This window comes from Actinoplanes solisilvae, from assembly GCF_003999975.1.
GTDB lineage: Bacteria > Actinomycetota > Actinomycetes > Mycobacteriales > Micromonosporaceae > Actinoplanes > Actinoplanes solisilvae.
In genome coordinates this window covers 1-56,049 of the sequence record NZ_RJAC01000006.1, presented here as the reverse complement: position 1 = coordinate 56,049, position 56,049 = coordinate 1, and the positions used below count along the sequence as shown (strand labels likewise).

Genomic DNA, 56,049 nt, shown 5'->3' with positions numbered 1-56,049 from the left:
ACCCAGGCGGTCGGGTTGATCACGCCGTCGACGACCAGGGCGCGGAACCGGTCCGGGAACATGTTCGCGTAGTACTGCCCGAGCACGCTGCCGTAGCTGAAGCCCAGGTAGTTGAGCTTCTTGTCGCCGACCGCGCGGCGCATGACCTCCATGTCGCGCGCGACCTCGGCGGTCGACGAGGCCCCGGTGAGCGGCCGGCCGGTGGTCGAGCAGGCCTCGCCGAGCCGCTTCGACCCGGCGACGTAGTCGCGCTCCTCGGCCGCGGTGACCGGGAACGGCACGTTCAGCAGCTCGATCACCTCGCTCTGCTCGCGGACCGACGAGAAGCAGCGCACGTTCTCACTGGCACCGATGCCCCGCGGATCGACGCCGACGATGTCGAAGCGCGCGGTCAGCGCGTCGCTCAGGAAGCTGCCGGAGGCGAGCGCGAACTGCGTCGCCGATCCTCCGGGCCCGCCGGGGTTCACGAACAGGCTGCCGACGCGCTGAGCCTGGTTCCTGGCCTTGACCCGCAGGACCGCGATCTCGGTGGTCGGGCCTTCCGGGTCGTCGTAGTGGAGCGGCAGCCGGACAGTGGCGCACTCGGCGAATTGGTAGCACTTGTACCAGCCGAGCGTCGGCGTGGGCACGGCGTCGGTGGAGGGACCCTGGCCCGCGAGCGCGGGGGCGGCGGCCACGCCGGAGAGCACGATGCCGGCGAGCACCGCGGTCAGCAGTCGGTGCGTCTTCACAGCCATACGGACGACCCTTCTGACGGTGGGGCCACGGCTGCGATGCCGCGACCCGAGACATTGTAAGAATTCGATGCACGGACAGTGATCACGGTTAATTCCGTATTAGAGCCCCAAAACAGGGGGAAACGGCCGTCGATTGGCCCGTTAAGCGGCAAACACCGCCGATCGCGAGGTTACGACTGGTGACCAGATCTGCCCGAAGACCGTCCGGTGCGGGACCTTTCGCACAGGACAAGAGGGGGGTGACATCCCCACCGATGCATTTGGCACAGTGGACAGATGCTCACCGACGTGGACCTGCCGGCGCCCGGACTCCTGTGGACCCGATGGGCGACGCTGTCCGCGACGCTGACCGGCATCGGGTTCGCCGACATCTGGTTCGTCGACGAACGCGGCGCCCACCACGACGACCACGGCGGAAGCTGGGCCCGCCTCGCGCTGCTCGACGGCGCCCGCGCGGTGCTGTTCGGCTACGACCGCGACCACAGCGCCACGGCCGACGCCGACCCGCCGATCGACCTGCTCACCGGCGCCCCCGACTGGCTGCCGTGGGACGACCTGACCCCGCTCGCCGAGTCGGACCGGCTCGGCTTCGTGGTCTGGCACGCCGAGGGCCGCTGGTCACGCACCCGCTATCGCGACGGCCTCAGCGACGGCCTGGTCGACACGGTCGGCCCGACCCTGAGCACCGAGAACACGCTGATGGAACTCTCCGAGATCATCACCGAGTGGGGGCAGCACGAGCTTCGTACGCCCGCCGAGCGCGACGCCGTGCGCAGCGCGAGCGAAGACCTGCTGACCGCGGCGGTGCGCGGCGAGGTCAGCGGCCCGGCCTTCGAACGGCTGCTCGGCCGGCTCACCGCACCCGCGCTCGACCTGCGGGCCGCCCTTTTCGCGGCGGGCCGCGGCGGCATCACCGCGGGCATGCGGCCGCCGCGCATCCCGGCCGGCCGGCGACCGGTCATGCGCCGCGTGCGCCGGCTCAGCCAGGGCGAGCACGACCGGCTCATCTGGGCCGCCATGCACGAGGCGACCGAGCTGCACCGGCCCGCACCGCCGGCCACCGCCGAGCTCGAATCGCTGGCCGCGTGGATGCGCGACCGCTCACCGCACGGCGACGGGCGCTGCACGGTGCTGGCCTACGCCGACGCGACGAGCCTCAGCGTGCAGGCCGGCAAGCACCCGCCCGCCGACCGCCCGGGCGAACCCCGCTTCGGCACGTTCCAGGAGGTCAGCGATCTGTTGCGCGGCCTGCGGCGGGCCGAGAGCGACCCTCGCTACGGCCGGTGGCTGTTCGTGCGGGTGCAGACGACCGCCACCGAGATCCTCATCGAGCGACGGTACGACTCGTGGCCGAAGTGGTGGGCCGACGACGGCGTCTCCGGCCCGTGGCGCACCAACCTGCGCGAAGAGGTCGACGGCCGCGCCCAGCCGTGGCACCCGAGCTGGGTCCGCCTGCTCGACCCCCAGGTCGCGTTCCGCCCGGCCGGCTAGCGCGCTTTTCCCGCGGCCAGCGTCGCCACCGACTTGGCGACGCGGCGGGCCCGGGTCTCGTCGGTCTTCGCCGCGGCGATCTGGTCGACGTGGTAGCGCTGGTTCGAGAACGAGAGCGTCGCCCAGAAGTCGCGGGCGGCGGGCTTGGCGGCGAGCGCGGCGCGCAGGTCGCCGGGCACCTCGATCGTGCGCGGCACGCTGTCGAGCTCGACCTCGACGTCGTACGTCTCGCCGCCGGTCACCCCCGCGGCCTCGCGGCGCTCGGCGCTGACCCCGAGCCAGTAGCGGCCACCCATGCGCGCGATCGTCGAGCGGAAGGTGAAGCCGTTCAGCACGACAGCGACCTTGGGCCGCCCGCCGCCACCGAGCTCGGCGACGAACTCGTCAGGCACCTCGAAACCGGTGGTGTTGCCGCCCGTACGCTGCAGCTCTGCCCGAAGCTTCATGAACTTCAGCGTAAATGTTCCTCGGCCAGCAGGGACCAATCCGTGACGAGCGGGATCAACTCGCCGGCGGCCCACAGCGGAAGCTGATCGAGGAAGTGCGGCGAATCGGGGTCGCCCGAGGCGCCGAACGGCACTATCCAGCGGCTGCGCTGCCGATCTTCGAGGTCCCACACGTAGCGTGCCACCGGGCCGTTCGAGCAACGGTCGGTCACTCCCGGTGTGCTCGTCAGACAGAGCACAGAGTCACGTTCGCCCGAGAGCTCGGTTCGCGGGATCTCGGCGTCCAACCCCGGCACGCGTACGGGATCAAGCAGGTGACGCGACCCCCAGGTGCCCGACTCGACCGTGGCCGGGTCGACCACCTCGGATGCCGTGAGCCCCACGCCCGCGAGCACCGCGTCGAGCGCCACACCGATGCGAACGCGAGGGTCGGTCCAGCGGTCGAGCAGCGGGTCGAACCCGTGCGGCTCCATCAGCGGTTTGAGCACCGGATGCTCATGCAGCCGCCGCGCGACCTCGGTCCGCCACGCCGCCCGCCGCCCCGCCTCGACACTGCCGGCCGGCATCGTGGTGTCCATGTGAATCCGCGGCGACGGCACACCCCGCTCGATCAGCTCCCGGATCCGGCGGGCGCGCGCTTTCGAGGCGAAGGCGCTCCCGTACGCCTCGGTGTCCGGCCGCCGATCGTTGGCGTTCACGGTCACCCCGGTCACTTCCGCGCTGTGCATCGGCAGATCCGCACCCCAGGCGTACGTCTCCTCCCAGGCCGGAACGGGCACACGCCTGTTCCGTTCGTCGCGCGCCGGGACCCGGCCCACGGTGAGCTGCCGGACCCGTCCCGTGGTGTCGGCGGTGAGGATGCTGTTGACCGGCTCGACCCAGTGCTCGAAGGCGGCGGCGACGTCGTCCACGGTGGACGCGTGCAGCAGCGGCAGCAACGCGCCGAACCCGAGATCGAAGCCGGCCCTCGTCGGCGTGCGCAGACTGTGGGTGCCGTCGATGATCGGGCCGCGAGCCGTCTCCACCACCTCGACCAGTTCGCTGCCCCCACCCCGTACGGGAATGGTCTCGGTGTGGACCTCGACCGGCTCCCACCCCCGAGGGCCTCGCGCCTGCACGCCCGACGGGGTGCGGCGCAGCTCTTCGATGAACAGGTCCTGGTAGTCGGCCACCGCGTTGGTGACGGCCCAGGCCACCCCGCCGGCGTGGCCGAAATGCTGCACGCCCGGAACGCCCGCGAAGGCCAGCCCGGCCACGTCGAACTGCGGGCAGGCCAGTCGGATCTGCTGGTAGACGCCCGGCAGCTCGATCGTGCGGTGCGGGTCGCCGGCGATCTCGCCCGGGACCGCCCAGGCGTTGCTGCCGGAACCGTCGGCTGTCTCGGCCCGGAACCAGTCGATCGCCTCGGGCCCGAGGGTGCGCTCGACGTGCGCGTTGAACATCTTGAGCGGGAAGACGCCGAACATGATGTGCCGGGCCAGGAAGACGCCGAGCGACGACCACGGATGCCAGGCGAGACCCTCGGCGCGGACCCCTTCGGCGTACGCCCGCAACCACGCACGCGTGCGAGCGTCGAGGTTCGCGAAACAGCGGCGGGCGGTGTCGTCGATCCGGGCCCGCCGCGCGAACCGGTCCCACCCCAGCCCGTCCGCCCCGACCAGTTCGGAAAGCAGCCCCTCCGATCGGCGACGCTCGACCTCGATCTGCTGCCGGCGATCGAGGGCCGTCACCCGCCCCTGAAGAAACGCCAGCTCATCGACCGACCCGGCGCGCACATGGGGAACCCCGAACCCGTCCCGAAACACCCGCATGCCCCATCCTCACCCGGGCCCGTCCCCCCGGGCGACCCCGATCCCAGCTTCGGCTCGCCAGCGGCGCACCTCGGTCTCGTGCTCGCCGACCGCCGTGGCCTCCGCGACGGCCTCCGGGACGGAAGCGCCGGCGAGCAGGGTCAGCGGCCAGACCGGAACGCCCTCTGCTCCGTCGTAGGCGACCCAGGACCAAGGGCCGGTGAACTGCCAGGCGCGGCCGTCGTTGTCCGCCACGTCGTCGCCGGGTTCGAGGAAGGCGTACGGGCGGAAGACGCGCTCGATGCGGAAGGGGACGCCACCGCTGGGCTCGATGCTCGTGCCCTGGAACTCGTTTCGCGGATCGGGAGCCTCGCCCGCCGGCAGGACAACCAGGTTCAGGCTCGTACGCGGCAGCCAGCCGGTCTCCCGCGGCGGATCACAGACGTCGACGTCGATCACGTGCACGATGCGCGGCAGGACTCCGACCTGGCACGTGTCTCCGGCCTTGACGCGCGCCGCGGGTGGCTCGGTCGTGAACAACTCGCCGGCGTCGTCGCGCGCCACGGCGCAGTCGCCGTTCCAGCGGATGAACTCCGCGTCCGGGTCGATCTGCCACCAGGGCCACCGCACGAACACGTGGTAGTCGTCGATGCCTGTGACAACGGCTGGGGCGAAAGGACACGAGATACGCAGAACGTCGCCGACGCGGTAATCCACGGACTGGAGGCTATTGCAGGCTACGTGGATCCGAGGCGGACGGTCTGCTCTCGCAGGACGTCGACCATACGGTGCAGGTAGCCGACGATCGCCTGCTGCTCGGCCGGGGTGTAGTCGACGATGGCGCCACCGAGTGCCTGGCCCAGGTCTTTGAAGGCACCCGCTAGCTCCGGGTGATCGGCGTCGGTGGCGCGGATGATCGCCCGGCGGCGGTCGCCGGGGTCGGTCTCGCGAACGACGTGGCCGCCGGCGGCCAGGCGGGCGATGACGCTGGTGATGCCGGCGGCGGTGAGGCCGGTGCGGCGGGCCAGCTCGGTCGCGCTGAACGGGCCCTCGCGGGCGACCAGTTCGAGCGTCTTGAAGTCGCCCGCCGACAGCCCGACGCGGGCGGCCACGGCCTGATGGAAAAGCACGACCGCGCTGCTGAGTTCGCGGCCGAGGTCGTTCCCCTGTGTTGACACGAGCCTCGCCAATACTTAGATTCAGCGTAGTAATTACTACGATCCAGCTAAGTAAATCACGGAGCCCTACGCGATGACCGCATACCTCGTCGGCGGCCTCCGCCTGCTCGGCACGTCGGCGGCCGCCTACTTCACCAGTCCCCTGCTGCTGGCGATCGCGCTGGTGCCGGCGGCCCTCCGGTCCTTCCAGATGCACAGCCGCAACGAGACCGGCTGGCTGGAACTGCCCGTGGAGATCTCACGGGTCGTCCTGATCACGGCGATGATCGCCCTGGGCCGCGGCTGGAAGCTTTCGTCGCTTGCCGACGGCAACGAGTGGCGCCAGGTCGGCGACGACATCGCGGCCGCGTTCCGCACCGAGTGGTTCGCCATCGCAGTGCGGATGACGGTGGTCACGCTGCTGGTGCTCGCCTTCAACGCCGCCGTCGACAGCTCGGCGCGCGCCCTGCTCTCCGAACCTGACGCCGCCATTTTCGCGGTCAAGAACTTCGTCGTCATCCCACTGTTCTTGATGGTGATCCTGCGCAGCCTGCACGCCGTCGACTGACGATTCCCTACCTGGACGCACACCGTCGGGGCCGACCTCCCAACACCGGACTCGCCGCGACCAACGCCTCTTAATCACCGGTGGCTTCCGCGGCGAGCTCGACACGCGCCGGCTCGCCGCGGAAGCCGTGCGTCAGCGGAGCCCAGCGACGCGGCCCTTGCTGCCGGAAGCCCAGCAGGCACCATCGGCAGCGCAGTCGACGGCGTCGAAGCTGCCGGTGTCGAAACGCTTCCAGGTGCGGCCGCCGTCGTAGGAGACGTCGCTGCCGGTGGGGCCTACGGTCAGGGCGGTGTTGCCGCGGCCCGTCCAGGTCGAGCCGGAGCGGTATTCGCCGGGAACGGTGCGGGCGACCGTCCAGGTGCGCCCGTGCAGGTAGGCCGCGCCGGCCGGAGCCGCGGTGGGGGTCACGTAGTCGCCGCCGACGGCGATGGCCTTGCCTGACCTGTGCAGGGCCAGGCTGTAGATCCCGGCCGACGGGCCGCTGGGGACCGGGGTCGACGTCACCGACCAGTGGCGGCCGCCGTCGCGCGAGGTGAAGACGCGGGCCGAGGCTCCGCCGCCGGTGGCGAACATGGCCTGGCCGCCGGCCGAGACCAGGCAGGTGCCGCTCGCGGCGAAGGCGAACTCGCCGGGCAGCGCGGCGGGCATCCCGGCCGGTGAGACGACCGTCCACGAGCGACCGCCGTCGCGGGTGCTGAGGATGCGGAACTTGCCGTCGACCGGGTCGGAGAGGGCCAGGCCGTGCCGGCGGTCGAGGAACGTCATGCAGTCGTAGAACGCGACCGGGTCGGTGTTGCGGAACGTCTCCGCCCAGCTGCGGCCGCCGTCCGAGGTGGCGTAAACCCGGGAATCTTCGCCGTTGCCGATGGTCAGGGCCACGGCGTTGCGCGCGTCGAAGGCCTCGATGTCGCGGAACTCGAGGCCGGCAGCCGCGGCGGGCCCGACCGAGGCCCAGCTGCGGCCGCCGTCGACGGTGCGCAGGATCGTGCCGGCGGCGCCGGCGACCCAGGCCACCTTGGCGCTGACGGGGGCGAGGCCGCGGAACTGAGACGTCGTGCCGGTCTCGGTGAGCTGCCAGCCGAGCTTGCCGCCGGCCTGAACCGGGGCGGCGGGGATCGACAGGGCGACCGCTGCCGCCAAGGCAATCGACAAACTTCGCTGCAAGGTCATGCGCGGAACTTACCTGCTTTTCGCCGGTTGAGCAGTTCGCGCGGGCGGGGGCTTCAGCGGTCGAGCAGTTCGCGCAGGCGAAGCGTGTCGTCGACGGTCCAGCCGGGCGGCGGGGCCACCGCGGCCCAGCCGTCGACCGCGCCGGAGTTGTAGACGTGGCCCGTGCCGGTCGGGGCCTGGTTGGCGAAGAGCAGGTCGACCGTGGTCTGCCAGAACGTGATCACCGGGTACCAGTGCATGTCGGGGGTGACGTCGGGGCCGCGCTGGCCGCGCAGCCACTGCGGCTTGTGCCAGAGCAGGTTGGGGTTCCACCACACGACCGGGTCGCTCGAGTTCTGCATGTAGACGACCTTGCGCGGCGGCCCGGCCAGGTCGCGCAGATCGTTGGCCTCGGAGGAGAACTCGACGGGCAGCCCGGGATAGTTCGGGTCCCAGACCGGCGAGCCCGGGGCGCGGCCGGCGGTCAGCTCCTGGTGGATCGGGTTGGCGAACATCGGGCCGGCGAGCAGAATCCCGTCGGCGCCGTCGACCATCGCGGAGGCCGTACCGAAGGTCTTCTCTGTGCCGTAGGTGCCCAGACTCTCCCCGAAGATCAACAGCTTGGGGCGTTGCGTCACCGGCATCGCCGCCCAGCGCGTGCGCACCGCGCCGATCAGGGCCGCAGCGGCGTCGACCACTTTGGAGCGGTCGACCGCGAAGGAGATCCAGCTGGGCAGGTAGCTGTACTGCATGGACACGAGGGCGGTGTTGCCGGCGTACATGAATTCGAGTGAGCTCGGCACGTCTTTGTCGACCCAGCCGGTGCCGGTGGGCGTGAAGACCGCGACCACCGAGCGTTCCCAAGCATGCGTACGGTCCATCTCGCGCAGCACCAGCTCGGCGCGCTCCTCGATGGTGTCGGCCGACGAGAGCCCGGCGTAGATGCGGATCGGGTCGAGCGCGGTGCGGCCGGCGAACGCGTCGAGCTGATCGCCCGGCGGCACCTTCCCGATGAACGCGCGCCCCTGGCGGCCCAGGGAATCCCAGCTCACGAGCGACTGACTGCTCCCCGAGCGCAGGGGCGAAGCCGGTTGGACGACGCCCTTGCCCGTGCCGCTGTCGGTGATCGCGGCCGAGCGGTCGACGTTGGTGTAGATGTTGCCGACCAGCAGGCCGTCGAAGGCGGTGTAGCTGAGCAGCGACACGACCACGAAGCCCGCGCAGTAGGCGGCCGACTCGGGCACCAGGCGGCCGAAGAGCCGGGCGAAGCCGTGCGCGGCCAGCCGCAGGCAGCGGGCCAGCAGCAGCAGCGCCGCGAAGGTGAGCAGGCTGATCCCGACCGTACGGATCAGGTCGTACTCCTGTTGGGGGGCCATGCTCAGGCGCACGCGCAGTTCGCGCTGCCAGCGGGCGCCCAGCCAGAGGAAGAGCAGGATCAGGGGCGGGACCAGCACGAACAGCACGCGCCAGGCGATGCGTTCGGCGCGGCGGGACGGCCACCAGCGCAGGCGCACCACCGCGCCGATGGCGGTCCCTCCCGCGTACCCGAAGGAGGCCGTCAAACCGGCGACGACACCCTGCACATACCAGGGGCGGGGCAGCAGGGACGGGGTGTAGGTGAGGCAGTAGAAGACGGCGCAGAGGCCGAAGCCGGTGACGCTGAGGCCGCAGCGGATGACCCGGCGGCGGGGAACAGCGGTGACGGCCGCGGTGAGCGCTCGGCGTTGGGTGGGGATCAGGGCACGGGCCGGTGCCGGGACCACCAGTCTGCGCATCGGACCACCGCCCCTCGTCACCGTCGATATGCGTGACCCGCACGCCACCGGCGGTTACGTTGACCCGATGGCAGGATCTTCCGTTCGCACCCGGGCCGCAAGCGCCTTCGAGGCCCTGCTGCCCACTCTGATGCAGGAGGCTGAACGCCGGCTGAATCGTTCGGAGGCCCTCGCTTTCGTGACCCGGCTGGAGACGTCGCTGCTCGACGTCTACGAGCCGTTGGAGATCGTCTATGGCTCGGACGGGACCGCCGATCTGCTCAATGACCTGGTGCGCAGCGCCCTCGACGCGGCCGCCGAGCGCCCGGCCGAACTGCGCGAACTGGACCGTCGCCGGGAGATCGACCACGGCTGGTATCAGCGCGCCCGGCAGATCGGATATGTCTGTTACGCCGACCGATTTGCCGGGTCGCTTCGTGCGGTGGCCGACAACTTGGACTATCTGGGCGAGCTGGGTGTTACCTACCTGCACCTCATGCCGCTGCTCGCGCCCCGGCCCGGCGAGAACGACGGCGGCTATGCCGTGCGCGACTACCGGGCCGTCGATCCGCGCCTGGGCACGATGGACGAACTGGGCGACCTCGCCGGCGAACTGCACGGGCGCGGCATGAGCCTCTGCGTCGACCTGGTGCTCAACCACACGGCCAAGGAACACGCGTGGGCCCGGGCCTGGGAAGCGGGCGATCCGGCGTACGCGGGCTTCTACATGTCCTATCCCGACCGGGAGATGCCCGACGCGTACGAGCGTACGATCGTGCCGGTCTTCCCCGACCGGGCGCCGGGCTCGTTCACGCTGTTCGGCGACCGCTGGGTGTGGACCACGTTCTGGAGCTACCAGTGGGACCTGAACTGGGCCGATCCCCGGGTCTTCCGGGCCATGCTCGAGACGATCCTCTGGCTGGCCAACCGCGGGGTCGACGTGTTCCGGCTCGACGCCGTCCCGTTCCTGTGGAAGCGGCTCGGCACGACCTGCCTGAACGAGCCCGAGGTGCACCGGATCGTGCAGGCGCTGCACGCGCTGACCCGGCTGGCCGCACCCGGTGTGATCTTCAAGGCCGAGGCGATCGTGGCGCCCGACGACCTCGTGCCCTACCTGGGCGGGCACGACCGATACCGGCCGGAGTGCGAGCTGGCCTATCACAACCAGCTCATGGTCATGCTCTGGAGCAGCCTGGCGACCAAGGACGCGCGGCTCATGGCCCAGTCGCTGGGGCGGATGAGGGCGATCCCGGACTCGGCGAGCTGGGTGAGTTACGTACGCGGGCACGACGACATCGGCTGGGCGATCAGCGCGGAGGACGCTTCGGCGGTCGGGTGGGACTGGTGGAACCACCGGAACTTTCTCAACGCGTTCTATTCGGGACGCTTCCCGGGGTCGTACGCCCGGGGTGCTCTTTTTCAGGAGAATCCGGACACCGGTGATGCGCGGATCTCGGGCTCGGCGGCGTCGCTGTGCGGGATCACCGACGATCCGGCGAGCTGGCCCAAGGGCGTACGCCGTCTGCTGTTGCTGCATGCTGTCGCGTTCGCGTACGGCGGCATCCCGCTGATCTACATGGGCGATGAGCTGGCCATGCGCAACGACCCGACGTACCGCGACGACCCCGCTCTGGCCGACGACAACCGGTGGATGCACCGGCCTCGCATGGACTGGGCGGCCGCGGCTCGTCGAAACGACCCGTCGACGCTGGAGGGGCGGGTCTTCGCGGGGCTGCGTTCGCTGGTCGCGGCGCGCAAAGACCTGCTCGCGCTGCGCGGGGGCGGTGAGACGGCGATCGTGGGCCTCGACAACGGGCACGTCTTCGCGTGGCGGCGGCGACACCCCCGCAGCGGTACGTTCGTCGGGCTGGCCAATTTCAGCGAGGAGCCGCAGACGGTCGAGGCGGCGGCGATCGGGCGGTTCGGCTGGCTGGAGACGGTGCTGAGCAGTGACGGGCCGCTCGTCGTGCGGGAGGGGAGGGCTCATGTTCCACCTCTCGGGTTCGTCTGGCTGGTCGAGCGCTGAACCTATCCACCGGGCACCCGCGCCGTGAGCACTTATCCACAGGGCAGCGCTTATCCACAGGGGCGAGCCGCACTTCGCGGCGGCAGGGCAGACTAGGGGCCTGTCGATCCCTCACCAAGAACGGCGGTGCCGGCGGTGTCCAAGATTCTCTCGCGTCGAGATCTCGACTTCCTGCTGTACGAGTGGCTCGACGTCGAAGCGCTCACGACCCGCGAGCGGTTCGCCGAGCACTCGCGCGACACGTTCGACGCGTTCCTCGACGTCTCGGCCCAGATCGCCGAGCGTGATTTCGCCCCGCACAACCGGCGCAGCGACCTCGAGGAGCCGACCTTCGACGGCATCCGGGTCCAGGTGATCCCCGAGGTGTCGGCCGCGCTCAAGGTCTTCAACGAGACCGGGCTGCTCAGCGCCACGATGGACGATTCCGTCGGCGGCCTGCAGCTTCCGCACGTCGTCGCCCGGGCCTGCTTCGCGTGGTTCCAGGCGGCCAACATCGCGACCTCGTCCTATTCGCTGCTCACCGCGGGCAACGCCAGCCTGCTGCTGCGCTACGGCACGGCCGAGCAGATCGACCGGTTCGTCCGGCCGATGCTCGACGGCCGTTTCACCGGCACCATGTGCCTGTCCGAGCCGCAGGCGGGCTCCGCGCTGGCCGACGTGCTGACCCGGGCCACGCCCGCCGGCGACGGCAGCTACCGCGTCACCGGCTCCAAGATGTGGATCTCGGGCGGCGACCACGAGCTCAGCGAGACGATCGTGCACCTGGTGCTGGCCCGGGCCGCGGGCGCCCCGGCCGGGGTCAAGGGCCTGTCGCTGTTCATCGTGCCCAAGCACCACATCGAGGCCGACGGCACGGTGGGCGAGCGCAACGGGGTGGCGCTGTCCGGGCTCAACCACAAGATGGGCTACCGGGGCACGACCAACGCCGTGCTCGCCTTCGACGACGCCACCGGCTACCTCGTGGGCGAGGAGGGCAAGGGCCTGGCCTACATGTTCCACATGATGAACGAGGCCCGCATCGGTGTCGGCGCGGGCGCGGTGGCGCTGGGCTACACGGGCTACCTGCACGCTCTCGACTACGCCCGCAACCGCGACCAGGGCCGCCTCGTGGCCGACAAGGACCCGCTGGCCCCGCCCGTGCCGATCGTCAAACATCCCGACGTACGCCGCATGTTGCTCGCCTCGAAGTCGTATGTCGAAGGGGGTCTGGCCCTCATCCTGTTCGCGGCCAAGCTGCTCGACGAGCCCTCCGACGAGAACGACCTGCTGCTCGACGTGCTGACCCCGATCGTCAAGGCGTGGCCGTCGCAGTGGTGCCGTCTGGCCAACGACCACGCGATCCAGGTGCACGGCGGCTACGGCTACACCCGCGAATACCCGGTCGAGCAGTTCTACCGCGACAACCGGCTGAACTCGATCCACGAGGGCACCGACGGCATCCAGGGCCTCGACCTGCTCGGCCGAAAGGTGATCATGCGGGGCGGGGCGGGCCTGTCGCTGCTGCTCGGCCGCATCATGACCACGGCCGTGGCCGCGCCCGACGAGCTGGGCCGTCCGGTGATCGCGCTGTGTGACCGCCTGGCCGCGACCACCCGCAAGCTGTGGGCCGGCGGCGACCCGACCGCCGCGCTGGCCAACTCGACGGCCTACCTCGAAGCCACCGGCCACCTGGTGATCGCCTGGCTGTGGCTCTCGCAGCTCGCCGCCGCCGGGGGTAAGGAGGGCGCGTTCTACGAGGGGAAGAGGCTGGCCGCGCGCTACTTCATCACCCACGAACTGCCCCGCGTCGGCCCGCTTCTCGACCTGCTCGATTCGGGCGACACCCTGTTGGCCGACCTGGACGACGCCCATCTGGGTTAACTTGATCGCATGGCCTCTTCGAGCAAGGCCCCGGCGACCGAGGTCGAGGTCGGCGACTTCACGGTGCGCGTGTCGAACCCGGCCCGCGTCTACTTCCCCGACCTCGGCCTGACCAAGCTCGACCTGGTCAACTACTACCTGTCGGTCGGCGACGGCATCGTGCGGGCGCTGCGGGAGCGACCGTGCATGCTGCACCGCTTCCCCGACGGGCTGGCCGGCGAGAAGGTGCACCAGAAGCGAGTGCCGCACGGCGCGCCGCCGTGGCTCGAGACGGTGCGGGTGAAGTTCCCGCGCTACAACCGCCACGCCGACGAGCTGTGCGTCACCAAGCTGGCCGACGTGATCTGGGCCGTGCAGATGTCGACGGTCGAATTCCACCCGTGGAACTCCCGCCGGGCCGACACCGAGAAACCCGACGAGTGGCGCATCGACCTCGACCCGATGCCCGGCTGCCCCTTCGACCGGGTACGCCACGTGGCCGGGGTCGCCCGCTCGGTGCTCGACGACCTGGGCATCGTCGGCTACCCCAAGACCTCGGGCGGCCGGGGCCTGCACGTCTATGTGCGCATCGAGCCGTCGTGGGGCTTCTCCGACGTACGGCGGGCGGCGCTGGCCTTCGCCCGCGAGGTCGAGCGCCGCGCCCCCGAGGACGTGACAACCACGTGGTGGCGCAAGGACCGCGACCCCGAGTCGTTGTTCGTCGACTACAACCAGAACGCCCGCGACCACACGATCGCCAGCGCCTACTCGGTGCGCGGCGTCCCCACGGCCACGGTCTCGACCCCGATCACATGGGATGAGATCCCCGACGTCGACCCTCGCGCCTTCACCGTCCTGACGGTCCCGGCCCGCTTCGCCGAACTGGGCGACCTGCACGCCACCATCGACGACAAGGCCCACTCGTTGGCCCCGCTGCTCGAGTGGGCCGACCGCGACGAGAAGGCCGGCCTCTCCGGCCCCGCCGACGCCGATTCTTCGAGCTGAACATTCAGCGTGGCCACTAGTCACTAGACCCCGTTCTTCACCGTAGAGAGCAGGCCGAACCAGTTGTCCATCGCTGAATATCGACGCCTGTTCGGGCTGGTCCGACTCCGGCCGGGTATGTATCTCATCCGGGCGGACTTTCCCGAGGTAGTAGCCTTCGTCCTCGGCTGCGATCTTGGCTCCGCGGGACTTCTGACCGGCTTCCGGGAATGGCTCATGACTCGGGCCGGAGGCGGAAGCAACTGGACATGGTGGGCTCTGGTCCTCAGGCTCGTCGATCCGGTGAATGACCCCAGCCCCCGCGACCTGACGCCCGAGATGGACGAGCAGGCGGTTGCGATGCTCTTCGACTGCCTCGACGATTTCCTGCGGCTGCGGGAAGAGAAGGACGGGCTGCGCCGGATCTACGCCGCCTACGAAGCCTGGCTGGCCGCCCCGAGCGGCGAGGATAAGCAGGCGAGCGCCCAGTCCTGGCCGCGTCCGCGCGACACCGTCAGGTACGACCCGACGGCGCGATCGGGCCCCGCGTGAGATTCCGGCAGCCGATGACAACCCTGGTCGCCGTTGCCTCCGTTTGAGTCGTAGGTGACGGCTGGCGAGGGGCTCTGGTGGGGATCGAATATCGGGAGTACGTGGGTGCGCGGCTGGACAGTTTCCGGCGGGCGGCGTTTCTGTTGTGCGGGGACTGGCATCTGGCCGACGACCTGGTGTCGACCGCGCTGATCAAGCTGTTGCGGCACTGGCGACGGGTGTCGGCGATGGACGACCCCGATGCGTACGTTCGTCGCGTGCTGTTGCGGTGCCTGCTTGACGAGCGGCGGCGGCCGTGGCGGCGGGAGGAGTTCTGGGAGGCGCCGCCCGACCCGGTGGCTGCGGGAGTGGACGAGCCGGTCACCGACCGGATGGCGATCCTGGCCGTACTTGATGGGCTCGCGCCACGGCAGCGGGCGGTGATCGTGCTGCGGTACTTCTACGACCTGTCCGTCGAGCAGACGGCAACTGAGCTCGAGTGCACGACCGGAACGGTCAAGAGTCAGACCGCACGAGCCTTGCAGACCCTGCGAACCCTGATGAAGAGCGAGGCCCCTCGTGGATGACCTGTCGACCCTGTTGCGCGCGGCCAGCGACAACGCACCCCCCACGAGCATCGACCTGGACGAGCTGATCACCGCCGAGCGCCGTCGCCGCCGGAGCCGGTGGGCCGCGGTTGCCGCCGGGGCGGCAGTGGTCGTGACGGCGGGGATCTCGGTGACCCTGGCCGGGTCGTCGCCGTCGCCGACCGTCGCGACACCGCCTGCCGCTGCGCCGACGACGTCCCGAACGCCTTGTGTCCACCCGACACCCCCGGACTTCGTGAAGGACGTCACGATCGTCCCGCGCAACGGCCCGCTGCCCGAGACGGCCGACGTCGCCGCCGAGCGACTGACCGCGGCGTTGCCGAGCCTGCTGCCTCCGGGCGCCCGTCCGTCGCCGAAGACGAAATGTGGCCGGGTCGAGTTCTTCTATGAGCCGAAGGCCGACGAATATCGCGCGGCCGCTGTTCTGGGCGACGGCTCCTGGGCCGTCATGGTCCGGCCCGCCGCGGTCGACAGCGCGCCGGCCTGTTTGAACCCGGCGGATCCCAGTTGCACCCGGACCGACCTGCCCGACGGCGCGGTGGCTTTTTCCGACGTCATGGATCTGGGTTTGTCCCGGGAGCAGCGCGCGGTCACCGTGTTCCGTCCGGACGGCACGGTCGTCCAGGTGGTGGCGGCCGGCCCTCCCGCGGAGTTGCCGGCCGTCGCCGATCTGACCCGCACCGGCACCAGCCCGAGACTCACGCTCTATCCGTGAACAGCATGTGGCGCAGGACGGCGAGGACCCGGCGGTTGTCGCTCTCCGAGGAGGGCAGCCCGAGCTTCGCGAAGATGTTCGCGACGTGCTTCTCGACGACGCCGGGGGTGATGACCAGCGCGGCCGCGATTCCGGCGTTGGACCGGCCCTCAGCCATGAGTGACAGCACTTCGCTCTCCCGAGGGGTCAGCGACGCCACCCCGGCCGTCTCCTGCCCGGCCCGCATGAGGTGGCCGACCACCTCGGGGTCGAGGGCGGTGCCGCCGGAGGCCACCCGGGTCAGGGCGTCGACGAAGTCGGCCACGTCGGCGACGCGGTCCTTGAGCAGGTAGCCGACGCCGGTCGGACGGTCGGCCAGCAGCCGGGTGGCGTACCTGGTCTCGACCCATTGGGAGAAGACCAGCACGCCGACGGCGGGGTGGTCGCGGCGGATGTCGATGGCGGCGCGCAGACCCTCGTCGGTGTGGGTCGGGGGCATGCGGATGTCGATGATGGCGACGTCGGGCTCGGAGGCGGCGATCGCGGTTCGCAACGCCGTGGCGTCGCCGACGGCCGCGCACACCTCGAAGCCGCGGTCGGTGAGCAGCCGGACGAGCCCCTCGCGCATCATCGCGGCGTCCTCCGCGATCACCACTCGCATGATCACAACTCCAGGGGAAGCGAGATCTCGACGCGGGTTGGCCCTCCGGCCGGGCTGGCCACGCGAAGGTGGCCGTCCACGACCCCGATGCGGCGGGCCAGACCGGACAGCCCGGGCCCGTCCGGATCGGCCCCGCCGACCCCGTCGTCGGCAACGGTCACCGTCATGTGCCCTCCCGAGCCGGCGACGTCGAGCCGCACCGAGGAGGCCCGGCTGTGTTTGGTCGCGTTCGCCAGCAACTCGGCCGCGCAGAAGTACGCGATGGTCTCGATGGCCGGCGCGGGCCGCGAGGGCAGCTCGACGGTCACCGTGACCGGGATGGCGCTGCCGGTCGCGAGCGTGGCCAGCGCGTCACCGAGGCCGCTGTCGAGGACCGGCGGGTGGATGCCGCGCACCAGGTCGCGCAGCTCGGCGAGGGCGTCTTTGGCGCCGCGGTGGGCGAGCGCGACCAGTTCGCGGGCCTGGTCGAGGTCGGGGGGCGGCCCGTCGGCGCCGAGCTTCTCGTTGGCCATGCCGAGGTTCATCGCGAGGGTGGCCAGCCGGATCTGCGCGCCGTCGTGCAGGTCGCGTTCCAGGCGGCGCATCATCGCGGCCGCGTCGTCGATCGCCCGGGCCCGGCTGACCTGCAGTTCACGCACCCGCTCGGCGACCTGGCGCGGACCGAGCAGCCGGCGCATCGCGGCCACGTCGAGCGACGTACCGGCTCGCATCAGCCACGGCGCAACCAGCAGCATCGCGAGGCCGGCGGCGGCGATGAGGAAGGTGCCGGCGAAGCTCCGCGTGCTGAGAAGACCGAACGGCGTCAGCGCGTGCACCGGCCCGAGGGTCGTGCCGGGCGGGTGGTTACGGAACAGCGGCCACCACACCGGATAGCTGAGGTTGACCACCCCGAACACATAGCAGAACGCGCCGTACCCCTCGGGAATGGCCAGAGGCACCTTGAGCAGCCCGTACGCGACGGCGCGCCACCCCGATGACCGTGTCGGCGGGGCGTCGACCTGTTCGCCGAGCAGACGCCCGGCCAGAGCACGTTGTACGGAGCCCAGCGCGCGCCCGGCCGGGGCGGCCAGCACGATCAGAAGCGCGACGGTGACCGGGAAGAGGACCAGGAACACGGGCGCGACGACGGGTGCGGGCCGCTCGGTCATGGCCCCGGATAGCCAGAGGACGAGGGCGCCCGCGCCCGGCACGAGCGCGGGCGCGACCAGGACCGCGACCGCGCTGAGCACCCCGGCGACGCAGAACACCACCTGGCGCAGGGCCATCAGGGTGAACGGGGCGCGCAGCGCGGACATCAGCCCATTATCGCTGCTCACGCGTCGCGAAGGCGGAGCAGAAGGCCACCGGCCACCACCGCGGCCGCCGCGTAACCACCCACGACCAGCACGCTGACTGCGCCGGAGAACAGGCCGGGGGTCGGCGTGAGGACCGCGATCGAGTTCAGCAGCATCAGCAGCGGGACGAAACGGCCGATCGCGATCCCGTCCTCGCCGAACAGGCCGGCCACGATCGTGGGGACGAACATCAGGCCGAACAGCAGGCCGATCGCCGCGCCCGAGTGTCGTACGATCGCCCCGATGCCGACCCCGAGCAGCGCGCTGACGCCCAGATAGACGCCGGTCAGCACGACCGCTCGCAGGACCGCGCCGTCGCTCAGGGAGGCGGCCGGGATGGCGGTCCCGCGGATGGCGAGCTGGCCGCTGAGATAGCCGGCGAAGCTCGCGACCAGGCCGATCATGAGGGCCGCGCTGCCGCCGACGGCGACCTTGGCGGCCAGGACGACCCGGCGCCTCGGAACGGCGGCGAAGGTCGAGCGGATCATCCCGGTGCCGTACTCGCCGGTCACCAGCAGGACGCCGAGCGCGCCGAGCAGCAGTTGGGCCAGGATCGCGCCGCCGAGACTGTTGTTGAGGATCTGGGCGGTCGTGGCGATCGGGGTATGCGATCGGTAGCCGAGCCCCACCCCGACGCCGGACGCGACCATCGAGACCACCGCCGCGATCGCCAGCCACCACGTCGTACGGACGCTGGTCAGCTTGATCCGCTCCATCCGGGCCGCCTGCCGGAAACCGTACGTCTTCATGCCGCTGCTCCCCCGCGATAGTCGGTGACCTGCGAGGTGAGCCGGAAGAAGGCGTCCTCGAGGTTGTCGTCGCCGGCGGCGAGCTCGGTGACGGTCGTCTCGGCCAGCAGCCGGCCGCGGCCGATGACCACGAGCCGGTCGGCGGTCAGCGCCATCTCGGCGATCAGGTGACTCGACACGAACACGGTGCGGCCCTCGGCGGCGAGCCCGCGCAGCAGGTCGCGGATCCAGCGGATGCCCTCGGGGTCGAGCCCGTTGACCGGTTCGTCGAGCAGCAGCACGCCCGGGTCGCCGAGCAGGGCCACGGCCACGCCGAGCCGCTGGCGCATGCCGAGCGAGTAGGTGCCCGCGCGCCGCGTCGCCACGTCGGACAGGCCGACGATGTCGAGCACCCGATCGACGCGGGAGGCGGGGATGTCGTTGCTCGCGGCCAGTGCGGCCAGATGCGCGCGTCCGCTGCGACCGGGGTGGAAGGCTCCCGCGTCGAGGAGCGCGCCGACCGACCGCAAAGGCCAGGCCAGGCCAGCGTACGGGATCCCGTCGATCAGGGCCTGTCCATGGTCCGGGGCGTCGAGTCCCAGGATCATGCGCATCGTCGTCGACTTGCCGGACCCGTTGGGCCCCAGGAAGCCGGTCACCGCGCCGGGCTGAACGTGGAAGCTCAGCCCGTCGACGGCGGTCCGGCCGCCATACCGCTTCGTCAGCTCACGTAGTTCGATCACACGATCGACGCTAGGCACTGCCGAGGGTGCCCAGAAGCCGGAAATCCTCCGACTGTGCTTGGGGGAAAACCCCCGGAAGGTCAGGCCGTCGTGCCGCGCACCCAGGGCAGGGCGAGCCGTTCGATCAGCACGAGAGCGTAGTAGAGCGCGATGCTGACCAGCGCCATCAGCGTCAGGGCGGCGAACGCGGTGGCCGTGTCGCCCTGACCCGCGGTCTGCACGATGATCGTGCCGAGGCCCTCGTCGACGCCGCCCGACTGCATCTCGCCGACGGCCACGCCGATCACGGCCAGGGGCATGGCGAGCTTCAGTCCGACGAAGATCTGCGGCAGCGCGGCCGGGACCCGTACGCGAAGGAAGGTCTGGGTGCGGGTGGCGTCCAGCGACCGGGTGAGCTCGACCAGGTCGCTGGGGGTGCTGGCCAGGCCGGTCGCGGTGGAGAGCACGATCGGGAAGAAGCAGAGCAGGAACGCCATGGCCAGCACGGGTTTGGTGCCGAACCCGAACCAGGCGATCATCAGCGGGGCGATGGCCACCTTGGGCACGGCGTTCAGGGCGACCAGCAGGGGGCCGAAGGCGCGCTCGAAGGGTTTCCACGCGGCGATCGCGGTGCCGAGCGCGACGCCGATCACGACCGACAGGCCGAAGCCCATCAGGGTGACGCGGAGTGTGTCCCACGTCGTGTCGGCCAGCAGCTCGGGGTATTCGAGGAAGCCGCCGAACACGGCGGCGGGCGACGGCAGGATGATCGGCTGGATCTCGAAGATCTCGACGACCGCCCACCAGACCGCGATGGTGACGACGATGCCGAGCACCGGCCAGGCCACCACTCCGGGCGACCACCGCCGGGCGGGGCGGGAGGGACGGGCCACTGTGGCCTCCGACGGGGGCGTCAGGGTGTCTTGCACCGGTGCTCCTAGAACGGGGGAAGGTGCGCGCCGTCGCCGGCGCGCACCCCGTGTGTCAAAAAGGGCGATCAGGCCTTCGGGGTCAGGTCGAAGTTGATGACCTGCTCCGGGGTGAGGCCGGGCAGAACCTGACCGGAACCCTGCAGGATCGCGATGCTGCGCGCGACCCGCTCGGCGTCGAGCGCGCCCACCGGGATGCCGGCGGCGGCCGACTTCACGTACGGGCCCATCAGCGTGAGCTCGGCGGCGGCACCACCGGGCTTGGCCGTCTTGACGTGCTTCTGCAGGATCTTGTCGGCCTCCTCCGGGTTGTCGATGGAGTCGGCGAGACCCTTGAGCAGCGCCCCGGTGAACTTCTTGACCTTCTCGGGGTTGGCCTTGGCGTAGTCGGTCGACGTGATCAGCACGTTGCCGTACAGGTCCTGCAGGTAGTCGCTGTAGGGCAGCACGACGGCCTTCTTGCCGGCCGCGACCGTCTCCACGGTCGGCTTGCCCACGACGAACTGGCCGATGGCCTGCGCCTTGCCGCTCGCGAGCATGCCGATCAGCTCGGGCGCCTTGCCGTTCTGGAACTTGACGTTCTTGTCGTTGACGTTGGCGAGCTTGGCGTAGGTCGGGAAGAGCGTCTTCACGACCGAGCCGGGCTGGTCGGTGATCGTCTTGCCCTCGAGGTCCTTGGGCGAGTTGATGCCGCTGCCTTCGAGCGCGATGATCGCGGCCATGGTGCGCTGCTGGATGGCCGCCACGGCGGTGAAGCCGGTGGTCTTGTCCTTGCCACCGGCCGCGATCAGGCCACCGGTCAGGTCGATCGGGGTGAACTGGGCGTTGCCGGCCACGATCGACTTGATGTTCTCACCGGAACCGGAGCCGGGCTTGACCTCGACGTCGAAGCCGGCGTCCTTGAAGTAGCCCTTCTCCAGCGCGACGTAGGCGTACGAGTCGCGGCCGAAGACACCGAACGAGGTCAGGTAAGTGATCTTTTCGAGCGAGGCGCCGCTGCTGCCACCGTCGCCGTCAGCCGAGTCGTCACTGCTGCACCCGGCGGCCGCGCTCATGGTCAGAGCGAGTGCGCCGGCGACAACGGAACGAACGAGGGTCCTTCTGTGCACCGTGATCCTTCCCGACCATGGTTCGGTCGATGGGGGAGTCGGCAACCCGGCGAATCTGGGCACCGGGGCCTTGAGGGGTAGAACTTGGGACCAGAGGTGTCCCGACCGGGATCGTAGGGCAAACTGGTGCATGCATCGATGACAGGTTCGTCTCAAAAGCCGAAGTAGACGTATGCCGCACGATGGCTGATGATGAGTGCGGTATGCGTCCGATCGCTGTTCATAAGGGACGATGATGCGTGTAAGTCTGTTCATCGAGCCTCACCGGGGTGCGACGTACAACACCCAATTGAGGTTCGCCCGGCAGGCTGAGGACGCCGGTTTCGAAGGCCTGCTGCGGGCCGATCACTACCGCGCGCTCACTCCCGACCCGGGTCTGCCGGGCCCCACCGACTCGTGGATCACCCTCGCCGGCCTGGCCCGCGAGACGACGACCCTGCGCCTCGGCACGATGGTCAACTCGGCCACGTTCCGGCTGCCCGGTCCACTGTCGATCATCGTGGCCCAGGTCGACCAGATGAGCGGCGGCCGCGTCGAGCTGGGCATGGGCGCCGGCTGGGTCGAGCGCGAACACACCGCGTACGGCATCCCGTTCCCCCCGGTCGGCGAGCGGTTCGACCGTCTCGAGGAACAACTCGAGATCCTCACCGGACTGTGGGGCACGTCCGAGGACGAGACCTTCTCGTACGACGGCCGGCACTACACGCTCGTCGAGGCGCACGCCCTGCCGCGCCCGGTTCAGCGCCCGCACCCGCCGATCATCGTCGGAGGCCGAGGCCCCAGGCGTACGCCGGAGCTCGCGGCCCGCTTCGCCGACGAGTTCAACATGCCGTTCAAGACGGTCGCCGAGACCGCCCTCGCGTTCGATCGCGTACGGGCCGCCGCCGAGAAGACCGGACGCGAACTGACCCTGTCGGCGGGCATCGTGGTCGCGATCGGGCGCACCGACGCCGAGGCCGCCCGCCGCGAGGCGCCGCTGCACGTCAAGAGCGTGCTGCCGCCCGAGGACCCGGTGGTCGGCTCCCCCGCGCGCCTCGTCGAGCGGATCAACGAGATGCACGAGATCGGCGCCTCCCGCGTGCACCTGCGCATCACGGACATGGACGATCTCGACCACCTGGATCTGATCGCGTCGGAGGTTCTCCCTCAGCTGTCCAGGTAGGCCAGCACGGCCAGCACGCGCCGGTTGTCGTCCTCTGACGGCGGCAGCCCGAGCTTCGTGAAGATGTTGTTGATGTGCTTGCTGACCGCCTTCTCGGTGACGAAGAGCCGGCTCGCGATGGCCGCGTTGGACCGGCCCGCAGCCATCTCGCCGAGCACCTCTCGCTCACGGGGGGTCAGCACGTCGAGGGGCCGGCTGCGGTCGAGAAGCTGGGCCACGACCTCGGGGTCCATGACCGTGCCGCCGCCCGCGACCTGCCGCACCGCGTCGATGAACTGGGCGACGTCGGAGACGCGGTCTTTGAGCAGGTAGCCGACGCCGCCGCGGCGGTCGGAGAGCAGCTCCCGCGCGTACAGGGGTTCGACGTGCTGGGAGAGCACCAGGATGGGCAGGCCGGGCGCCCGCCGGCGTACCTCGTTCGCGGCTTGCAGCCCCTCGTCGGTGAAGGTGGGCGGCAGGCGCACGTCGAGGACGGCCACGTCGGGCTTGTGATCGAGCAGGGCGGGCAGCACGTCGGGTCCGCGGCCGACGACCGCGACGACCTCGAAGTCGAACGCCTGGAGGATCCGGGTCAGTCCGTCCCGGAGGAGAGCATGGTCCTCGGCGATGACAACACGCACGGCAGCTCCATGGTCACGATGGTCGGCCCGCCCGGCGGGCTGGACACGGTCATCGTGCCATCGAAGGCGGCCAGACGCCGTTCCATTCCGACGAGGCCCGTGCCACGTGCCGCGTCCGCGCCGCCGTGCCCGTCGTCACCGACCTCGATGCGCAGCGCCTCACCGACCCGGTGGATGCTGACGTAGGCGACGGTGGCGCCGCTGTGCCGCTGCACGTTGGTCAGCGCCTCGGCGATCGCGAAGTAGGCCGCCGACTCGACCGGCGTCTCGAGCCGGCCCGTGAGGTCGGAGTCGATCGTCGTCGGGATGCGCACGGTCAGCGCGAGCGCTCGAACCGCCCCGTCGAGACCGCGCTCGGCCAGCACCGGCGGGTGGATTCCGCGGACGAGATGACGCAGCTCGACCAAGGCCGTCGAACTGGTCTCGCGGGCCTCGGCGAGCAGCTTGCGGGCGGCCCGCGGGTCGCGCTCGACCAGCTCTTCGGCCAGCCCGATCGTCATGCCCAGCGACACCAGCCGAGCCTGGGCGCCGTCGTGCAGGTCACGCTCGATGCGGCGCAGCTCGGCGGCCTGCGCGTCGACCGTGTCGGCCCGGGTCACGGTGAGCTGAGTCACTCGAAGCCGCAGCTCGGCCGCCCGCGTCGGTGCCAGGAAGAGCCGCGCGAACAGGAACTCGACCTTCGGGACATAGGGCGCGACGGCCAGGCCCAGCGCGAGGAAGACGATGCCCTGCGGCAGCGACAGGAAGCCCTCGGCGACACTGCCGATCGGCCAGATCACGCCGTAGCCGTACCAGTCGGTGCCGAGGTAGAGCCACAACGGCAACAGCACGATGCCCTCGATGCCGTACGCCGGGAGCGCGAGCGTGAGGATGCCGAGCACCAGCCCGCTGATCGCCCCCGGCAGCAGCCAGGCGAAGTCGCGCCAGGTGGCCGGGTCGGTGATGATCCACTTGTAGCGCCGCCAGCCGATCGGGGCCATGCGCTCGGGACGGGGCCGGTAGGGCCGCGCGATCGAAACGCCGGAGCGGGTCGCGAGACGGCGGGCCAGCTCGGCGCGGGCCCGGATCAGCGCCGTCACCGCCGGGACCGCGGCCAGGCCGAGGCCGAGCACGGGGGTGAGCACCAGCGACACCACGAAGAGCACGAAGAGCGGGATGTTCAGGATCGCGAGCACGATCGAGAGCAGCCCGGACCCCACAGCCCGGAGGCCGTCACGCAGCCAGTCTCTTGTCTCCACGCCTCTCATCGTGGACCACGTGGCGGCTTATCTCAGTAGTGCTAGCCCTACCACCGCTTGGGGGTCTGGCACTCCTGACCATGAATGCCTTCGCACGGTGTGATGGAACACATGACGACAATGGCAGAGCGGCCGCGCGCGACGGCCGGCAGCGATTTCGCGGAACTGGGCCGGCGCATCAACGCTGCGGGCCTGCTGCAGCGGCGGCCGGGCTACTACGTGGCCCGCCTCTCTCTCGTTGCCGCCGCCCTCGTCGGCGGCTGGACGGCGTTCTTCGTGATCGGCTCGTCCTGGTGGACCCTGGCCGTGGCGGTCGTGCTGGCGGTGGCGTTCGCCCAGACGGCCCTGGTCGCCCACGACCTGGCTCACCGGCAGGTGTTCCGCACCAACAAGCCCAGCTCCCGGGCCGGCCTGATCGCCGGCAACCTGGCCATCGGCATGTCCTACGGCTACTGGATGGACAAGCACACCAAACACCACGCAAACCCGAACCACGACGACCTCGACCCCGACGTCGGCCCCGGCGTGCTGGTCTGGTCCCGCGAGAACGCCGCCGGCCGCGGCTTCCTGACCCGCTACCAGGCCTACTTCTTCTTCCCCCTGCTGACCCTGCTCGGCCTCTCCCTCAAGCGCGACAGCGTGCGCTGGGTCCTCGAGAAGCGCAACCGCGTCGAGGCGGCCCTGCTCGCCATCCACTTCGTCGCCTACGTGTCGGCCCTGCTGATCGTGCTGTCGCCGCTGCAGGCGCTCGCGTTCTTCGTCGTCCACCAGGCCGTGTTCGGCGTCTACCTCGGCATGACGTTCGCCCCCAATCACAAGGGCATGCCCCACCCCGACGGCAACGAGGACTTCCTGCGCAAGCAGGTGCTGACGTCCCGCAACGTCCGCGGCGGCTGGCTCGTCGACGCGGCCCTGGGCGGCCTGAACTACCAGATCGAGCACCACCTGTTCCCGGCCATGCCCACGCCCAACCTGCGTAAGGCCCAGCCGATCGTCCAGCAGTACTGCGCCGAGATCGGCGTCTCCTACGAGATGACGTCGCTGACCGATTCCTACGGTCAGGCCCTGCGCCACCTGCACGACGTGGGAGCAGATCTGCGGCGGCGCTGAGCCTGCAACCTCGGGGCAGGACGAATCGTCATGGGGGTGGAATCCCACCCCCATGCGACGTAACCCGAGGATGCCTGATGCGACGACTGACCTTGATTCTTACCTCTGTGACCCTGGCGGCGCTGGCCGGCTGCGGCGGGGCGGGCGACGCCGAGGACGCTGAAACCGCCGCGGCTACGCCGGGGGTCACGCAGGACACGGGTCAGGACTCGGCGCAGCTCAAGGCCGAGAACATGACCGCCGACTGCATGAAGCGCAAAGGCTTCCGCTACGTGCCGCACACGCTGGACTTCGGCGACGACAACGGGCAGGCCAAGTTCGCCGGCATGAGCTCGATCGTGGAGCCGGCCGACCAGGTGCGGGCCTTCCGTGCCAAGTACGGCTTCGGCGGCTTCTCGCAGATCGTCTACCCGAACGACCCCGCCGTGAAGCAGCCGGAGGTCGACCCGGCCAAGAACCCGAACAACGCGATCCGCGACGCACTCGACCCGGCTCAGCAGAAGGCGTACGACGCCGCCCTGCACGGCGCCGGCGGCAAGGGCGCGAAGGCCGGCCCGCCCAAGGGTGACCCGGGCTGCGCCAACGAGGCCGCGGCCAAGTATTACGGCAGCGGCCCGAGCAAGGACGAGCAGGCGGCCGCCGCCCGGGAGTTCGGCAAGTTCAAGAACGACCCGGCCGTCGTCGCCGCGGTCGGCAAATATGCGAGCTGCCTCAAGGAGAAGGGCTACCCGGTGAACGCGCCGCAGCCCGGGATGATCGAGCAGAGCATGTTCTCGGACGCGATCACCAAGTTCTCGAACGCCGGACAGGTGGATGTCGCCACCGCCAAGCAGGCGCTCGGCATCGAGATCAAGGCGGCCCTGGACGACCTCGAATGCCGCACCGACTACGCCGTGCTGGCCCGGGCCAAGGGCATCGCGGTCGTCCAGGGCGGCGGGGTCGGCTGAGCATGCGGCTCCCGTTCCTCCGGTCGGGCCCGCAACGCGTCGTGGCCCTGACCACCGCGGTCGCGCTCGGCACGGGCGGCGTCGGCTGGCTGGTCGGCCAGCAGGTGCGGTCGCCGGCCGACGCGGCCGCGGATCACCGGCCGCCCCCGGCCTCGCTGGTCACCGTGCCGGTCACCCAGCGCGTGCTGACCGCGACGGTGACCACGCAAGGCACCGTGGCCTACAACGCCCCGCAGCCGGTGACCCTCAACGGGACGGTGGCCGCCGCCGAGGCGGGCGCCGTCCCGCTGGTCACCAAGGCACCGGCGGGCAACCGGACGCTGCGCGAAGGCGACGTGCTCCTCGAGGTCAGCGGCCGGCCGGTCTTCGTGCTGACCGGCAAGGTGCCCATGTACCGGACGCTGACCAAGGGGAGCACCGGCGACGACGCACGCCAGCTCCGGGCGGCCCTGCGACGGCTGATGCCGAAGCGGCGGGTCGCGTCGAGCGGCCCGCTCGACGGCCGGACCCTGGAGGCCGTACGGGCCTGGTACGACGACCAGGGCTACAAGGCTGCCGAGCCGACCGCCGAGCAGCGGGCCCAGCTGCGGCAGCTCGAACAGGCGGCCGCCGTGGCGGGTCCGGGGCAGGCCGACGCGCGGGCCGATCTGGCCGCCTTCCGCACGACGTACGGGGTCAGCATCGCCAGCGGCGAGATCATTTTCCTGCCGCGATTGCCCGTACGCCTGACCACGGTGTCGCTCAAGGCGGGCGCTCCCGCCTCCGGGGTGATCGGCATGGTCGCCGACCCCACGCTCGTCGTCACCGGTGCGGTCAGCCCCGACGACGTCGACCTCGTCAAGACCGGCATGACCGCCACCCTGCAGAGCCCGGGCGGCGACCGGTTCACCGCCGTCCTGTCGCGGATCGGCGGGGCCACGACGACCGGTGATCTGCAGGGAGTCCCCGTGCGCCTGACGCCGCGGGAACCGGCCGAACTCGCCGCCTATGTCGGTCAGGCGTTGAAGGTGAGCATCACCGTCGGCGGCACGGGTCACGCCGTGCTGACCGTCCCGGTGGCGGCGGTCTTCACCGCGTCGGACGGGCAGGCCCGCGTCACGGTCGAGGACAGACCGGGCACAGTACGCGACGTCGCCGTCGAACCGGGCCTGTCCACGGGCGGCTTCGTCCAGGTCACGCCGGCGGCGCCGGGCGAGCTGCGGGTCGGCGCCCGGGTCGTGGTGGGCAGCACGTGAGCGCCATCATCGAGCTGACCGGGGTCGGTCGCACCTTCGCGTCCGACCCGCCCGTCCCCGCCCTGGCCGATGTCGATCTGCTGGTCCACGCGGGCGACTACCTGAGCATCGTGGGCCCGTCCGGGTCGGGCAAGTCGACGCTGCTCAACGTGCTCGGCCTGCTCGACCTGCCCGACTCGGGGTCGTACGAGCTGGAAGGGGTCGAGACGATCGGGCTGGGCGACGGTGAACGCACGGCGATCCGCGGCGCTCGCATCGGGTTCGTCTTCCAGAGCTTCCACCTGCTGCCGCACCGCGACGTGACGGAGAACGTGATGCTGGGCGATCTCTACACCGGCGGCCGCCGCTCGGACCGGCGCGACCGGGCCCGGGCCGCCCTCGACCGGGTCGGCCTGAGCCACCGTACGGGTTTCCGCCCGACCCATCTCTCCGGCGGAGAGCGGCAACGGGTCGCGATCGCCCGCGCGCTGCTGGGCGATCCGGCCCTGCTGCTGTGCGACGAGCCGACCGGCAACCTCGACAGCACCAACACCGCCGCGATCCTGGAGCTGTTCGACGACCTTCGCCGCGCCGGCACCACGCTCGTCGTGATCACCCACGACGACACGGTGAGCCGGCGGGCGGCGCGCCGGGTGCGGATCGCCGACGGACGGCTGAGCGAGCGATGAGGAGCCGGCTCGACCCTCGCGACCTGGCCGGTGAGGTGCTGGCCGGCATCGCGGTGCGCCCGGCCCGCACGGTGCTCACCGTCCTGGGTACCGTGCTCGGCATCGGCGCCCTGGTCACGACCCTGGGGGTCGCCACTACGGCCGGCAACCAGATCGCCGGCCGGTTCGACGCGGCCACCGCCACCGAGGTCACCGTCGACATCCCCGAGCCGATCGCGCCCGGGTCGCCGCCGGTCGTCGCGTGGGAGTCGCTCGACGACCTGGCCCGGCTCAACGGCGTCGAGGCCGCCGCGGCCTACGTCACCACGCAGCCCGGCAAGGAGCCGGACGTGCGGGCCAACACCGTGCGCGACCCCGGGCGGGTGCTCGACCGGGTGCTGCCCGTCGTCGGCGCCACCGCCGACCTGCCCGCGGCCGCCCGCACCACGGTGGCCGCCGGGCGCTTCTTCGACACCGGGCACATCACCCGGCGCGACCGGGTCGCCGTGCTGGGCGCCCAGGCCGCCGAACAGCTCGGCCTCACCCGCATCGACAACCAGCCGGCCGTCTTCGTCGACGGCACGCCGTTCACCGTGGTCGGCGTCCTGGCCGCGGTCGGCCGGCCCGACCAGCAGGCCCTGGCCGGGTCGGTGATCGTGCCCTGGACCGCCGGCGCCGACGCCCTCCACCTGGGCCCGGCCCGCACGGTCGTGGTCACCACGGCGCTCGGCGCGGCCGCACTGATCGCCGAGCAGGCACCCGTGGCGCTGAGCCCGAACGACCCGGCTGCTCTGACCGTGAACGCCCCGCCCGACCCGGCCGCCCTGCGCACCGGGGTGGCCGACGACATCAGTGGCCTGCTGCTGATCCTGGGCCTGGTCTCGCTGGTCGTCGGTGGTCTCGGCATCGCCAACGTCACCCTGGTCACGGTGATGGAGCGAACGGCCGAGATCGGTCTGCGCCGGGCCCTGGGCGCACGCCGCCGCCACATCGCGGCCCAGTTCCTCCTCGAATCGGCGGTGATCGGCCTGCTCGGCGGCGTCATCGGCGCCAGCCTCGGCGTGGTCGCGGTCGTGCTGGTCAGCGTGGGCCGAGGCTGGACACCGGTGCTCAGCCTCGCCCCGGTGCTGGCCGCCCCGGTCGCCGGCGCCGTCGTCGGCCTGGTCGCGGGCCTCTACCCGGCGCTGCGATCGGCTCGCCTGCAACCGGTCGAGGCCCTGCGCGGGCCGGGCTAACGCGGGATGTTGCGCAGGTTGGTCCGGGCCAGCCGCAGCATCTGCCCGACGCCGCCGGCGAGCACCGACTTGCCGGCGGCCAGGGCGAACCCGACAGCCTCCTCCCGGGAGATGTGCGGCGGGATCTCCAGCGCGTTCGGGTCGGTGACCACGTCCAGCAGGGCCGGCCCGTCGTGGTCCAGCACCGAGCGCAGCGCATCCCGTACCTCGTCGGGCTTCTCGACCCGGATCGCGTGCAACCCCGCACCTCGGGCGATCGCCGCGAAGTCGACGTGGTCGTGGTCGGTCTCGTAGGGCGGGTCACCGGCTACCAGCATCTCGAGCCGGACCATGCCCAGGCTCGAGTTGTTGAAGCAGATCACCTTGACCGGCAGGTTGTGCAGCTTGGCGGTGAGCAGTTCGCCGAGCAGCATCGACAGGCCGCCGTCGCCCGACATCGAGATCACCTGACGCGACGGGTCGATCTTCTGGGCGCCGAGGGCGTGCGGCAGCGCGTTGGCCATGGTGCCGTGCACGAAGGAGCCGATGATGCGCCGGCGGCCGTTCGGGGTGATGTAGCGGGCGGCCCAGCTGCAGCACATGCCCGTGTCGACGGTGAAGACAGCGTCGCCGGAGGCCTCCTCGTCGAGGATCGACGCCACGTACTCGGGGTGGATCGGCACCAGGTGGTCGACGTTCTTGGTGTACGCGTCGACGACCTTCTCCAGCTCGTCGACCTGCTTCTTCAGCATGCGGTTGAGGAACTTGTGGTCCTTGCGCCGCAGCCGGGGCATGAGGGCCGTGAGGGTGGCCTTGACGTCGCCGGCCACGCCCATCTCCAGCGCCGTACGCCGCCCCAGGTGCGACGGGTCGATGTCGATCTGGATCGTGTTCTTCTGGGGCAGGAACTGCCGGTACGGGAAGTCCGTGCCCAGCAGCAGGAGCAGGTCGGCCTCGTGAGTCGCCTCGTAGCAGGCCCCGTAGCCGAGCAACCCTGACATGCCCACGTCGTACGGGTTGTCGTACTGCAGAACGTCTTTGCCGCGCAGCGTGTGACCGATCGGGGCGCCCAGCACCTCGGCCAGCTCAAGCACCTGTTCGCGGGCGCCGGTGCAGCCGATGCCGCCGAAGATGGCCACCTTCTCGGCGCGGTTGATGCGCTCGGCCAGGTCTTCGATGACGTAGTCGGACGGCGCACCCAGCACGGGCCCGGCCACCGCGTGACCGTGCCCGGTCTCGTTCTCGGCGTCGGCCGCGAAGACGTCGCCCGGGACGACCAGGACGGCCGCTCCCCGCTTGCCGATGGCCTCCTGGATGGCGACGCGGCCCATGCGGGGCATCTGCTCGGCCGACGAGACCAGTTCGGTCCAGTGGCTGGCCTGGCCGAAGAGCTGCTTCGGATCGGTCTCCTGGAAGAAGCCGGTGCCGATCTCGGTGGAGACGATCTGAGAGGCGATCGCCAGGATCGGCGCGCCCGAGCGCTGCGCGTCGAAGACGCCCTGGATGAGATGGGTGTTGCCGGGTCCGCAGCTACCGGCACAGACGGCCAGCTTGCCGGTGATCTGCGCTTCGGCGGCGGCCGCGAAGGCTGCTGCCTCCTCGTTGTGCACGTGGACCCACTCGATCGCGTCGTTGCGCCGGATGGCGTCGGACAGCGCGTTCAGGCTGTCCCCCACCAGTCCATAGATCCTCGTCACGCCGGACTGCACCAGCACCTCGACGAATTGATCTGCCACTGTCTTCTTTCCGAACACGCCGGCCTCCAGCCCTTTCGTGCGAACGTGCGGGGAGTACCCGCGTGTCGGAGTCGGCGAACGGAGACCGAGATGGATCTGCGTCTCACTAATAGGGTGGCGGTAGTCACAGGCGGTAACGCCGGGATCGGGGAGGCCATTGCGCATGGGCTGGCGGCCGAGGGCGTACACCTGGCGTTGTGTGCCCGCGACGAGGAGCGGCTGCGGGCGGTGGCCGACCAGATCAGAGGCGTACGGGTTCTGCCTGTCGCCGTTGATCTGACCGACCCGGACGGGGCGGCGAGGGTGGCCGCCGCGGTGGAGGCCGAGTTCGGCGGGGCCGACATCCTGATCAACAACGCCGGGACGGGCAGCGAGGAGAAGATCCTGACGGCGCCCGACTCGCGGTGGCAGTCGTACTGGGAGTTGCATGTGATGGCGGCCGTGCGGCTGGCCCGTGAGATCGCGCCGCGGATGAAGGCCCGCGGCGGCGGCGTGATCCTGCACAACGCGTCGATCTGCGCCACCCAGCCGCTGGGCTACGAGCCGATCTACAACGTCACCAAGGCGGCGCTGGTGATGTTCTCGAAGTGCCTGGCCAACGAGCTGATCGGCGACAACATCCGGGTCAACGCGGTCAACCCCGGCCTGGTCATGACCGGGGACTGGATCAAGACCGCGAAGGCGCTCACCTCGGGAACCGGCCAGAGCTGGGAGGACTACCTGGCGCGGATCGCCGAGGAGAACGCACCGATCGGGCGGTTCGCGACACCGCAGGAGATCGCGGACTTCTTCGTCTTCCTCTGCTCCGACCGGGCCGCCTATTCGGTGGGCTCCACCTATTACGTCGACGGCGGCTGGCTCAAAGTGACGACCTGAACCACGGCGTCAGCAGCGGCAGCACCGTCGCGGCCTGCATGGCGACCATGTGATCGGCCTTCGGGATCAGGACCACTTCCCAGCCGTACGACTCCAGCTCCTCGCGATGCCGCCGGAGTGGCTCGGCCATCGCGACGTACGCGTCGTCCCACGCCTCGCCATACTGAATGTCGTCCTCCTCGCCGGCGAAAGCCAGGCACGGAATGTCCGGCCGGACGCTGCGCTCGTCGAAGTCTCGCAGCGACTCGTAGAGGGTCACGTATTGCTGGGTCTGGTCGGGTGTGCGGGTGAGCGGGACCGAATCCCAGTCGCCGGCGACGGCCGGGCCGGTGGGCGGAGGCGGCGGATCGAGGGCCAGGCGGTGGGCCGTGCGGGTGACGCCGAGCATCGCCTCGTAGGGGCCGCCGAGGGGTGGGTAGCCGCCCATGACCAGGGCGGTCAGCCGGTCGGTGCGGATCGTGAGCTGCAAGCCGGCGAGGGCCAGCCAGGAATAGCCGTAGTAGGCGAAGCGGTCGGCCCCGGCCGCGTCGGCGATGCTGAGCAGGTCGGCCGCGACGGCGTCGGCGTTCAGGGTGAGGGGCTTGGGGTGGGCGTCGAGGTGGCCCTCGTAGCCGGCGGTGACGACGTGGAAGCCGGCCTCGGCCAGCCCGGTGGCCAGCGTGTGGCCCGAGTTGGGGTCGGCGCCCCAGGCACGCATCGCCTCGGCCTGCTCACCCTCGATCACCGAGGTGCCGATCGGGAGGAGGATGGTCGGACCGGCACCTCGGACGGCGACCTCGATAGTTGATCCGTCGTGCAGTTCGGCTGTCGGCATACAAAACACTATACACTGTCAGGGATTATGGACGAACACATCAGGCGGCTCTGGCGGCACCGCGGGACGACCCTGCCCACGCCCCGCCGCGGACCACGCCAGCAGCTCGACCTCGACGAGATCCTCAACGCGGCGATCGCCCTCGCGGACGCTTCCGGGCTCGAGGCAGTGTCCACGCGGGCGGTCGCGGCGCGCTTCGACAAGACGGCGATGGCGCTGTATGCGTACGTGGGAACGAAAGAGAATCTGCTCACGCTGATGCAGGACCAGGCCTCGGCGCTGACGGACTTTCCGCCCGGGGAAGGGCTCGAGGAGTCGCTGCGGGCATGGGCGACGGCGCTGTTCGAGGTCCACCTCGCGCACCCGTGGCTGACCGAGCGGCCGTGGTCGCAGGCCAGCCAGGGGCCGAACGAGCAGGACTGGCTCGAGTCGCTGCTCGGGATCCTCGCGCGGTTCTCGGTTTCGGCGGCCGCCCAGGCCCCGGCGGTCACCATGCTGTACGCCACCGTGCGCGCGACAGCCCAGACCGCGGCGGCCTATCGACGACTGAGTCCGGAGGACACGGCCGCCTGGCTCGAACGGGCGACCGCGGTTCCCGACTTCGCCGCCCGCTATCCACTGTCGACAGGGCTCACCCCGGTCACCTCGCATTGGGGCGATGCCCCGTACGCGGGCCTGGTCTCTGCTGTCGGTCTGCTCGCGGCCGGGCTGGCGGGCCAGGCCAACCAATAGACGGGAACCGATCTTTTTGGGAACAACGCCCCGATCGTTCAGTACGACTGCAACGGCGGCGCCAACCAGCAGTGGGACATTCAGCGCGTCGGCTGAACCTGCGGCACTCCGGACATCGCCCGCACGGCCACGACACTGATCGGGGCCAGCATCAGGTGGCAGAGGGCCAGGGTGACGGTGCTCGTCGTGTCGAAGCCGGCGGGCACCGTCATCACAAAAATCGTGACCACGGCGAGGACCGGGGCCACGACGACGGCGGCCCGGCTTACCCAGGCGGCCCGCCGGGACAACAGCGCGACCAGAACAAGACCGGCCAACAGGGGTACGGCGCTGAAGCCGCCGACGGTGACAGCGTCGACCTCGTTGACCTTGCCGTCCGCGGTGAACCGGAAACTCCCACCGGCCGCCCGGCCCACCCCGAAGACGATCAGGTTGACGACGACCGCGGCGGCCACGGCGAGCGCGACGACGACCGGCGGGCGGCCGAGATCACGCATCGGCCTTCTGTTCCCGCAGCAGATAGGCCTCGATGCGGGCGAACGCGCCGACCCACACCTCGGTGGTGAAGAAGTCGCGGATCTCGGGCACGGGGAAGCCGCTCTGCACGACGGTCATCAGCGTGCCACCGTCCCTGCCCTCGAAGGTGACCTCGATGCGCGTGGTCATCTCGACGCCGTCCGGGCCGGAACCGGTCGACTCGGTGACCAGGCGGTGCGGGCGGTCGATCTCGAGGAACGTCTGCGTCTCGCGGAACAGGGTCTCGGGGTTCGGGCCCCAGACGGCGGTCTGCTTACCGCCGACCCGCAGATCCACCTCGATCTCGACGATGCCCGGCTCCTCGCTGAGGATGCTGAACCAGATCTTCTGCTTCTCGGCATCGGTGTAGGCGTCGAAGACCTCCTCCGGCGTGGCTGGAAGCTGCCTGGTCGCCCGCATGTCAAGCGTCATCGCCCTTGCCCCTTTTCGTCGGTTCGCTCTTCTGCTCGCCCGCGTTCTGCAGGGTGAAGTAGGCATCCAGCCCGTCGAGGCGACGAGCCCAGAGCCGCTGATAGAAACTGATCCACGACATGGCGTCATCGAGCGGCGCGGGCGCGAGCCGGCACTGCCGAGCCCGCCCGACCTTCTCGGTGATCACAAGACCGGCATCCTCGAGCACCTGAACGTGCTTCTTCATCCCGGTCAGCGTGATCCCGGCCGGCGCGGCAAGTTCCCCGACGGTCGCCGGCCCTTCCCCCAGCCGGATCAACACGGCACGCCGAGTCGCATCCGCCAGCGAGGCGAACACCCGATCCAATCCCTCATGCTGAACCACACGGTTCACCATAAATCACTGAACCGAAGAGTTCAATATCCAGATCAAGGACAGGCCCTCGCCGAGCCGGCCAGGCGACCACTCGCAACCGCGCGGCGTATCAGCCGGACGCCACGGCTTTGATGGTCAAACTCAAGGTTCGCTCGAACCGCACGATCTCAGCATGTGCGATCCCATTGCTGCGAGCGACTGACTGCCAGTCGCCGGCGGCGTCGGCAACCTCTCTGAGCACCGCACGCGCCTGGGCGTCCGTCAGTCCGAAGTTCTCTGCGTACACGAGGAGTGCGTTGACTTCGTCGGACGGGCTGGCAGCACCGCCGATGCTGGTTACCCGCTGGGTCCCAAGGTCAGGGTTCGGGTTGATGTCGAAGCCGGGCGACAGCCGCCAACCTGAGCCACGGCGCAGGAAGCCGTGATTACGGAGGTGGTCGTCGGTGTTGTGGAGCGCCACAGAGAAGGCGATGCGCCGCCAGAGCTGGCGGAGGTCGTCAACGGCAGCCGAGCTGCTCTCTGGAATGACCTCGGCAATCTCGGTGTAGTCGCGAGACTCGCCGTCTTGCGCCTCGAGCAGTGTCATCGCGCTGATGTAGCCGATGCGACGCGAGCCTTCACGGTCGAACCGATCGAGTAGCAGCACAGGGCTCCCCTCGATGCCCACCAACCGCCTCATCGGAACGGAGATTCCGGCAGCCTCCGCCAGGTCGAGGGCGGTCTTCTCCCACGCGATGACGCTCCAATTGTCGGCGTGGTGGGGAAACTTGGCGATCATCAGTCGGTCGCCGTCTCGCACCGAAGCCTTGGGCCGCGCCCCGCCGAGCGAACCTGTTCCCGCGTCCAACAGCGTTTTGATCGCTTCCATGTTGTCCGGCCCGTCGCGAGTAACCGCGTTGGCGGCGTGCAGCAATGATGGAAGTGCAATGAGTTTCGGCACCTCCGGCGCTGGATGTTGGAACTCACCATCAGCATCCGCCTTGAAGCGCAGCGCGCCCTGCCGCGTCTCGTCGCTCACTCCGAGCAGATAGTCCCGGTCGTCGAGGGTGGGGGCCGGTCTGCCCGCTTCCACAGCCTCGGCACGAAGGCGTCTGCCGATCAGGTTTCGGCCCCAGCGGTCGGGGGCCGCGTCACTGAACGCACCGGGAAGCCCGTGAGGTAACGGCCACGAACCCGCCGTGAGGCCCAGTGCGGGGTCCACCGCATAAGCACCCGGCAACGCAAGGTAGTCGCGGTCGTACGAGAATGTGGCACTCAACCGGCCGCGCCGAAAGTTGACGTACGCCTCACCTACCGAAAAGGTTCGGCCGCCAATCTCGACGTAGGTCAGGATGCGGCTCACCGGCGCACCCTTTCGGGAAGGACCTCGTCGGCACGCGCCCGCCCAAGGTCGGTTTCATAAGGATCAGTGGCTTTCACCACCGCGTCCAGTACACCGAGGGCTCGGGCGACGCCGAGGAAAGCCTGCATGCCAACTCCGGTGTCACCCGTCTCGATCCGGCGCAACGTGTTGCGGGAGATGCCGGCCCGCTCGGACACCTGCACCGCGGTGAGGCCCTGCAGCTTTCGCCAGGCCGCGAACTGCTCGCCGATGCTCACGGCGGCAGCTTTCACACGCAAGGAGGGTCGAGGCATGGCGTTCCTTAGTTAAGGGGCAGGATAGTGACCACTATACGGCTTAACGCTCAAGATACTGACCCTTACCTGATAGACGATCAAGCGACACGAAGAGCCAGGTGACCAGCCCTCAGTGCTCATCGGCGATTGCCAGGACCGCCACCCCACTACTGCGTTGTACAGCGCGGTCGTGTTGGAACGCAGCAGCAAGGCAGCACTGGGCCGCCGGCCACCCACGCGGCGGCTCTTCCTCGTCCACGGTCTGTGCCCCCGGGGAGATTCGAACTCCCGACCTCCGGATTCGTAGACCGGCGCGCTGTCCTGCTGCGCTACAAGGGCGTGTCGTCGGGTGGTGTCGAACCACCGGCCTCCGCCTTATGAGGGCGGCGCTCTTCCGCTGAGCTACAACGACGTGGGGGTCGGCGGCTGACTTCCCCCGTTGGCAGTCAGCCGCCGCTTCGATGCGGTGAGTGGGGCACCGACGGCCACGGCGGCCGGCGGCATGGGCTCGGGGCTGCGGCCGGCGCGTTGGCCGGGTAGCGCAAGTAGTCCCGGCCGGCCAGCCCGGCGGTCGCCCTACCCGCCGCAGCCGGCCCGCGCGGCCGTTGCCCTGAGCTATTCAGTTATGTATTCAATTGGGCGAGCTAAAGCGCACGGGCGGCAGGATTCGAACCCGCACCTAACGGTTTTGGAGGCCGTCGCTCTACCATTTGAGCTACGCCCATAAGCATCACGGAAACGGTTGCCGGACAACCGTCACCCGCGGCGGTCGGCAGACTCAGGGAACCCGCAGCGGGGCACTCTGATCAGGGAAAACGCCGAAGCGCTGCTTGAGTCAGGCTTCGCGTCGCCGGCTGCGGACCGGGCGCCACGCCATGCCGGGAAGGCACATTCGTCGCCGGTCACGCATCTCCGCGGCTCTCACACCGAGGTCGACAACGACGGGGCTTTGCCAGATCATGTCGACTCCTTTCGGGTGGCGCTCTCGCGGTCTGACCAGAACAGTAGTGCACGCAATTCCCGTACGCAATCCTTTAATTCGGCCATGGGGATTCGACACAGACTTGACCTCAAGCAAGGTTGATGTCTGAGACTCCACGGGTCCCACAGGGGCTGCGCGCCCGGAATCCACAGGGCTGCCTCACTACGAGCGAAGGAGTTCTGTTGGAGATCGGCGTCATTCTGCCTTCCCTGGCGACGCAGCAACGCGAGCAACTCGACCTCGCGACGGCCGCGCGGCACGCTGAGGAGATCGGGCTCGACAGTGTCTGGCACGGCGATCATCTGGCCACCGGAATGCCGTCATTGGACTGCGCCGTTGCGCTCGCCACGGCCGCCGCGGCGACAACGCGGATCCGGATCGGGGCGAGCGTGTTTATCCCGGCGATCCGGCCTCTCGCGTGGGCCGCCAAGCAGGTCGCCAGCCTTCAACATGTGTCGCGGAACCGGCTGGTTCTGGGCGTCGGCTCCGGCGGGGGCGAGGTTCAGTGGGCTGCGGCGGGTGTGCCTTACGACGAGCGCGGCCGCCGGACCGACACCGCCCTTCGCCTCCTGCCGGCTCTTCTCGGCGGTGAGGAAGTCGAGCTTCCCGATGAAACCGGGCAACCCCGGGTGCAACTCGGCCCGGCGGCTCCGGTCCCGCCGATCTGGGTCGGGAACGCCTCGGCCGTCGCGCTTCGGCGGGCTGCGCGGCATGGCGACGGCTGGTTCCCGTCGGTGGTTCCGCCGTCCGAGGTCGCGGCCGGTGCCACGCGATTGGCCGAACTGGCCGCCGCCTACGACCGGCCCACGCCGACCATCACGATCGGCGCCACCGGGGCGCTCGGCTCGGGACCGGACCTGCCCACAGTCGACGACATCGCGGCAAGCCTAATTCGGGCGTACGGAAAAGACCCCGCAATCGCCGCGAGCCTGCCCTTCACCGGTGGACCCGCTCAGATCGCCGAGCGCCTGGCCGCGTACGAGGCTGCCGGTGCCTCTCATCTCGTGATCGGCTTGGCCGGCCCGGGTTGGCAAGCCCAGTGCGAAGTTCTTGCCGAAGTCAGTAGCGCCTCAAGAGGGGAGGCCGTGCCGCCGCGTGCTTGGTGAGCCACGAGTGTTGCCTCGGGCCGCTTGGTGTTGCCCCGGTACTTTGGTACCCCGCTACCTTGGTCGCAAGAGGTGTTCATGGTTACCGCGTCCGCACCCGTCAAGGTTGATGTCGGCACCGATCAGTTGATCTCTCACGCTGTCCACTTCCTGGGCAAATCCAAGAAGGATGTCGTGGACACAGCCATCCGTGAGTACATCGACAATCATCGCGACGAGATCAATGCGGGTGTCCAAGCGGCCCTCCGCCAACTCGACGGATCATCCGAGTCGGCGATTTCGCTGCTCACCGACGTGCCAGTTGATCAATTGCAAGATCACGGCGGGATGCCCGATGCCAGCCAACAGCGATCTCCGGCGCCCATCTGTTGGATCACGCGGCGAGCCTGATTCAGGCGTTTGAAAAGACCGCGCGATCGCCGAGCGTCTGGCGCTCGACTCCGAACTGCGGCTCATCGGCTTGACCGGCCCGGGTCTGCCGAGTCCAGTGCGACGTCCTAGCCGAAGCCGGGTCGGAGCTCAACGCGATGTTCGATGGGCCGCTCGTTCGGTCCGGTGTATTCGGTGAGGGTGAAGGGCGCTGAACCGGTGCTCGGGTGGACGACGACCGTCACGGTGCTCTCGTCGTCGAAGCGCAGGCTGAATACAGGATCGAGCTCGCAAAGGAAGGCGAACCCCTCACGGTCGTCATCGGTGGTGAGATCTCCCCGCGCGGTCCAGTCTGCACCGTCGGTGGAGATCTCCAGCGACACTTCGACGCTGGCCAGCAGGGTGCTGCGATTCGCCCACCAGTCGAGCCGGCCACGGATTTTGACGGACATTCTTCCTACACTCCCCACGGTGTTTGGGCGGGACCCTACGCCGTTCCGGAAGATCGTGCGTCGGGTTGTCCACAGCCCCAACCGCCGAGAACGACACCCGCCGCTCAGCGTGAAGCTGCGCGACGGGTGCCGAGGTGTACTAGGGACTTACCGACCAGCCGTCGGCGTATTCGATGTGGTTGAGGCGGATTTCTTCGTGCCAGGCGCCGGGGACCGGCTCGGTGCGCAGGATGACCGGGCGGTCGACCAGGACGCAGCGGCGTTCCCCTGGCCACCACCAGCCGGCCGAGCGGGTCAGGGTTGACCACAGCTCGAACTCGTTCTCGTGGCGCGACGGGGTCAGGCCCAGGCGACGCAACGCCGAGGTGTAGGCCAGCCAGTACGCGTCCTGGTGGCCGTACCAGCCGACCGGGACGCTGCCCACCGCGTGTGAGAGCGCCGCCCGCACCGGCAGGTAGATGCCGGCCAAACTTCGGAACAGCGCATTGCGTACGCCCTGGGTCAGCAGTTCACGGAACGGGAGGCCCGACGACAGGGCTTCAGAAGGTGGCAGGACCGGCCAGGGTTCGGCCTTGCGCCGTTTGAGCGGGGGGTGTGAAGCCGGCGGTTCGGTGTAGTCGTCCTCGAGGGCCGATCTGAGGTGGGACAGCCCGGCCGCGATGTCGCTGGCGATCGGTGGCCGGCCGGTGGATCGCGAGCCCAGACAGGCGCGCAGGTCCTCGTGGGTGGGCAGGCCTTCGAGGTATGGGATGGCGGCGCGGGGCGACGGGACCCGGATGAACTCGGGTCGCGGGCGGCCGTGCCGGTGATAGATCGAGGCGATCGCCTCTTCGGTGGTGTCGTGGTCGGCCGGCTTGGTAGTTGTGCCTACCTCGAACCATTCGCGGCGGATGTCAACGGCCTGGGACCACAGGAGCGCGGTGGAAACCCGCGCGGGCGCGATCAAAGCGCGAGGGCGCACGCGCCCTTCCGGGAGAAGGTCATCATGCGATCATGATGACCCGCTCGCCGGTGGGATGTCCAGTCGTTATTTGGGGGCGCCCAGGTCGTCGAGGGCCTTGGCCGAGCCGCGGTGCAGCGGTACGGGGTCGGTCTTGCGGGCCTGTTCGAGGGTGATCTGCTCGGCGGCCGCGTTGGCCTGCACGAGCTGGGGTTTGCGGTCGAAGAGGGCCTTGGTCAGCACGCAGGCGACGTTGGCGTCCAGGTCGTCCTTCACCAGCAGCACGTTCGGGACGACGATCGTGGGGGCGTCGGCCGCGAGTTTGTAGGTGGCCGCGGGGACGGTGCCGGCCTCGTACACCGGGTTGATCTTCTGTAGTTCGGGGAGCAGCGGCGTGATGTCGAGGAACTCGACCTGGCCGGCCGACGTGGTGAGCAGGTCGGTGATGCCGGGCGTGGGCAGGCCGCCCGACCAGAAGAGCGCGTCGATCGAGCCGTCCTTCATGCCGTCGACGGTCTTGGTGAGGTCGAGCTTCTGGGCGCTGATGTCCTTGGCCGGGTCGAGGCCGGCCGCGGTGAGCAGGCGGTTCGCGATGACCTCGGTGCCCGACTTCGGTGAGCCGGTCGAGACGCGCTTGCCCTTCATGCCGGCGACGTCCTTGATGCCGGCCGCCTTGCGCACGATCACCTGGGTGTAGTTCGTGTGGATGCGGGCCAGCGCGGCGATCGGTTGTTTGCTGTCGAAGCTGCCGGTGCCGTTGATCGCGTCGGCGGCGGTGTCGGCCAGCGAGAACGCGACGCCGTAGGAGCCGGCGACGAGCTGCTGGATGTTCTGCACGGACGCACCGGTCTCGGACGCGGTGGCCTTGACGTTGCCACCGGTCGCGCCGAGCTGTTCCGCGTAGGCGTTGCCGAGTGCGAAGTAGACACCGGTCGCGTTGCCGGTGGCGATGCCGATCCGTGTCTCGTTGGCGACCTTGCAGGTGACGTCCCCACCCGCGTCGGTGGTGGCCGCGTCCTGCCGCCCGCCGCAGGCCGTGAGCGTTCCGGCCAGGGCGAGAGTCAGCCCGGCAATGGCCATTCGTCTCATGTCAACCCCGTTCATCCGTGTGCGTGATGTCGTCAGAAAACCCAGAAACCGCAGGAGTACGACCGGACGGCGCGGACTCGTCCGTCGGTGTTCTCACGCCGCCGCCATCTTCAACCGCCACCCCGTGGGGTGAAGGCTCCGCCCGGCGCCGGTCGACGAAAGCCCAACCGGCCGCCACCACCAGCAAGCCAACCCCGACCGCGATCGTCAGCGGCTCCAGATAGAGCAGCAGCAAACCGGCAAGCCCGGCCAGCACCCGGCTGCCAACCCCGGCACGCCCGACCCCCAGCACCCACCCGCCGGTAGCGATCGCCAGCGCCGCGATCCCGGCGACGGCCGCCGTTGTCGCCCAGACGATGTCGACGAACGGCCCCCGAGCCAGCAGATAGGACCCGGCCGGCGTCAGCACGAACGCGATCGGCGCGAGGAACGCCGGCAACGCGTATTTGAGGGCCTGCCACATGGTCGGAATCGTGCGCCCGCCGGTGATCGCGCTGGCCCCCACCGCGGCCAGCGCCGTTGGCGGCGTCACCTCGGAAAGCACCGAGTAGTAGAAGACGAACATCGCCGCCGCCGGCGCCGGCACCCCCAGGGCCAGCAGCGCCGGCCCGATGATGACCCAGCCGATGATGAAGCTGGCCGTGACCGGCACCGCAAGCCCGAGCACCGCCAGCGCGACCGCCGCCAGAATCACCGTCAGCGCGAGCACGGCCGTCGGGTTCGACGTGACGGCCTGCGCCCCGCGCACGAGCAGCGACGCGAGTTGCGCCCCGAGCCCGGTCTTGGTCGTCGTCGCCGTGATGATGCCCGCCGCCGCGCACACGGCGACCACCGGCAGGACCCCGCGCACCCCCGCGCTCAGAGCCCCGAAGAGCCGCCGCGGCGTCAGCCACGCCTGCCGGTCGAGGAACGAGAGCGCGAAGGCCAGCACGGTCGCGTAGACCACGGCCCGGGTCGCGCTCTGCCCCAGCGCCAGCAGCACCACGATCAGGATCAGCGACGAGAAGTGGTAGCCGAACCGCCCCAGCAGCCGCCAAGCGCTGACCGGCGGCGCCTCGAGCCCGCGCACCCGGAACCGGCGTACGTCGATCTCCACCGCGAGCAGGATCCCGAGGTAGTAGAGGACCGTCGGGATCATCGCCCAGCCCAGGACGGTCAGGTAGGACACGTCGAGATATTCGGCGACGATGAAGGCGGCGGCGCCGAGCGTGGGTGGCGAGAGGATCGCGCCGACCCCGGCGGCCGCGAGCATGCCGCCCGCCTGCTCGGGCGGATATCCGGCGCGCCGCAGCATGGGCCAGGTGACCGCGCCGACGCTCACAGCGGTCGCCGTCCCCGAACCCGAGACCGTACCGAGCAGGAATCCGGCCGCGACCGCCGTACGCCCCGCCGCGCTGCGCGACTTGCGGAAGGCGGCCACGGAGAGGTCGACGAAGAATCGGCTCGCTCCGGAGAGGTCGAGCACGGCGCCGTAGATGGTGAACAGCACGATGTACGTCGCGGCGACGTCGAGCGGTGTGCCGTAGAACCCGCTGCCCGAGTTGTAGAGCGCGTCCACGATCTGCGCGAAGTCGAGTCCGGCGTGGGCGATCGGCCAGCTCTGCGGCAGGAGCCCGCCGTAGTACCCGTACGCGAGGAAGGCCAGGCAGACGATCGGCAGAGCCAGCCCGGTCGTACGTCGGCACGCCTCGACGACCAGGATCAGCAGCACGGCGCCGAAGACGATGTCGGCCGGTTCGAGCAGGCCCTGGCGGTCGAGGAAGCCGTCGTAGCCGCCGCCGAACGGGCTGACCGGGTAGAGGCAGACGAGCAGGGCGGCGACGGCGAGCGCCCAGTCGGGCACGGTCGGGCAGTCTCGGCCCCGGCCGAGGCGCGCCCGGTAGGCCAGGAAGACCAGCGGCAGCGTCCCGGCCAGGAAGATGATCAGGTAGTACTGGCTGCCCCGGGCGAGCGGCCGGAACACCTGCCAGAGCACGAGCAGGGCGACCGCGAAGGCGACGATCGCGACCGCCAGACCGACCCGGCCGGTCAGCTCGCGGGCGGGTTTCTCCTCGTCGTCGTAGTGGAGGGCGTCCAGGGTAGACACACCAGGAGATCGATCATCGCCCATGAAACGGACAGTACTATGGCCGTCCGCGCTTGGTAACCGCACTCCTGAAGTAACGAGCGGACACTAGAGTCGGCGTGAGGAGGCGCAGATGAGCACAGCGGCATTCCGGACGGCACGTGACTTCCTGCTGGAGCACGGCGACGACTACGACGCGGCCGTCCAGGGGTTCGCCTGGCCCGAGCTCGGCGAGTTCAACTGGGCCCTCGACTGGTTCGACGTGATCGCCGAGGGCAACGACGCGCCCGCCCTCTGGATCGTCGAGGAGAACGGCGATGAGCAGCGGTTCTCATTCGCCGAGATGAAGCAGCGGTCCGACCGGGTGGCCGGGTGGCTGCGCGCGCGGGGTGTGGGCCGGGGCGACCGGGTCGTCGTCATGCTGGGCAACCAGGCCGAGCTGTGGGACACGATCCTCGCCGTCATGAAGCTGGGCGCCGTGCTGATCCCGGCGACGCCGCTGCTGGGCGCGGCCGACTCCGCCGAGCGGGTGGCGCGCGGCGGCGCCCAGCACGTGATCGCCGCTTCGACGGCCGCCGGCAAGTTCGAGCGGGTGCCGGCCGAGGTCACGCGCATCGCGGTGGGCGAGCCGGTCGACGGGTGGCTCGACTTCCGCGCGGCATATCAAGAGGCCGGCGATTTCGCTCCTGACGGCGTCACCCGGGCCGGCGACACCCTGCTGCTCTACTTCACCTCGGGCACGACCGCGCGGCCCAAGCTGGTCGAGCACACCCACGCGTCGTACCCGGTGGGGCATCTCTCGACCATGTATTGGATCGGTCTGAGGCCCGGGGACGTGCACCTCAACATCTCGTCGCCGGGCTGGGCCAAGCACGCGTGGAGCAACGTCTTCGCGCCGTGGAACGCGCAGGCCTGCGTCTTCATCCACAACTACAGCCGGTTCGACCCGGCCCGGCTGCTGGCTGAGATGCAGCGCTGCGAAGTGACCAGCTTCTGCGCGCCGCCGACGGTGTGGCGCATGCTGATCCAGAGCGACCTGTCCGCCCTGGCGACGCCGCCGCGCCTGGTGGTGGGGGCCGGCGAGCCGCTGAATCCCGAGGTCATCGACCGGGTCAACAAAGCATGGGGCGTGACGATCCGCGACGGGTTCGGCCAGACCGAGACGACCGTGCAGATCGCCAACACGCCCGGTCAGCCGGTCAAACCGGGGTCGATGGGGCGGCCCGTGCCGGGCTATCGCATCGCGCTGATCGACCCGGGCACCGGCGAGGAGGCCGACGAGGGCGAGATCTGCGTGGCGCTCGACCCGCGGCCGCTGGGGCTGATGGTCAGCTACCACGGCGACGACGAGCTGACGGCCGAGCGCATGGCCGATGGCTACTACCACACCGGCGACGTGGCTTCCCGCGACAAAGACGGCTACATCACGTACGTGGGTCGCACCGACGACGTGTTCAAGGCGTCGGACTATCGCATCTCCCCGTTCGAGCTGGAGAGCGTGCTGATCGAGCACGAGGCGGTGGTCGAGGCCGCGGTCGTCCCCTCCCCCGACGAGCTTCGCCTGGCCGTGCCCAAGGCCTACGTCGTGCTGGCCGAGGGCTGGGCCGCCGACGCCACGACCGCCGAGGCCCTCTTCGCGTACGCCCGTGAGCACATGCCGCCGTACGCCAGGATCCGCCGCCTCGAGTTCGCCGAGCTCCCCAAGACCATCTCCGGCAAGATCCGCCGCGTCGAGCTGCGCGCGGCCGAGCTCGAGAAGCACGCAAACGTGTCCGAAACGCCACCGGGTGAGTTCTCCGGATAGATTGGCGCGATGCTCCGACGGCGCCTGCTCTTCCCCCTCGCCGTGGTGCTGTTGCTGACGCAGATGGCGTTCGCGATGGTCACCACCGCCGTGCAGCAGTCGCCGACGATCGACGAGCCGGTCTACGTGGCGACGGCCGAGGTCTACGTCCAGCAGCACAGCCTGGTCTACAACCCCGAGCATCCGCCGCTGGCCAAGCTGGTCATGGCGGCCGGGCTGGCCTTCACCGACGCGAGACTCGACGCGCCGCAGCGGGTCGACCAGACGTTCCTGGGGCGTCATCTGCTCTACGAGAGCGGCAACAACCCGTTCGACCTGATGCTGGCCGCCCGGCTGCCGATCATCCTGCTCACGCTGCTGTTCGGGCTGGTCGTGCTGTTCTTCGCGCGCGACATAGCGGGCCCCTGGGCGGGTCTGGTCGCCCTGGCCCTGTACGCCTTCTCACCTGACCTGATCGCGCACGGCTCGCTGGCCACCCTCGACGTCCCCGCGGCCGGGTTCATCCTGGTCACGTTCTGGATGCTGTGGCGCGCCCGGGGAAGGCCACGGCTCTATCTTCCGCTGGCCGGTCTGGCGCTGGGCGCCGCGCTGGCGACCCGCATGAACATGCTGGCCGCCGTACCCCTGACTCTGCTCCTGGCCCTCTGGGTGCCCGCCCCCGGTGACCGTTGGCGCCGGTGGCTCGTACGTGTGCTCGGGGCCATCGGGGTGGGGGTGATCGCGGTTGCCGTGGTCTGGATCGTGTATCTCGCCGTCGACCCGCGGCTGCGCTGGACCACCCCGGCGACCCTGCCGCACCCGGGCGGCCTGCGCGGGCTCGCCGTCGACCTGCTGCCGTTCCCGCCGGCCTACAAGGACGGCGTGCTGATCCAGTTCGAGTTCGAGTCGCGTACGTTCAACGGTTTCCTGCTCGGCGAGGCCTACCGCGGCGCGAAGTGGTATTACCTGCCGATCGCGTTGCTGATCAAGACGCCGCTCGGGATGCTGCTGCTCTGGCTGGCCGGCACGATCACGGTGCTGGTCAAGAAGTGGGTCGCCGCGCTCTACCTGCTCGCCCCGGCCGGCCTGCTGACCCTGGTGGCGATGACCGGCTCACGCGACTACGGCACCCGCTACGTGATCTTCGTACCGATGTTCCTCGCGATCGTCGCGGGCACGGTCGTGCTGGTCCGGTGGCGCTGGGCCTGGATCCCGACCGCGGCGCTGGTCGCCTTCGTCGGCGTGAGCTCGCTGCTGACCTTCCCCTACTACCTGCCCTATTCGAACGAGGCGTTCGGGGGCACCTCGAACACCCACAACAACCTGCACGACTCGAACGTCGACTGGGGTCAGGACCTGCCCCGGCTCGCCGCCCACCTGCGCACGAAATATCCGGGCGAGCCGATCTGGCTGGTCTACAAGGGTTCGGGCGTGCCCGGCTACTACGGCATCCGGGGCCGCAACCCGCTGACCGTGCCGGCCGACCAGGTGCGCGGCCTGCTCGTGGTCTCCGATTCGCGGGTCGCCCTGGCCCGCAACGGCCTCAAGGCCCTGCTCGACACCAGCACCCCGATCGACCAGGTCGGCTACTCGATCACCATCTACCGCCGCTGAGGCGTCGATCACCACGCTGAATTCCCGGCGGGGCGCCACGTCGAGCAGGGATATGTTGACCACCCCTTTCACCGCCCAGTCCACCCCGGCCGAAATCCTCGAGGGGTCGACCTCACCGGCCGGCGGTCCCGATGTGATGGCCGGCGTGGCCGAGTGGTCGGTCGACCCGGTCCTCGCCGACCGGCTCTGGACGCTGGCCGAAAGCGCGATCCGTTAGAGACCGAGAATTCCGACGGCTTTCTCGCGCATCTCGACCTTGCGGACCTTGCCGGTGACCGTCATCGGGAAACCATCGACGACGTGCACATAGCGCGGCACCTTGAAGTGGCTGAGCTTGCCGGCGCAGAACGCGCGGACGTCGTCGGCGGTCAGCGTGGTCGCCTCGGGCCGCAGGACGACCCAGGCCATCAGCTCCTCGCCGTACTTCGGGTCGGGGACGCCGATGACCTGCACGTCGGCGATGTCGGGGTGGGTGTAGAGGAACTCCTCGACCTCGCGCGGGTAGACGTTCTCGCCGCCGCGGATCACCAGGTCCTTGATCCGGCCGACGATGTTCACGTACCCCTCTTCGTCCATCGTGGCCAGATCGCCGGTGTGCATCCAGCGGGCCGCGTCGATCGCCTCGGCCGTCGCCTGCGGCTGGTCCCAGTAGCCGAGCATGACCGAGTAGCCGCGGGTGCACAGCTCCCCCGGCTCGCCGTGCGGCACGGGACGGCCGCTGTCGGGGTCGATCACCTTGGATTCCAGGTGGGGCATGACCCGGCCGACGGTCTCGGTGCGTCGGGCCAGGTTGTCGTCGGGGCGGGTCATCGTCGACACCGGCGAGGTCTCGGTCATGCCGTAGCAGATCGCGACCTCGTTCATGTTCATCTCGGCGACCACGCGCTTCATCACCTCGACCGGGCACGGCGAGCCGGCCATGATGCCGGTGCGCAGGCTCGACAGGTCGTAGCTCTCGAAGTCGGGCAGGCCCAGCTCGGCGATGAACATGGTCGGGACGCCGTAGAGCGACGTGACCCGTTCGGCGCCGACGGCGGCAAGGGTGGCGGCCGGGTCGAAGCCGGGGGCGGGCAGCACGACGCAGGCGCCGTGCGAGGTGGCCGCGAGGTTGCCCATCACCATGCCGAAGCAGTGGTAGAGCGGGACGGGCAGGCACACCCGGTCGTGCTCCGTGTAGTTGATCAGCTCCCCGACGAAGTAGCCGTTGTTGAGGATGTTGTGGTGCGAGAGGGTCGCGCCCTTGGGAAAGCCAGTGGTGCCCGACGTGTACTGGATGTTGATCGGGTCATCGAACGCCAGCGCCTCCGCCCGCCCACTGATGCCCGATTTGTCGCCTTCGACGAAGAGAGCCTGGAAGCTGGGCTCGCCGATGTAGACGGTCGCGCCGAACCCGATCTCGTCGATCATGGCCCGGTAGTCGCTGGTCTTGAACGAGACGGCGCTGACCAGCAGGCTCAGCCCCGACTGCTCGACCACGTACTTCAACTCGTGCGTCCGATACGCCGGATTGACGTTGACCATGATCGCCCCGATCTTCGCCGTCGCGTACTGCGTGATCACCCATTCGGCGCAGTTCGGCGCCCAGATGCCGACCCGGTCGCCCTTCTCGATGCCCCGGGCCAGGAGCCCGCGCGCGAGCCGGTCGACGTCGGCGTCGAACTCGGCATAGGTCCAGCGACGCCCGGCCGCCACGTCGACCAGAGCTTCCCGGCCGCCGAAGCGCGCCACCGTGCGCTCCAGGTTGGCACCGATCGTCTCTCCGAGCAGCGGCAGTTCCGAGACACCCGAGGCATAGGACACCATCACCGCAGCATGACCCTTTCGGGCGTACGCGGTCTAGGGTCTGCGCATGCGTCGAGTGATCGTTTCTGAGGACGGGGTCGCGGTGGTCTCGGCGGAGGTGCCGCGGCCGGGGCCGGGTGAGGTGCTGGTGCGCACGGCGGTGGCCGGGGGCTGCGGGTCGGACACGCACGCGCTGGCCGGGCTGCATCCGTTCATCGAGCTGCCGTACGCGCCGGGGCACGAGGTGTGCGGCACGGTAGAGGCGATCGGGGCGGCGGTGACCGCGGTCGTGGTGGGGCAGCGGGTCACGCTCGAGCCGTTCCTGCCGTGCTGGGAGTGCAAGCAGTGCCTGGCCGGGCGGCAGAACATCTGCGAACGGCTGCGGTTCTTCGGGTGCGCGCACGACCAGGGCGGCATGGCCGATCTGTTCACGATCGATCAGCGTCGGCTGCACGTGATCCCGGACGAGCTCGACTGGCGGGCCGCGGCGTTCATCGAACCGCTGGGGACTCCGGTGCACGCCGTCGGGCTGGCCGACGGCGTACGGGACAAAGCCGTGGCGATTCTCGGGGCGGGCACGATCGGGATTCTGACGTTGCAGGTCGCGCGGGCCTTCGGAGCGCGGCAGGTGGTGATGACCGCGCGGTCGGCGGCGTCGCGGGAACGGGCGCTCAGCTTCGGGGCGGACGCCGCGATCGATGCCACCGACGCCGACGCGGTCGCTCTCGTTCGCGCCGCGCTCGGGGAAAGCGCCGACGTTGTGTTCGACTGCGTGGCTTCGCAGTCGACGACCGACCAGGCACTCGGGATGGCGACCAAGGGCGGCACGGTCGTGGTGATCGGGGTGCCGCCGGCCGACGTGACGATCTCGCTGCCGCTGATCCAGGACGCCCAGCTGCGCATTCAGGGCAGCGCCACCTATCTGCCGGACGACTTCACGACCGCGATGGAGTTGCTCGTCTCGGGCCGGGTCGACGTCTCGGCCATGGTCACCGCCTCGCACGATCTCGACGACGCGGCCCAGGCATTCGCGGACGCGGCGTCGGGACGGCACCTGAAAACCCTTTTGGTTACCGGAGGGTAATGCGAGAGTGAGGCCGTGGCGGACTACGACGTCGTAATCGTGGGCAGTGGCTTCGGCGGCAGCGTGAGCGCGCTGCGCCTGGCCGAGAAGGGCTACCGGGTCGGCGTGCTCGAGGCGGGCCGGCGCTTCACCCCGGCCACGCTGCCGAAGACGTCGTGGGACCTGCGCAACTTCCTCTGGGCGCCCCGCCTCGGGCTGCGCGGCATGCAGCGGATCACGCTGCTCAAGGACATCGTCGTGCTGTCGGCAGCCGGGGTCGGGGGCGGTTCGCTGGTCTACGCGAACACGCTCTACCGGCCGCCGGCCACGTTCTTCGCCGACCGGCACTGGGCCGGGATCACCGACTGGGCCGACGAGCTGTCGCCCTACTACGACCAGGCGTCGCGCATGCTGGGCGTCACCGAGCAGCCGACCATGACACCCTCCGACGTCGTGATCCGTGAGGTCGCCGAGGAGATGGGGGTGGGGGCGACCTTCCGGCGTACGCCCGTAGGGGTGTTCTTCGGCGCGCCGGGCCAGACGGTGCCCGACCCGTACTTCGGGGGCGCCGGGCCACCGCGCACGGGCTGCACGGAGTGCGGCAACTGCATGATCGGCTGCAAGGTGGGGGCCAAGAACCGGCTCGACGTGAACTATCTGTATCTGGCCGAGCGCGCGGGAGCGGTGGTGCATCCCTCCACAACGGTGTTGTCGCTGCGGCCGTCGGATCAGGGCTGGACCGTCGAGACGTCTCGGGGATCGTTCACCGCACGCGACGTCATTCTGGCCGCCGGGGCGCTCGGGACGCAGTCGCTGCTGCACAAGATGCGCGACACCGCAGTGCTGCCACGGTTGTCGTCGCGGCTCGGGGCGCTGACCCGCACAAACTCGGAGGCGCTGCTGGGGGCGCAGGCCGGCTCGGTGCCGGCCGAGCCGTTCTCGAAGGGGGTGGCGATCACGTCGTCGTTCCACCCGGACCCGACGACCCACATCGAACCGGTGCGCTACGGACCGGGCAGCAACGCGATGGGGCTGCTGTCGACGCTGCTCGTGGACGGCGGCGGGCGGATCCCCCGGCCCCTGCGATTCCTGGGGCAGGCGCTGCGGCACCCGTACGTGCTGCTCCGCTCTCTGTCGGTGCGGCGGTGGAGCGAACGCTCGATCATCGCGCTCGTCATGCAGACGGCCGACAACTCGCTCACCGTGCGCCGCACCCGCCGCGGACGGCTGACGACCGGACCCGGGCACGGCGCGCCCAATCCGACGTGGATCCCGGTCGGGCACGACGCGGTGCGGCGCATCGCCACACGGATCGGCGGCCACCCGGGCGGCACGGTCGGCGACATCTTCGACATTCCGATGACCGCGCACATTCTCGGCGGCGCGACCATCGGCGCCTCCCCGGACACCGGCGTGATCGACGCCTATCACCGCGTTTTCGGATACGAGGGTCTGCACGTCATCGACGGCTCGGCCGTTCCCGCCAACCTCGGCGTGAACCCCTCCCTGACGATCACGGCCCTGGCCGAACGCGCGGTCGCCCTCTGGCCCAACAAGGGCGAACCCGACCCGCGCCCCAGCCCGTCGTCGGGCTACGCGCGGTTGTCCCCGATCGCCCCGGTGTCCCCGGCTGTTCCCGCCGCCGCGCCCGGCGCCCTTCGCCTGCCCACTCATTGATCCTCCTCCCATCGAGCAGCTTCCGGCGCCCACTTTCGCACGGGATCCGGCCAGGCGTCGGCGTTGTCCACAGGCCCTGGCGGGGTCCGCCGGCGTTGTCCACAGGACGCGGTCGTCTCGCTTGCCGACGGCGTTTTTCCTCGTACTCTGGCCGGCATGACGGATCCCGATCAGCCGCACGAGAGCCTCGCCGCGCATGCCCGGGAGCTCCTCGACACCAACCGCTACCTGACCCTCGGCACGGTCACCCGCCACGGACGGCCGTGGACCACACCGGTCTACTTCTCGTGGTCGCCGCCGTGGGAGTTCTACTGGCTCTCGGCCGCCGACGCCGACCACTCCCGCAACCTGACGGCCCGCCCCGACGTGAGCCTCACAGTCTTCGACTCCACCGTTCCCGCCTATCACGGCCAGGCGGTGTACGGGGTGGGTGAAGCTCGCGAGGTCTCGGCCGGCTCGCTCGACGAGATCCTGCCCCGCTATCCCGGGCCGCCCTCGCGCGGTGGCCGCATGATCGACCGCGAAGACGTCACTGGTGAGTCCCCGTGGCGCCTCTACCAGGCGGTCGCGTCCGAGCTGTGGGTGTTGTGCCCCGGCAAGCCCGGCCACAGCTGCGATCTGCACGGCATCACCCGAGACCACCGAGCCCGAATCCTCTGACCGCACTCCTACTGTCCCCGCGAACCGGCCCCGCGAACCGGCCCCGGCGAACCGGCCCCGCGATCTCGCCGTGCGATCCGAAACAGGTTGCCGGGTGGATTCTTTCGGCGCGCGGAATGGGACGAGCCGCCCCGGCGTCGGAGAATCGGCGACAGGGCGGCTCGGGTTCGGGGCCGTTATACGGCGCAGCGAGCGCCGTTCAGGGTGAAAACGGACGGTGATGCGGTTGATCCGGTGTGGTTGGCTTGGAAACCGAACGACGTGCTGCCGCCGGGCGGAATCGTGCCGTTCCACGTGATGTTGCGGGCGGTCACGGCGCCGCTTGATCCGGTCAATGCGGCGTTCCACGAACTGGTGATCGACTGGCCGGAGGGCAGGGTGAAGGCGAGCTGCCATCCGTTCACGGGTGTCGATCCGGTATTCGCCACTGTCACATTGGCGGTGAAGCCGGTATTCCAGGTGTTGGTGGCGTAGGTGACGCGGCACGACGCCGTGCCGCCCGGCGGCGGAGTCGTGGGATTACTCGGAGTGCCGCCGTTACCGTTGACCTGCGCCGAGAAATCAGTCACGGCCAAGCCGGCGCCGCCGATCCACGGCTCGAATCCCGCCTGAATGCTTGTCAAATACCAACCGCTGGTGATGGCGCCGCGATTTTGCACGTCCCGGATGAAGTCGAGGACGCTGAAGCTCCAACTCGTGATCGCCGAGGGGGCCACGTAGGACACGACGGCGTTCGCGCCGTTGCTGCCCTGCCACACCTGCCACGTACGCCCGCCGATCGTGGCATTCCCCACCACCGAGCCGATCGGCTGGATCGAGCCCTGGCGGTTGAACCAGATCATGATCTCCTGCTGGCTGACCCCGTCGGTTTTCGGTGCTGGGTCGAGCCAGATGTCGTACGAGGCGTTGTAGGTCGCCCCCGAGACGTACTGGTAGTTGATGCTGCTGGTCGCGTTCGCGATGTCGCTGACCCGGATCGGCAGGTTGGTGCCGGGCGAGCAGCGGCTGTAGTGACAGCCGAGGTAGACGGCCGGGTAGGACACCGGAGGGCCGCTGGTGCTGCCGACGCCTTGCTGGCTGGTGATGGCGAACCCGGTGCTGGTCACGTTGATGCACTGCTGGGCCGAGGTGCCCCAGCGGTTGTTCATCACGACGTAGCGGCCGCCGATCGTGGCCGTGCCGTACTGCTCGCAGATCTCGGCGTCGGCGGCGGCCGGACCGGCGGTGACGAGGGCGGCCAGGGCGGCGGTGGCCAGCAGCCCGGCGGCGAGTCCGGCGTGGAGGAGACGTCTCATCTTCAGCTCCAGGAGTGGGGGATCCCGTGGGGACAGGCAGTTTGGGAGCGCTCCCAGAACACGTTACAGGACATTCACGAACATGAAAAGAGTCGCTCGGCTACCGAGAGGTAGCCCGCCGGAACGGCCCACCTGACCGGTGTTAGACGGGCAGAATTGCGACATGCGGAAGGGGGCAATTTGCACTGAGACTTATCGCGAGACAGAATGAAACCGGTATCGACATTCACGGCGCATAGTCGTGGTTCAAATGACTTCGTTACAGGAGCGGGGCACACCATGGCCAAGCAGGTAATAACCCTTCTGACCGACGACATCGACGGCGGAGAGGCCGACCGCACCGTCGAGTTCGGACTGGACGGTGTGAACTACACGATCGACCTGTCCGAGAAGAACGCCGGAAAGTTGCGTAAGGCGCTCGACCCCTTCCTGAATGCCGCGACCCGCGTCGGCCGCACCGCGGTGGCCTCGCCCACCCGGCGCTCCGCCCCGGCGAGCACCGGCCGCGCGAGCCGCGACCAGAACCAGGCGATTCGCGAGTGGGCCAACAAGAACGGCTACGAGGTCTCCGAGCGCGGTCGCATCCCGAGCCACATCGTGGAGGCGTACCACAGCAAGCGATAGATTGATCCGCAGGAATGACGGCGCCGCCGGGCCCGGGGGCGCCGTTTTCTCGGATCGGAGTGAGTCATGCCGGTGGTAATCGTGACGGGCGCGTCGAGCGGAATCGGCCGTGTCACGGCGGAACGGCTCGCTCGCAACGGGGTCACGGTCGTGCTGGCCGCTCGGCGCGCTGAGAAACTCGAGGCGATCGCGGCCGAATTGCCGGGTGCGGTCGCGGTGCCGACCGACGTTCGTGACCCGGCCGCCATCGAGGCGCTGGTGTCGCGAGCGGTCGCCTTGACCGGCCGCCTCGACGGGCTGGTGAACAACGCCGGAGTCGGCGGAGTGGCCTCGGTCCTGGCCGACGACGACGCGATCGAGGGCATGATCCAGGTGAATCTGCTGGCCCCGATCCGTCTGATGCGTGCCGTGGTGCCGGTGATGCGGGCCCAGAATTCGGGCGCGATCGTCAATGTCGGCTCGATCGCCGGCGAGGTCGGCATCAGCGGCGTCTATTCGGCGACGAAATTCGCCCTGCGGGGCATGACCGATTCCGTACGCCGTGAGCTCGCCGGCACGGGAATCGGTGTCACCCTCGTCGAGCCCGGCTACATCGCCGGTGACGCCAACCCGAATCGTCCGGGACTGCCCGGCCCCGAGATCGTCGCGGCCGCCGTCGAGAAAGCGCTGCGCCGGCCCCGTCGCCGTGTGATGGTCCCCGCGAAATACCGCTTCGCCGTGCTGGCCGCCAACGCTTTCCCCGCGCTGGCCGACCGCATGTACGCCGGAAAGGCCGCCGGCAAGACCTCTGTGAAGGGGAGGCTCTGACCGGCGGCCCGATGCGAGCGCCTCAGGAGACGCGGCGGATCTCGCAGCTCGTCAGCTTGCTCTTCTTGCCGGCCACGCAGATGTCGCCCCGCCCGGCGCTGCTGCCGCCGTTGAGGTTGTCCCGCGCGGCCGGGTTGACGTAGCGACTGCCTTCGAGCTCACCGTCGAGGTGGTCGTTACCGGCCCCGCCGAGCAGCGTGTCGTTGCCCGACTGTCCGACCAGGATGTCGTGGCCCGCGCCGCCCGAGATGTAGTCGTTGCCCCCGCCACCGTAGATCCGGTTGTGCGTCGAGTTGCCGATCAGCCGGTCGTTCTGGCCGCTGCCCTCGATGTTCTCGACGTCGGCGCCGACGGTGTCGCCCTCGCCGCGCGCGCCGTCGTCACCTCGGGAGCCGTCCAGGTCCACCGAGACGGCGTAGAGGCTGATGCCGTAGTAGACGGTGTCACTCCCTTGGCCACCGCGCATCACGTCAGAGCCGTACCCGCCGTCGAGAGTGTCGTTGCCCGAGCCTCCGTCGAGGACGTCGTTGCCGTACCCGCCGCTGAGCATGTCGTTGCCGCCACCGCCGTTGACCGTGTCGTTGCCGACGCCGCCGAGCAGGCCGTCCCGGCCAGGGCCTCCGGTGAGCCGGTCGTTGCCCGAGCCGCCGTCGACCGCCGCCCGTGCGGACGTCTTGTTGAGGAGCCGGTCGTTCTTGTCCCCCAGGTCCACGCTGATGTAGCCGAGAGCGACGTTCGTGGTGCACCGCACCTTGGTGCTGTCGCCGCGGACGGCGACACAGCCGACGCCCGCCTTGATCGCGACCCGGTCGTCGATCGTCACCGTGCGACCCGAACGGGTGAGGACGATGTCGTTGACCGCGCCGCGGGCGGCGGTGAAGAAGACGCCGTCACGGCTGATCCGCGCCTGCCCGGCTGCGGTGGCGGCCTGGGCCGGGGCCGGCAGCAGGGCCGCCCAGGCGACGACGACCGTGGCGACCGCGACCGACTTGATGCTGAACTTCATGATGTTCCCCCGATGCCCCGGCTGCTTCTACATCAGGTGTGATGCCGCCTCGCCCGGGCCGGTTCGCGGGTTCAGGTCACGAACAGATCACGGATGCCGCCGCCCTTCTAAGCGCCTGGCCAGAAGTTTTGTCCGTAACCCGGCGGCAGCCAGGGTGAGGTCCAGGGCGCGGCGGTGGTCAGGTTCTGGCTGTCGGTGCGGTGCTGGAAGAAGGCATGGGCTTGGCG

The 56,049-nt window shown here is 69.9% G+C and carries 55 protein-coding genes, 3 tRNA genes and 1 pseudogene (1 of these 59 only partly in view); 26 read left to right on the top strand and 33 right to left on the bottom strand.

The window, feature by feature from the left end; translation table 11 throughout:
• A protein-coding gene (locus EER30_RS17995) for an alpha/beta hydrolase (RefSeq protein ID WP_127501643.1) crosses the window boundary here: on the bottom strand, positions 1-737 show its beginning. It extends 934 nt beyond the left edge of the window; only the first 737 of its 1,671 coding nucleotides appear in the window; the start codon lies at positions 735-737; its stop codon lies beyond the left edge, outside the window.
• Positions 738-1,013: 276 nt separating this feature from the next.
• Between EER30_RS17995 and EER30_RS17990 the strand changes: the two genes are divergently transcribed.
• Entirely contained in the window at positions 1,014-2,228 is a 1,215-nt protein-coding gene (locus tag EER30_RS17990; RefSeq protein WP_127501642.1) for a hypothetical protein, read from the top strand.
• On the opposite strand, the gene EER30_RS17985 is transcribed toward EER30_RS17990, so the two are convergent.
• The 4 genes from EER30_RS17985 to EER30_RS17970 are packed head-to-tail and all read right to left on the bottom strand — an operon-like array spanning position 2,225 to position 5,642.
• A complete protein-coding gene (locus tag EER30_RS17985; RefSeq protein ID WP_127501641.1) occupies positions 2,225-2,674 on the bottom strand; it encodes a YdeI/OmpD-associated family protein in 450 nt (149 codons plus the stop codon). The genes EER30_RS17990 and EER30_RS17985 overlap by 4 nt on opposite strands.
• 5 nt (positions 2,675-2,679) lie before the next feature.
• Positions 2,680-4,485 (bottom strand): penicillin acylase family protein, encoded by a 1,806-nt coding sequence (locus EER30_RS17980; protein WP_127501640.1) that lies wholly within the window; start codon positions 4,483-4,485, stop codon positions 2,680-2,682.
• A gap of 9 nt (positions 4,486-4,494) precedes the next feature.
• Positions 4,495-5,181: a hypothetical protein gene (locus EER30_RS17975; protein WP_127501639.1), complete on the bottom strand. Its 687-nt coding sequence runs from the start codon at positions 5,179-5,181 to the stop codon at positions 4,495-4,497.
• A 20-nt stretch (positions 5,182-5,201) separates the two neighbouring features.
• A complete protein-coding gene (locus EER30_RS17970) occupies positions 5,202-5,642 on the bottom strand; it encodes a MarR family winged helix-turn-helix transcriptional regulator (RefSeq protein ID WP_205650281.1) in 441 nt (146 codons plus the stop codon).
• 73 nt (positions 5,643-5,715) lie between these two features.
• Here EER30_RS17970 and EER30_RS17965 point away from each other — a divergent pair, with 73 nt between their 5' ends.
• Entirely contained in the window at positions 5,716-6,189 is a 474-nt protein-coding gene (locus EER30_RS17965; RefSeq protein WP_127501637.1) for a hypothetical protein, read from the top strand.
• A 132-nt stretch (positions 6,190-6,321) separates the two neighbouring features.
• Here EER30_RS17965 and EER30_RS17960 read toward each other — a convergent pair whose 3' ends face one another.
• Both EER30_RS17960 and EER30_RS17955 read right to left on the bottom strand, forming a co-directional pair.
• Positions 6,322-7,359: a beta propeller repeat protein gene (locus EER30_RS17960; RefSeq protein WP_127501636.1), complete on the bottom strand. Its 1,038-nt coding sequence runs from the start codon at positions 7,357-7,359 to the stop codon at positions 6,322-6,324.
• A gap of 53 nt (positions 7,360-7,412) precedes the next feature.
• A complete protein-coding gene (locus tag EER30_RS17955) occupies positions 7,413-9,113 on the bottom strand; it encodes an alpha/beta hydrolase (protein ID WP_164842366.1) in 1,701 nt (566 codons plus the stop codon).
• Positions 9,114-9,180: 67 nt separating this feature from the next.
• Between EER30_RS17955 and EER30_RS17950 the strand changes: the two genes are divergently transcribed.
• The 6 genes from EER30_RS17950 to EER30_RS17925 all read left to right on the top strand — a co-directional run bounded on the left by EER30_RS17950 (position 9,181) and on the right by EER30_RS17925 (position 15,795).
• Positions 9,181-11,118, top strand: coding sequence for an alpha-amylase family protein (locus EER30_RS17950; RefSeq protein WP_127501635.1), 1,938 nt, complete (start codon positions 9,181-9,183; stop codon positions 11,116-11,118).
• Positions 11,119-11,244: 126 nt separating this feature from the next.
• Positions 11,245-12,978 (top strand): acyl-CoA dehydrogenase, encoded by a 1,734-nt coding sequence (locus tag EER30_RS17945; RefSeq protein WP_164842365.1) that lies wholly within the window; start codon positions 11,245-11,247, stop codon positions 12,976-12,978.
• Positions 12,979-12,987: 9 nt separating this feature from the next.
• Positions 12,988-13,962 (top strand): non-homologous end-joining DNA ligase, encoded by a 975-nt coding sequence (gene ligD, locus EER30_RS17940; protein WP_127501633.1) that lies wholly within the window; start codon positions 12,988-12,990, stop codon positions 13,960-13,962.
• Between the two features lie 63 nt (positions 13,963-14,025).
• On the top strand, positions 14,026-14,493 hold the full coding sequence (locus EER30_RS47100) for a hypothetical protein (protein WP_164842364.1): 468 nt from the start codon (positions 14,026-14,028) through the stop codon (positions 14,491-14,493).
• Positions 14,494-14,570: 77 nt separating this feature from the next.
• Positions 14,571-15,059, top strand: coding sequence for a SigE family RNA polymerase sigma factor (locus EER30_RS17930; protein ID WP_127501631.1), 489 nt, complete (start codon positions 14,571-14,573; stop codon positions 15,057-15,059).
• Positions 15,052-15,795, top strand: a complete 744-nt coding sequence (locus tag EER30_RS17925) for a hypothetical protein (RefSeq protein ID WP_127501630.1) — start codon at positions 15,052-15,054, stop codon at positions 15,793-15,795. The genes EER30_RS17930 and EER30_RS17925 overlap by 8 nt, the downstream gene beginning before the upstream one ends.
• Here EER30_RS17925 and EER30_RS17920 read toward each other — a convergent pair.
• The 6 genes from EER30_RS17920 to EER30_RS17895 all read right to left on the bottom strand — a co-directional run bounded on the left by EER30_RS17920 (position 15,779) and on the right by EER30_RS17895 (position 21,203).
• Positions 15,779-16,435 (bottom strand): response regulator transcription factor, encoded by a 657-nt coding sequence (locus EER30_RS17920; RefSeq protein WP_127501629.1) that lies wholly within the window; start codon positions 16,433-16,435, stop codon positions 15,779-15,781. The genes EER30_RS17925 and EER30_RS17920 overlap by 17 nt on opposite strands.
• 2 nt (positions 16,436-16,437) lie before the next feature.
• A complete protein-coding gene (locus tag EER30_RS17915; protein WP_127501628.1) occupies positions 16,438-17,730 on the bottom strand; it encodes a sensor histidine kinase in 1,293 nt (430 codons plus the stop codon).
• A 17-nt stretch (positions 17,731-17,747) separates the two neighbouring features.
• A complete protein-coding gene (locus EER30_RS17910) occupies positions 17,748-18,518 on the bottom strand; it encodes an ABC transporter permease subunit (RefSeq protein WP_127501627.1) in 771 nt (256 codons plus the stop codon).
• Positions 18,515-19,240, bottom strand: a complete 726-nt coding sequence (locus tag EER30_RS17905; RefSeq protein ID WP_127501626.1) for an ABC transporter ATP-binding protein — start codon at positions 19,238-19,240, stop codon at positions 18,515-18,517. Before EER30_RS17905 ends, EER30_RS17910 begins: the two co-directional genes overlap by 4 nt.
• 80 nt (positions 19,241-19,320) lie before the next feature.
• Positions 19,321-20,148, bottom strand: a complete 828-nt coding sequence (locus tag EER30_RS17900) for an ABC transporter permease (protein ID WP_240670101.1) — start codon at positions 20,146-20,148, stop codon at positions 19,321-19,323.
• A 68-nt stretch (positions 20,149-20,216) separates the two neighbouring features.
• Positions 20,217-21,203, bottom strand: a complete 987-nt coding sequence (locus EER30_RS17895; protein WP_127501905.1) for an ABC transporter substrate-binding protein — start codon at positions 21,201-21,203, stop codon at positions 20,217-20,219.
• Positions 21,204-21,492: 289 nt separating this feature from the next.
• On the opposite strand from EER30_RS17895, the gene EER30_RS17890 reads away from it, so the two are divergent.
• Positions 21,493-22,419 (top strand): LLM class F420-dependent oxidoreductase, encoded by a 927-nt coding sequence (locus tag EER30_RS17890; protein ID WP_127501625.1) that lies wholly within the window; start codon positions 21,493-21,495, stop codon positions 22,417-22,419.
• On the opposite strand, the gene EER30_RS17885 is transcribed toward EER30_RS17890, so the two are convergent.
• Positions 22,404-23,039, bottom strand: a complete 636-nt coding sequence (locus EER30_RS17885; RefSeq protein ID WP_127501624.1) for a response regulator transcription factor — start codon at positions 23,037-23,039, stop codon at positions 22,404-22,406. The two genes, EER30_RS17890 and EER30_RS17885, sit on opposite strands and share 16 nt — an antisense overlap.
• Entirely contained in the window at positions 22,991-24,286 is a 1,296-nt protein-coding gene (locus EER30_RS17880; protein ID WP_127501623.1) for a sensor histidine kinase, read from the bottom strand. Before EER30_RS17880 ends, EER30_RS17885 begins: the two co-directional genes overlap by 49 nt.
• Positions 24,287-24,388: 102 nt before the next feature.
• Here EER30_RS17880 and EER30_RS17875 point away from each other — a divergent pair, with 102 nt between their 5' ends.
• From EER30_RS17875 to EER30_RS17855, 5 genes are all read left to right on the top strand, one after another.
• Positions 24,389-25,387, top strand: a complete 999-nt coding sequence (locus tag EER30_RS17875; protein WP_127501622.1) for a fatty acid desaturase family protein — start codon at positions 24,389-24,391, stop codon at positions 25,385-25,387.
• 77 nt (positions 25,388-25,464) lie between these two features.
• Positions 25,465-26,334, top strand: a complete 870-nt coding sequence (locus tag EER30_RS17870) for a hypothetical protein (RefSeq protein WP_127501621.1) — start codon at positions 25,465-25,467, stop codon at positions 26,332-26,334.
• A gap of 2 nt (positions 26,335-26,336) precedes the next feature.
• Positions 26,337-27,569: an efflux RND transporter periplasmic adaptor subunit gene (locus EER30_RS17865; protein ID WP_127501620.1), complete on the top strand. Its 1,233-nt coding sequence runs from the start codon at positions 26,337-26,339 to the stop codon at positions 27,567-27,569.
• Positions 27,566-28,237: an ABC transporter ATP-binding protein gene (locus tag EER30_RS17860; protein ID WP_127501619.1), complete on the top strand. Its 672-nt coding sequence runs from the start codon at positions 27,566-27,568 to the stop codon at positions 28,235-28,237. Before EER30_RS17865 ends, EER30_RS17860 begins: the two co-directional genes overlap by 4 nt.
• Entirely contained in the window at positions 28,234-29,451 is a 1,218-nt protein-coding gene (locus tag EER30_RS17855) for an ABC transporter permease (RefSeq protein WP_127501618.1), read from the top strand. Before EER30_RS17860 ends, EER30_RS17855 begins: the two co-directional genes overlap by 4 nt.
• Here EER30_RS17855 and EER30_RS17850 read toward each other — a convergent pair.
• A complete protein-coding gene (locus EER30_RS17850) occupies positions 29,448-31,166 on the bottom strand; it encodes a pyruvate dehydrogenase (protein ID WP_240670098.1) in 1,719 nt (572 codons plus the stop codon). The two genes, EER30_RS17855 and EER30_RS17850, sit on opposite strands and share 4 nt — an antisense overlap.
• Before the next feature lie 114 nt (positions 31,167-31,280).
• Here EER30_RS17850 and EER30_RS17845 point away from each other — a divergent pair, with 114 nt between their 5' ends.
• Positions 31,281-32,042, top strand: a complete 762-nt coding sequence (locus EER30_RS17845; protein WP_240670096.1) for an SDR family NAD(P)-dependent oxidoreductase — start codon at positions 31,281-31,283, stop codon at positions 32,040-32,042.
• Here the strand turns inward: EER30_RS17845 and EER30_RS17840 are convergent.
• Complete coding sequence (locus EER30_RS17840; RefSeq protein WP_127501615.1) at positions 32,026-32,856, bottom strand: alpha/beta fold hydrolase; 831 nt, start codon at positions 32,854-32,856, stop codon at positions 32,026-32,028. The two genes, EER30_RS17845 and EER30_RS17840, sit on opposite strands and share 17 nt — an antisense overlap.
• Positions 32,857-32,883: 27 nt before the next feature.
• Here EER30_RS17840 and EER30_RS17835 point away from each other — a divergent pair, with 27 nt between their 5' ends.
• Positions 32,884-33,588 carry a TetR/AcrR family transcriptional regulator gene (locus EER30_RS17835; protein ID WP_127501614.1) on the top strand — a complete coding sequence of 235 codons (705 nt, stop codon included), beginning with the start codon at positions 32,884-32,886 and terminating at the stop codon, positions 33,586-33,588.
• Positions 33,589-33,668: 80 nt separating this feature from the next.
• Here EER30_RS17835 and EER30_RS17830 read toward each other — a convergent pair whose 3' ends face one another.
• The 8 genes from EER30_RS17830 to EER30_RS17795 all read right to left on the bottom strand — a co-directional run bounded on the left by EER30_RS17830 (position 33,669) and on the right by EER30_RS17795 (position 37,233).
• Complete coding sequence (locus tag EER30_RS17830; protein WP_127501613.1) at positions 33,669-34,085, bottom strand: DUF6069 family protein; 417 nt, start codon at positions 34,083-34,085, stop codon at positions 33,669-33,671.
• Entirely contained in the window at positions 34,078-34,536 is a 459-nt protein-coding gene (locus EER30_RS17825) for an SRPBCC family protein (protein WP_127501612.1), read from the bottom strand. Before EER30_RS17825 ends, EER30_RS17830 begins: the two co-directional genes overlap by 8 nt.
• Positions 34,526-34,912, bottom strand: coding sequence for an ArsR/SmtB family transcription factor (locus EER30_RS17820; RefSeq protein WP_432417554.1), 387 nt, complete (start codon positions 34,910-34,912; stop codon positions 34,526-34,528). The genes EER30_RS17825 and EER30_RS17820 overlap by 11 nt, the downstream gene beginning before the upstream one ends.
• 88 nt (positions 34,913-35,000) lie before the next feature.
• Entirely contained in the window at positions 35,001-36,233 is a 1,233-nt protein-coding gene (locus EER30_RS17815) for a type II toxin-antitoxin system HipA family toxin (RefSeq protein WP_127501611.1), read from the bottom strand.
• Positions 36,230-36,490, bottom strand: a complete 261-nt coding sequence (locus EER30_RS17810; RefSeq protein WP_205650279.1) for a helix-turn-helix domain-containing protein — start codon at positions 36,488-36,490, stop codon at positions 36,230-36,232. Before EER30_RS17810 ends, EER30_RS17815 begins: the two co-directional genes overlap by 4 nt.
• Positions 36,491-36,773: 283 nt before the next feature.
• A tRNA-Arg gene (locus EER30_RS17805) sits at positions 36,774-36,847 on the bottom strand.
• Position 36,848: 1 nt separating this feature from the next.
• Positions 36,849-36,920, bottom strand: a tRNA-Met gene (locus EER30_RS17800).
• Between the two features lie 240 nt (positions 36,921-37,160).
• Positions 37,161-37,233 (bottom strand) — tRNA-Trp (locus EER30_RS17795).
• Between the two features lie 439 nt (positions 37,234-37,672).
• Here EER30_RS17795 and EER30_RS17790 point away from each other — a divergent pair.
• Together EER30_RS17790 and EER30_RS17785 are read left to right on the top strand one after the other, a co-directional pair.
• A complete protein-coding gene (locus tag EER30_RS17790; RefSeq protein ID WP_205650278.1) occupies positions 37,673-38,596 on the top strand; it encodes an LLM class flavin-dependent oxidoreductase in 924 nt (307 codons plus the stop codon).
• A 78-nt stretch (positions 38,597-38,674) separates the two neighbouring features.
• Positions 38,675-38,986, top strand: a complete 312-nt coding sequence (locus EER30_RS17785; protein ID WP_127501608.1) for a hypothetical protein — start codon at positions 38,675-38,677, stop codon at positions 38,984-38,986.
• Between the two features lie 107 nt (positions 38,987-39,093).
• Here EER30_RS17785 and EER30_RS17780 read toward each other — a convergent pair whose 3' ends face one another.
• The 4 genes from EER30_RS17780 to EER30_RS17765 all read right to left on the bottom strand — a co-directional run bounded on the left by EER30_RS17780 (position 39,094) and on the right by EER30_RS17765 (position 43,532).
• The gene (locus EER30_RS17780; protein WP_127501607.1) at positions 39,094-39,417 is read right to left on the bottom strand and encodes a hypothetical protein; all 324 of its coding nucleotides are present in this window, start codon (positions 39,415-39,417) and stop codon (positions 39,094-39,096) included.
• A gap of 139 nt (positions 39,418-39,556) precedes the next feature.
• Positions 39,557-40,378: a hypothetical protein gene (locus EER30_RS17775; RefSeq protein WP_127501606.1), complete on the bottom strand. Its 822-nt coding sequence runs from the start codon at positions 40,376-40,378 to the stop codon at positions 39,557-39,559.
• A gap of 66 nt (positions 40,379-40,444) precedes the next feature.
• Positions 40,445-41,446, bottom strand: coding sequence for a TAXI family TRAP transporter solute-binding subunit (locus EER30_RS17770; protein ID WP_127501605.1), 1,002 nt, complete (start codon positions 41,444-41,446; stop codon positions 40,445-40,447).
• Between the two features lies 1 nt (position 41,447).
• Positions 41,448-43,532: a TRAP transporter permease gene (locus EER30_RS17765; protein ID WP_240670093.1), complete on the bottom strand. Its 2,085-nt coding sequence runs from the start codon at positions 43,530-43,532 to the stop codon at positions 41,448-41,450.
• A gap of 112 nt (positions 43,533-43,644) precedes the next feature.
• Here EER30_RS17765 and EER30_RS17760 point away from each other — a divergent pair, with 112 nt between their 5' ends.
• The 3 genes from EER30_RS17760 to EER30_RS47935 are packed head-to-tail and all read left to right on the top strand — an operon-like array spanning position 43,645 to position 47,125.
• Positions 43,645-45,315 carry an AMP-binding protein gene (locus EER30_RS17760; RefSeq protein ID WP_127501603.1) on the top strand — a complete coding sequence of 557 codons (1,671 nt, stop codon included), beginning with the start codon at positions 43,645-43,647 and terminating at the stop codon, positions 45,313-45,315.
• Positions 45,316-45,324: 9 nt separating this feature from the next.
• On the top strand, positions 45,325-46,908 hold the full coding sequence (locus EER30_RS17755; protein ID WP_127501602.1) for an ArnT family glycosyltransferase: 1,584 nt from the start codon (positions 45,325-45,327) through the stop codon (positions 46,906-46,908).
• Positions 46,909-46,960: 52 nt separating this feature from the next.
• Positions 46,961-47,125, top strand: a complete 165-nt coding sequence (locus EER30_RS47935) for a hypothetical protein (protein WP_205650277.1) — start codon at positions 46,961-46,963, stop codon at positions 47,123-47,125.
• Here EER30_RS47935 and EER30_RS17745 read toward each other — a convergent pair.
• A complete protein-coding gene (locus tag EER30_RS17745; protein WP_127501601.1) occupies positions 47,122-48,711 on the bottom strand; it encodes an AMP-binding protein in 1,590 nt (529 codons plus the stop codon). The two genes, EER30_RS47935 and EER30_RS17745, sit on opposite strands and share 4 nt — an antisense overlap.
• A 46-nt stretch (positions 48,712-48,757) precedes the next feature.
• On the opposite strand from EER30_RS17745, the gene EER30_RS17740 reads away from it, so the two are divergent.
• From EER30_RS17740 to EER30_RS17730, 3 genes are all read left to right on the top strand, one after another.
• Positions 48,758-49,774 carry a zinc-dependent alcohol dehydrogenase gene (locus EER30_RS17740; RefSeq protein ID WP_127501600.1) on the top strand — a complete coding sequence of 339 codons (1,017 nt, stop codon included), beginning with the start codon at positions 48,758-48,760 and terminating at the stop codon, positions 49,772-49,774.
• A gap of 15 nt (positions 49,775-49,789) precedes the next feature.
• On the top strand, positions 49,790-51,430 hold the full coding sequence (locus EER30_RS17735; protein WP_127501599.1) for a GMC oxidoreductase: 1,641 nt from the start codon (positions 49,790-49,792) through the stop codon (positions 51,428-51,430).
• A gap of 156 nt (positions 51,431-51,586) precedes the next feature.
• A complete protein-coding gene (locus tag EER30_RS17730; protein ID WP_127501598.1) occupies positions 51,587-52,090 on the top strand; it encodes a pyridoxamine 5'-phosphate oxidase family protein in 504 nt (167 codons plus the stop codon).
• A gap of 176 nt (positions 52,091-52,266) precedes the next feature.
• Here the strand turns inward: EER30_RS17730 and EER30_RS17725 are convergent, their stop codons facing one another.
• Positions 52,267-53,385 carry a glycoside hydrolase family 12 protein gene (locus EER30_RS17725; RefSeq protein WP_127501597.1) on the bottom strand — a complete coding sequence of 373 codons (1,119 nt, stop codon included), beginning with the start codon at positions 53,383-53,385 and terminating at the stop codon, positions 52,267-52,269.
• A 279-nt stretch (positions 53,386-53,664) separates the two neighbouring features.
• Between EER30_RS17725 and EER30_RS17720 the strand changes: the two genes are divergently transcribed.
• Positions 53,665-54,009: a histone-like nucleoid-structuring protein Lsr2 gene (locus EER30_RS17720; protein ID WP_127501596.1), complete on the top strand. Its 345-nt coding sequence runs from the start codon at positions 53,665-53,667 to the stop codon at positions 54,007-54,009.
• 66 nt (positions 54,010-54,075) lie between these two features.
• Positions 54,076-54,816: an SDR family NAD(P)-dependent oxidoreductase gene (locus tag EER30_RS17715; RefSeq protein ID WP_127501595.1), complete on the top strand. Its 741-nt coding sequence runs from the start codon at positions 54,076-54,078 to the stop codon at positions 54,814-54,816.
• Positions 54,817-54,838: 22 nt separating this feature from the next.
• Here the strand turns inward: EER30_RS17715 and EER30_RS17710 are convergent, their stop codons facing one another.
• Both EER30_RS17710 and EER30_RS49700 read right to left on the bottom strand, forming a co-directional pair.
• Positions 54,839-55,822 (bottom strand): calcium-binding protein, encoded by a 984-nt coding sequence (locus tag EER30_RS17710; RefSeq protein WP_127501594.1) that lies wholly within the window; start codon positions 55,820-55,822, stop codon positions 54,839-54,841.
• 107 nt (positions 55,823-55,929) lie between these two features.
• Positions 55,930-56,049, bottom strand: a pseudogene (locus tag EER30_RS49700) (IS630 family transposase); the annotation flags it as partial.

Bases quoted from the DNA above. Each gene is read 5' to 3' on its own strand.
- EER30_RS17960 (WP_127501636.1), bottom strand. From the start codon at position 7,359: ATGACCTTGCAGCGAAGTTTGTCGATTGCCTTGGCGGCAGCGGTCGCC.
- EER30_RS17770 (WP_127501605.1), bottom strand. From the start codon at position 41,446: ATGAGACGAATGGCCATTGCCGGGCTGACTCTCGCCCTGGCCGGAACG.
- EER30_RS17720 (WP_127501596.1), top strand. From the start codon at position 53,665: ATGGCCAAGCAGGTAATAACCCTTCTGACCGACGACATCGACGGCGGA.
- EER30_RS17990 (WP_127501642.1), top strand. From the start codon at position 1,014: ATGCTCACCGACGTGGACCTGCCGGCGCCCGGACTCCTGTGGACCCGA.
- EER30_RS17890 (WP_127501625.1), top strand. From the start codon at position 21,493: ATGCGTGTAAGTCTGTTCATCGAGCCTCACCGGGGTGCGACGTACAAC.
- EER30_RS17875 (WP_127501622.1), top strand. From the start codon at position 24,389: ATGACGACAATGGCAGAGCGGCCGCGCGCGACGGCCGGCAGCGATTTC.
- EER30_RS17740 (WP_127501600.1), top strand. From the start codon at position 48,758: ATGCGTCGAGTGATCGTTTCTGAGGACGGGGTCGCGGTGGTCTCGGCG.
- EER30_RS17910 (WP_127501627.1), bottom strand. From the start codon at position 18,518: ATGAAGACGTACGGTTTCCGGCAGGCGGCCCGGATGGAGCGGATCAAG.
- EER30_RS17985 (WP_127501641.1), bottom strand. From the start codon at position 2,674: ATGAAGCTTCGGGCAGAGCTGCAGCGTACGGGCGGCAACACCACCGGT.
- EER30_RS17840 (WP_127501615.1), bottom strand. From the start codon at position 32,856: ATGCCGACAGCCGAACTGCACGACGGATCAACTATCGAGGTCGCCGTC.
- EER30_RS17830 (WP_127501613.1), bottom strand. From the start codon at position 34,085: ATGCGTGATCTCGGCCGCCCGCCGGTCGTCGTCGCGCTCGCCGTGGCC.
- EER30_RS17745 (WP_127501601.1), bottom strand. From the start codon at position 48,711: ATGGTGTCCTATGCCTCGGGTGTCTCGGAACTGCCGCTGCTCGGAGAG.
- EER30_RS17865 (WP_127501620.1), top strand. From the start codon at position 26,337: ATGCGGCTCCCGTTCCTCCGGTCGGGCCCGCAACGCGTCGTGGCCCTG.
- EER30_RS17835 (WP_127501614.1), top strand. From the start codon at position 32,884: ATGGACGAACACATCAGGCGGCTCTGGCGGCACCGCGGGACGACCCTG.
- EER30_RS17870 (WP_127501621.1), top strand. From the start codon at position 25,465: ATGCGACGACTGACCTTGATTCTTACCTCTGTGACCCTGGCGGCGCTG.
- ligD (WP_127501633.1), top strand. From the start codon at position 12,988: ATGGCCTCTTCGAGCAAGGCCCCGGCGACCGAGGTCGAGGTCGGCGAC.
- EER30_RS17755 (WP_127501602.1), top strand. From the start codon at position 45,325: ATGCTCCGACGGCGCCTGCTCTTCCCCCTCGCCGTGGTGCTGTTGCTG.
- EER30_RS17965 (WP_127501637.1), top strand. From the start codon at position 5,716: ATGACCGCATACCTCGTCGGCGGCCTCCGCCTGCTCGGCACGTCGGCG.
- EER30_RS17715 (WP_127501595.1), top strand. From the start codon at position 54,076: ATGCCGGTGGTAATCGTGACGGGCGCGTCGAGCGGAATCGGCCGTGTC.
- EER30_RS17980 (WP_127501640.1), bottom strand. From the start codon at position 4,485: ATGCGGGTGTTTCGGGACGGGTTCGGGGTTCCCCATGTGCGCGCCGGG.
- EER30_RS17855 (WP_127501618.1), top strand. From the start codon at position 28,234: ATGAGGAGCCGGCTCGACCCTCGCGACCTGGCCGGTGAGGTGCTGGCC.
- EER30_RS17760 (WP_127501603.1), top strand. From the start codon at position 43,645: ATGAGCACAGCGGCATTCCGGACGGCACGTGACTTCCTGCTGGAGCAC.
- EER30_RS17955 (WP_164842366.1), bottom strand. From the start codon at position 9,113: ATGCGCAGACTGGTGGTCCCGGCACCGGCCCGTGCCCTGATCCCCACC.
- EER30_RS17895 (WP_127501905.1), bottom strand. From the start codon at position 21,203: ATGAGCGCGGCCGCCGGGTGCAGCAGTGACGACTCGGCTGACGGCGAC.
- EER30_RS17710 (WP_127501594.1), bottom strand. From the start codon at position 55,822: ATGAAGTTCAGCATCAAGTCGGTCGCGGTCGCCACGGTCGTCGTCGCC.
- EER30_RS17880 (WP_127501623.1), bottom strand. From the start codon at position 24,286: ATGAGAGGCGTGGAGACAAGAGACTGGCTGCGTGACGGCCTCCGGGCT.
- EER30_RS17725 (WP_127501597.1), bottom strand. From the start codon at position 53,385: ATGAGACGTCTCCTCCACGCCGGACTCGCCGCCGGGCTGCTGGCCACC.
- EER30_RS17730 (WP_127501598.1), top strand. From the start codon at position 51,587: ATGACGGATCCCGATCAGCCGCACGAGAGCCTCGCCGCGCATGCCCGG.
- EER30_RS17950 (WP_127501635.1), top strand. From the start codon at position 9,181: ATGGCAGGATCTTCCGTTCGCACCCGGGCCGCAAGCGCCTTCGAGGCC.
- EER30_RS17820 (WP_432417554.1), bottom strand. From the start codon at position 34,912: ATGGTGAACCGTGTGGTTCAGCATGAGGGATTGGATCGGGTGTTCGCC.
- EER30_RS17825 (WP_127501612.1), bottom strand. From the start codon at position 34,536: ATGACGCTTGACATGCGGGCGACCAGGCAGCTTCCAGCCACGCCGGAG.
- EER30_RS17780 (WP_127501607.1), bottom strand. From the start codon at position 39,417: ATGTCCGTCAAAATCCGTGGCCGGCTCGACTGGTGGGCGAATCGCAGC.
- EER30_RS17785 (WP_127501608.1), top strand. From the start codon at position 38,675: ATGGTTACCGCGTCCGCACCCGTCAAGGTTGATGTCGGCACCGATCAG.
- EER30_RS17920 (WP_127501629.1), bottom strand. From the start codon at position 16,435: ATGCGAGTGGTGATCGCGGAGGACGCCGCGATGATGCGCGAGGGGCTC.
- EER30_RS17915 (WP_127501628.1), bottom strand. From the start codon at position 17,730: ATGTCCGCGCTGCGCGCCCCGTTCACCCTGATGGCCCTGCGCCAGGTG.
- EER30_RS47935 (WP_205650277.1), top strand. From the start codon at position 46,961: ATGTTGACCACCCCTTTCACCGCCCAGTCCACCCCGGCCGAAATCCTC.